Source organism: Maribacter sp. ACAM166, from assembly GCF_005771495.1.
Taxonomy (GTDB): domain Bacteria; phylum Bacteroidota; class Bacteroidia; order Flavobacteriales; family Flavobacteriaceae; genus Maribacter.
Genome location: NZ_VAUW01000006.1, coordinates 115,343 through 171,950 on the forward strand (window position 1 = coordinate 115,343; position 56,608 = coordinate 171,950).

Below are 56,608 nucleotides of genomic sequence, written 5' to 3' on the forward strand. Positions count from 1 at the left end.
GTAGAAGGGCTTAAAATCGATAAGATGCCTTATAAGGGTTTCATCTTTATCGGGTTAATTAAAGTAGGCGATGACCCTAAGGTGATTGAATATAACGTTCGCATGGGTGATCCTGAAACAGAAGTGGTATTGCCTAGAATAAAAAATGATTTGGTTGAGTTGCTTCAAGCAGTTGCGAATCAAACTTTGACCGATATTGATTTACAATTAGATGACCGAACTGCAACAACGGTTATGACGGTTTCAGGTGGGTATCCTGGTTCTTATGAAAAGGGTAAAGAAATAAAAGGTATTGCAACGATTCAAGATTCTTTGGTCTTTCATGCCGGTACAACGATAAAAGAAGGTAAAGTGGTTACGAACGGAGGTAGAGTAATGGCAATAACCTCCTTTGGTAGCGATTTTAAATCAGCGTTGGCAAAATCCTATCAAAATGTTGAAAAGCTTTCTTTTGAAGGAATGAAGTATAGAAAAGACTTAGGGTTCGATTTATAAAACAATAATAGTTCTTATTAGATATTTCGAGAAAATCCGATAAGAACTATTTCTGATTCTTATAAAAAAGAGTGTGAGGTGCTTGAGGTATCTTCTACACCTTTGTCATTATACTTTTTTAATTCGAGCATCCAGTATATAAAAGCGGCAGAACCTATTAACATAAATACCCAGTTTAGGATATTCGCAAGAGCCCAACTGTCGGTAAAACGTAAAAAATCAAAAGGCGCAAACAGCACGTTCACGAACAAATCTCCAATACCTTCAAAAAATGATTTCATCTTATTACTATATTTACAAGCAAAAATATAAAAAGCTTAGATGATTTCAAGCATTTTTGATAAAACAAAACCAGTCAATTTTATCATACTACTGGTTTTTTTGTTTCTTTTTTACTGGTCAGTACAATTTTACTTGTTCGACTACACGTTTTCCGAAATAGAACTTGCTTCATCAATTGCGGTGTTAGTGACTCTTTTGTTTAGTGTTTTTGTGGTTGATTTTGTTGTGAAAAGAAATAAACTGACAGGCAGCAATTCCTACGCAATCCTATATTTTACACTTCTATTTGTTATTTTCCCAGAAAGCTTAGGTGATAGTGATGCTATATTCACGAGCTTTTTTTTGTTGCTCGCAATGCGACGATTGTTAAGTATAAAATCGCTCAAAAATATTAAACTTAAAATTTTTGATGCTGGTTTGTGGATATGTGTTTCTAGTATCTTTTACGAATGGGCAATACTCTACCTTATCTTGGTTTTTGTCGCTATTTATATTTATGAGCCTAAGAACATAAGAAATTGGTTGATTATTTTATCTGTTGGTATCTGTTTCTTTATGATTCTGTATGGTACATTGGTTTTGCTTGATGAAACCTCGTTTTTAAATAATCATTACCATTTCACTGTGGATTTCAATTCACTATTTCCGATTAAATGGTGGTCAAACATCAAACTTACGTTGTATGCACTGTTCAATATCGGACTTGGTTTTTGGATTTTTATTCATTTGAATAAAGCTGGCATGGGAAAGTTTGTTGTAATGAGATTAATCGGCCTGTCCTTTATTATTGGATTGGTAGTGAATATTTTGGTAACCTCAGAGAACACCAATGCCGTTATAATAACCTTTTTTCCATCCGTGGTTTATATTGTCAATTATTTGGAATCGGTTAAAAAACCTAAATTTTTAGAATTAATACTAATCTTAAGTATTGTGGTGCCTATTTTAGTGTTTATAACCAAAGTATAGTTTAAATCATTAAACTTTATCTTTGTAAAAAACAGAATATGTTCAGCGACTTAGCCTTATCCATATTTAATAATAGTATTGAAACGTATCATCTAAAAGATGATGTGTATCAAAATTTTTTGAATCCCTATTCACAGGAGAAAATAGAACATTTGTTATACCGAAAGAATTGGATAGACACTGTTCAATGGCATTATGAGGACATTATTCGAAATCCTCATATAGACCCTATAGCAGCCTTAATTTTAAAACGAAAAATTGATGCTAGTAATCAAGATAGAACAGACCTTGTCGAATATATTGACAGTTATTTTTTAGAGAAATACCAATCGGTAGGTGTTAAACCTTCGGCTACTATAAATACAGAAAGCCCTGCTTGGGCTATTGACCGACTTTCTATTTTGGCTTTGAAAATATATCATATGAGCGAAGAGGCTAATCGTGTTGATGCCTCAATAGAACACAAAAAAAAGTGTCAAACGAAGTTAAATGTGCTATTAGAGCAAAAAAAAGACCTTTCTCAAGCTATAGACCAATTGTTGACAGATATAGAGAGTGGTGATACGTATATGAAAGTCTATAAGCAGATGAAAATGTACAATGATGAGGAATTAAACCCCATCCTTCGTGGAAAAAAATAGTCCTTTGCATATTTTGGTTATACGATTATCCGCTATGGGTGATATTGCCATGACGGTACCTGTACTAGTAGGTCTATGTGAAAAGTATCAAAACCTTAAAATCACAGTACTTACAAAACCCTTTTTTGGAACGATAGTATCAGGCATACCTAATGTTACGGTCTTTGAAGCCGATGTAAATGGCAAGCATAAAGGTATACTGGGGCTTTGGAAGTTGTATAGGGAATTAGAAGTTCTTAGGATAGACATGGTCGCAGATGTACACCATGTGCTTCGAAGCACCATTTTAAAGCAATTTTTTAGAATCAAATCAATTCCTTTCGTTCAGATAGATAAAGGAAGGACAGCCAAAAGGAATTTGGTCAACCCTAATAGGTCCGTTTTTATACCTTTGAAATCAACTTTCGAACGTTATTCTGATGTATTTTCCAAGCTAGGTTATCCTTTGGGTTTAAAAGAGATGAATACGCTCTCAAAGAGGGTGATGCCACATCAGTTAGAAGGATTTGCTAGATTAAATGGTACTATGCTATTAGGTATTGCACCCTTTGCCGCGTTCAAAGGTAAAATGTACCCTTTGAATTTAATGAAGGAAGTAATCAGTCAATTAAACAATACAAATAAGTATAAAATAGTTTTGTTCGGTGGAGGTCAAAAGGAAATAGAAACACTTACCTCATGGGAACAGCAGTTCGATAATGTAACGAATATGGCTGGTAAGTTGACATTTTCCGATGAGCTCAGTTTGATTTCGAACTTAGAACTCATGTTGGCTATGGATAGTGGTAACGCTCATTTAGCTGCTATGTTTGGCATACCTACATTTACACTTTGGGGAGTAACCCATCCCTTTGCAGGTTTTTATCCATTTAGACAACCTGATACTAATTCATTATTGGCGGATAGAGCGAAGTACCCAATGATACCTACATCTATTTATGGGAATAAGTTGCCACCTAATTATGAACATGTGATGGAGACTATTTCACCAGATGCTGTGGTTAAAAAAATCGACGCACTATTAAACGTATCGCTATAATCTAGAATTTATTTTAGGTGTTAACGGTTTTCGCCTCTATACTTTTTAAATAGTGACGTAGTTGCGTCATGAACCTATACTTTTTAGCGCTTGGTGATGCCCCTACCATTAAAGTTCGGACTCCAAAATAAGAACTCATTAAAAAAGTAGCAACGGCTTCACAATCAACATGACGATCTAAAAAACCGTTGAGTTTTCCTTTTTGTAATGTTGTCACCAAATTAACTTCCCAAACGGTTACAATTTCATTTAAGTGTTGTATAATGATGTCATTCTTTCCATTGAACTCGGTAAGGAAATTACTTAAGATACAGCCAAAGTCCATTTCGTTATGTACGGCTGTTTCCATTGCATCATCAAAACATTTGGTTATTAAGGTCAAGGGATTATCGTGCCCTTCAAGAGGTTCTATTAAGCTGTTATATAACTTACGAGCCATTAAGTTTTGAATTATTTGTACAAAGAAATCTTCCTTAGAATCAAAATGATAATAGAATGCGCCTTTTGATAATTCTAATTTCTTAAGGATGTCATCTACGCTTGTATTATAATATCCTTTAGCATAGAATAATTCAAATCCTGTTATCTGCATGCGTTGCATGGTTGCCATGCGTTTTAAACTCTTGTTCATACTATAGAGATTTGGGTAAACTGACCATTTGGTCTATTCAAAGAACTTGCTTAAGGTTTAAAGCATGCAGATTTATAGATGTATTAGCTTGAAAATCTGGTAAACGTTCATTATGTCGACAAAATGAACGTTTTATTAAGCAGATTACAGACTAGGCAGTCTGTTTAAGTGTACTGTAATAGAGGTGATTAGCGTGTAAAATGCTAAAATGTGCTAAACTAAAAACCGCTCGAGCTTAAACATCGAGCGGTTGAATTCAAAATAGGATATACTCTTTAACAACAGCCACCACCATCATAATGGAAAGTAGATTTACTTATAAAAATATCTTCCCTGCCTAATGCAGCAAGTGCTCCTGCGGTTTTATCGCAAACTGCCAAGGGTTGGTTTTTTAATAATATATGACCTTTCTTATCATCAAAGTAATCTTCATTACCGTAATAAATAGCAGCTTTACCAGTAAATACACAGGGTCCGTCGGCAGGCATAGGGTCTTTAATAGCAGCAACTTCAATAGATTCAATATAGATTAATTCCTTTGTTGGGTACGCCCCTGGCGCTAATATTCTATAAGGCTTTCTAGCTCGTATTTCTATCGTTCCAAATCCAACATCTGTAAGGGCTTTTACATACTCCTTAATCGGAATACTTCCACTAAGACAAAGTGCTCTTAGCCTGTCATCACTTCGTAAGGCTTCATTCATTTGTTGTTCACAAGTAGGATCACTCATCACTAATTTACCGTGTGGCTTTAAAACTCGGTACATCTCTTCAATGGCGCGTTTTAAATCTTCTACCTTGAATATATTGAATAGACAATTTTGGGCTGCCACATCAATGGTGTTATCAGCTACCGGTAAATTAAGGGCATCTCCTTTTTTCAAATCAACAAAATCTGATTTAAACCAATCGTTTTCTTCTTCTGCAATTTTAAAGTTCTTTCTGCTCGCTTCTAGCATTTCGTCTACTACATCGATACCAACAACACCGCCCTTTTGACGATTAAAATAGGAAAATTGCAATAACTCCATACCTCCTCCAACACCTACATATAACATTTTCGGATTATTGGAAAGATCTCTAGCATGTACTGTGCTTCCACATCCATAATTCATCTCTTGCATTATTTTCGGTATTTTCAAACCGGGTAGCTCCCAAATAGGATTCGTGGTACAGCATAAACCTACGTCTGGCGTAAGTGCTGCTTGCTTGTAAAGATTGTTTGTTGCTTCTAAATAACTCATAAGTTCATTTTATTATTTTAAGCTACCGTTCCTTGGCAACTACTACCTGCTCCAGCCGTACAACCATAACAATGTTGTGAGGTAATGATATTTCTATCATTTAAGACATCTTCATTATAATCTTTAATATGTTTGACCTTGCTGGCAACTTTTAAATCTAGCATTTGGTTAAAGTCACAATCGTATAACCATCCGTCCCAACTTATTGAAATAGTATTGGTACACATGACGTTTGCCACTGCAGAAGGATTATATGCTTCTACTAAGGCGTACATATAATCTTCATAATTTTCAGAGGCTATGAGGTAATCTAAAAATCGTGCTATTGGCAGGTTGGTAATAGCGAATAAATTATGAAACTGAATATCAAAATCCTCTTTAAGCGCCTTTTTGAAGTCCTTTTCCATTGCAGTTTGGTCGCCTGGCAAATAGGCCCCTGAAGGGTTATAGACCAGGTCTAATCGCAAGCTACTACCCGGTAACCCATAACCTCTTTCGTTCAATTCTTGTAAGGCTTTCACCGATTTGTCAAAAACACCATCGCCTCGTTGTTTATCTGTCTTGCCTCTAGTGTAATGCGGCATAGAAGAAATAACGTGCACATTATGTTTTTTGAAGAAATCTGGCAAGTCATAATATTTTTTGTTCGCACGGATGATGGTTAAATTCGAACGGACGATAAAATCTTTGATCCCTACCTTGGAAGCTTCCTCCACGAACCACTTAAAATCTGGATTCATTTCTGGGGCTCCACCGGTTAAATCCAATGTATGAGCGCTCGTAGTTTCAATTACCTTCAAACATTGAAGCATAGTTTCGCGCGTCATGATTTCCTTACGGTCTGGACCTGCATCTACGTGGCAATGCTCGCAGACCTGATTGCACATATAGCCCATATTTATTTGTAAAACCTCCAATTTTTTAGGCCGAAGAGGAAAATGCCCTATTTGCGCAATTTTATCTTTGAAATAGGGTAATTCTCCATTGGCAAATACTCCACCATTTAGTATTTCTAGTTGTTTGTTAGCAACTGCTAAATCGTTTCCTTTTGCTTTTAATGATTTTGTAGCCATTCTTTTTAGTTGATGATTGAGGGTTACCAGTTGTTCGAGGGTAATTCTTGTACGAACAGCAAACTAACCGTTCAATTTAATTTAATTTCTTTTTCAATAGATAGCAATTTCTATTTTTTCACTGAATAAATATCGTATACGATATTGATTATAGTATAAAAGTACTATGAATCAGCACCAAACAATTTTCAACCATTTACATTGATAATTTATTATACTTATTCATCATCTGTACACCGTGTACTAGGGTTGCACCGCTTTCAATAGCCGCACCAACGTGTACGGCTTCCATCATCTCTTCTTTAGTGATTCCTTTTTGAAGTCCATCTTTAGTGTAGGCATCAATACAGTAAGGACATTTTACCACATGGGAAACTGCCAAGGCAATTAACGATTTCTCTCGTGCACTTAGTGCACCTTCTTCGAAAACCTTACTATAATAATCGAAAAATTTTGTTCCAAGTTCTTCGCTCCATTCTGTAATTTTTCCGAATTTTCTTAAATCTGCTGGATCATAATACGTATCTGCCATTTTTTTCTGTGTTTTAGTTTTTATCGAATTTTGTTGTTCTAGGTTAAAATGTATCGGAATTCCCTGTCCCATTTTTTCTACTTCAGGAAGAATTTCCAAGTTATCCCATATGCCAGAAGTAAGGGTGTCACCGTAGGCTTCTGGCAAATGATTTTTATACATTAATTGTTGTGCTGTTTCTGCGTCATATTCAAAAGACTTGTGTGTATACGTAATCTCGCCATCCTCAATTGTCAAAATCATATACCACACTCTAGTAGTACCGTCATTGGCAGGCATACCTATCACACCCGGGTTCAACCACAATTTATCTTTGATGGATTGATGAAACGGTAGTCCGCAATGTCCGGCAACTACAATATCACTATTGGACTCATCAAAACAACGTTGCTTGCTTTCATTTGCATTAGAAGCAAATATGAATTCCGAAACATTGCCGAAGTTACCATGAACTATGGCAATTTTTTTGCTTCCATATTCAAAACTTAAATATTCTGGTATTGTTTTGATCCAGCCTAACGATTCTTGCGATAGGTGACCTTTCGTATATGGAAACCACATTTTTGAAAAATCATCACAACGGCTGCCTGCTTTAAAATCGCAACCACAATCTTCACTGTCATTAGCCAATTGTAATTCTACATTTCCTGCAATACTTAAAGCACCCCATTTTCTAAATAATTGAACTGTTTCTTCAGGCTGGGCACAGTAGCCCGTAATGTCACCTGTACACAAGCAATTTTCAGGAGTAATTCCTTCCTGATTGGCTAAGGAAATTAATTTTTCTAAGGCCTGTAGATTGCTGTACACGCCACCGAAAAGCAATAGCTTTCCTTCCTTAGAACCAATATGTTTTATTTCTTTATCCATGTAGGTATTAAATAAACTAATAGACAAAAACTAATACCCCAAAAATTAATCCAAAGTAAATCGGCATGCTTGCCTGTTGTGAAAATTAGAGCTTTAGGAAACCAATTGAAAATGAGTAAAAATCCAAAAAATATTCCGCTAAAAACACTCAAGTGAAAGCTTATTTTGGACGCTTTTCCTTTCCAAAAAAGAAAAACGGGAGTCAAGCCAATTACCATAGTACCACTAATGGTGGTAGCGGATAGTATTTCTGCATTTAAAAATACCGGAATCGTACCCAATACTGCGATTGCTACCATTGACCATCTACCGAATTTGAGGGATTTACCAAATTTTAAATCAAGGGTCATTAGTTTTGAAAATGATGAAAACGTAGAATCTAAGGTAGATGCGGCAGAAGTAATCATAATGAAATTAATGACCAATAAAATGACTACCCCAAGAGCTTTACAGACCTCTACGGCAGCTTGCCCTTGCATACCTTGCGATTGGGCATAGACGCCAATAGTACTAAATAGAATGATGCATAAGGCTCCAAGAACACTAGCCCATAAAAAACTTGTCAAGGTAACTTTAGGGCTGCTTAAGAACCCCCTATCCGTCAAAACCGGATCATGAAATGGATAACTGAAGGATTGTAATAAAGCGGCAAACAATAAATTCAACCCCATTTCAAACGACCAAACACCAGAATTGGCAACTTCGGCTACGGTCATGGTGGTGGTGTCTTTTCCAAAAATAGCGAACAATATTACCGTTAAAAGGATAGAAAAAAGCCCCATTTGGATAATATCGGTAAAAATTGAGCTACTCATCCCGCCTTTTAAGACATAGGCCAATGTCAATCCAGTAAATACTAGAATGGACCAATAATATGAACCTGTACCTACAGGACCAAAATAGGAGCCAATCACCATAGTGTTACTCCAAACTTCATTAAATAATCGAATTGCTATCAAAACAGAAAACACGGTAACTGCGGTTTTTCCGAATTTTGACGAAAGAAAATGATGAATGCTCGTGTAGTTTCCATGAAGCCGCATCTTGTAAATAACAATTCCTGCTACGGCAAATGAAAGATAATACCCCGCGTATGCTACACCACCCACAATGCCAAAGTCTAAGCCTAAATTTGCGGCGTTGGTAATGCTCTTGGCGAATATCCAAGAGATAATCAAACTGCCCATTAACATGAAGGTATTAGGCACCTTCTTCTTTTGAACTGCCTTAAAAAACTGATTGGTATCCTTTGCCAATGGAGAAAGCAAGAACAACACCAAACTTGATGCTATTATTAAACCCCATTGCCAAATCTTTACTTCAGTCATTTAATTTTTCTTTTTTCTCAACCATCAACCAATTACTCATTCCACCAAACTGGCACATTTATACTATTACCATCAGTTTTGCTTGCCGCATCTGCATAATTCACACTATTTAAAGCTTCTTCCTCTGAAGGATAGGGCATGCGGATAGGAATTAGATTGTCATTTAAACTAGCGGATATAGTTTTTAATAGTGGAAACCCTGTTCTACGAAATTCAACCCAACCTTCATAACCGTTAATGATAGTAGCTATCCACTTTTGAGTAATGATGTTTTCTAAGGGATTACCATTGGTTAAAGCCCCTTCTGCAGTTAAATAATTAGTAGGTAGTTCTACTTGCCAATAGGCAAATGCTTGGGTTACTCCTGTGTCATATAAAACCTGAGCATCTGCCGAAATAAGACCTTTTTGAGCAGCTTCTGCTAATAGAAAATTTGTTTCCATGCTGGTCATGAAATTAGCGTCTAAAAGTCCTGTGTTTTCCCTAAAAATTGAACCCGTTAATGAGTAATCGGCCAAAGAAACCCCAGAAGAGGCATCTATACCGTTCAAAAGTCCATTGAATTCATTATTTGTACTATTTCCAAATGGTCGATACAAACGGCCAATACGGGGATCGCTCAAACCGGTCAAGATTTCATCCATCGTTTCAGAGAGCACATAGTTGTTGAAATCACCGATTCTAAGCCGTGCCAACCTAAAATTATTGGGTTCACCATCGGTAAAATTGAAAATAGCATTTTCACTATTTTCATTAATGAAATTACCTTCTGCCACGAGTGACTGTAATTGTGCGGCCACGTCTATCTTATTGGAGATTCGCATTAAATATTTAATTTTTAAAGAATTTGCAAAACGTATCCATCCATTTAAATCTCCATTAAACAGAATGTCACCCTCCAAGGAAATTGTGCCTGAGTAACTTTGCATTGCTGCAAGACCCTTATCAAGATTATCTAAAATACCGTCAGTCTCCATATAAATGGATTCTTGTGTGTCGTAAACCGGAGTTACCGTGGCAACATCTCCTTTAAAGGCTTCAAAATAGGGTACATCTCCAAACAAATCGGTTAGAGATGCAGCCATGTAGGCTTTCATGATTCTAGACGGACCTTCGTAAACTGTAAAAGCCGGATTCTCTTGTGAAAGATTCAATATGATTTCATTGTCTCTAAGATTTTGATAGAAGATAGGCCATGGATTACCACCTAATTGTGGCGACTTCAAATTATGTCTATCAAATAGGTTAAAATCAAGAGCTGTACTATACTGCCCTAATAAATTGCCTGCGGTAAAACCTTCGTAAGACATTTGTTCACCGTAATCATAGATGATCTGTCGTAGCAAGAGGCTGGGTTGCACGGTTACAGGTGCATTTGAATTGGTGTTTATTTCCTCAAAACCAGTCGTACAGCTTACGGCCAACAATAAAATTAAAATGCTATGTATATACTTCATTGTCTTTTCTTAAAAGTTAAAACCAGCTTTAAATCCAATACTTCTGGTTGTAGCATACGACATGTCTTCAACGCCACTTATAAAACCTTGGCCTTGAACTGCCAATTGTTCTGGGTCGAAATGTGGATTTTCGGTTATGGCAAACAAGTTCTTTCCAATCAACGATAAACGTAAACTAGCCTCTTGATTTAATATGCTGAGGTTACCGAACGTATAGCCAATAGACAATTGACGTAGTTTTAAAAAGGAAGCATCATAGGTGTTGTTTTCCTCATGGTTTCTATCGTAAAATTGGCGGTAATAGCTTTCTGCAGAAACTGCTACTGTATTAGGGGTATAAACAGGGTTGGTTTCAGTGCCTGTGTTCACTACGCCTGTGGGTATAATACCCGTTTCTGGTCTAAAAGTAGTTTCGGCCAATTGACCACCAACATTTCCTAATGCCTTGGTTCTTGAAACTATAATTCCACCTTGTCGCCAATCGAAAAGGAAACCTATGTTCCACTTCTTATAATTGAACTGGTTGTTAAAGCCTAACATGAAATCTGGATTGTAATTACCCAGTTTTTGGAGGTCATTATCTGGAATATATCGACCAGCATCAGTTAGAATGAAATCTCCGTTTTCATTCTTTAGATATCCCGTACCGTAAAGATCACCTACACGACCACCTTCTTCGACTTGAAAAAATACCGTTTGGTTTTGACTATCATAAATACGTGAATACGCTAATGTTAATCTGCCGTCCTCCTGCGGTAAACTTTCTACGTTAGCTCGGTTAGCGCTAAAATTTAGAGTACTGTTCCATTTTAAATTTTGGCTAATCACTGGAGAAATACCTAAAATTACTTCCAAGCCTTTAGAACGAACTTCACCACCGTTGACTACTTGTTGCGTATAGCCAGAAGAGATACCTATCGGCAAAGAAATAATTTGGTCTTTGGTCAATGCATTATAGTAAGAGATATCAAAACGCACTTGGTCGCCAAATAATCGAATGTCTGCACCTCCTTCGAATGATGAGGTACGCTCTGGCTGTAAATCAGGATTCGCAATAATGTCTGAATTACTAAATGTAGGTTGACCATTAAATGGCGTCTGTGCTACAAAAGCGCTTGTTGTTTGGTAGGGATTGGTGTCATTACCAACCTGTGCCCAACTGGCCCTTAATTTTACAAAAGAAACTGCCTGAGGCAGATCAATAATTTCAGATAAAATGAAACTACTGGATACCGATGGATAAAAGAAAGAGGTATTATCTACAGAAAAAGGCGTTGCCAAGGCACTTGACCAATCATTTCGCCCTGTAATATCTAAGAACAGGAAGTCGTTATATCCGAATTTGGCTAAACCGTAAAAGCTATTGATTCGTTTATTCGATTCAAATTCAAACACTTCAATAGGTGATGCTGCATTCGACAATCGAAAAATACCCGGTTGTGCCAAACTCGTTGTTTGTGACTGCGAGGTGAATGCTTTTTGGTTCAATCGATTTCCACCAAGGGAAACATCAATACTAATATCATTAAATTGATTGGCATAGTTTAAAAGAAAATCGGTATTAATTTCTCTAAAAAAGACATCATGTTCTGCATAACCTCCATTTCTAAAACGATTAGAACTGTAGGCTCTACGTAATTGCCGTAGTTCACTGGAATAGTCCATACCAGTTCGAACTGAAGCAGTAATATGGTCTGTAATGTCATAGCTGGCGGATATATTTCCAAAAACTCGATCTCTATTAAAAGAGTTTCTATTCTCATAAAGAATAAAATAGGGATTATCAAAAAAGGTGTAGTTATAGGAATACTGTTGTATACCCTCTAAACCTGGTTGCCAATAATTTTTGAGATTATTAATATTTAAGGAGCGAGGTCCCCATGCAACCAAAGAGTAATTTACATTTTCAGATCCATATCCACTAGATGGTCGATTATCACTTTTTGAGTTAATGTAACTAATGGATGAATTGATACGTAAATTTTCAATTGGCTGAAAATTTAACCGTGTTCCAATAGTCTGTCGGTCTAAATTAACACCTGGTATAATAGATTCGCTACGTAAATCGGTGAATGAGAGTCGGTAGTTTCCTTTGTCAAAACCTGATGCTATCGAAATATTATTGATTAGCGTAGTTCCAGTTTCATAGAAATCCTTCAAATTATCAGGGTTCGACCTAAATTCTGTTGGTGTCATGGGAATACCACTATAAAGTGCAGTATCTCCACCACGAACCATTGTTCCATTAGCTAGTGTAACCGGACTATCAAATTGCGGCACTAAATTACCAATATCTAAACGTGGCCCCCAACTGTAGGTGATTAAATCATTTGTACCTCCGCCTAATCCATCTACAAAGGCAAATTCTCCAGCATTCCCTTGTCCATATTCATTTTGGAACTCAGGCAACTTAAATGCTGAATCCACAAAAAAGCTAGTATTGTAGCTAATACCTAACCCTTTGGTGTTTTTACCGCTTTTAGTTTCAATAATAATAACTCCGTTAGATGCCCTTGTACCGTACAAGGCAGCAGCACTGGGTCCTTTCAGCACCGATACTTCGGAAATGTCATCTGGATTCACCTCCATTGCACCGTTTCCAAAATCTATTTCCTGAAATCCGGCAGCGGCTTCAGTAGTGAAATTGAACACTGAATTATTATTGACGGGTACCCCATCAACGACGAATAAAGGGTTGTTGTTAGAGAAAGATGCTTCTCCTCTAATCGTGATTTTAGAAGAAGACCCTACTCCGGTAGCGCCTTGATTGATGGTAACCCCAGCTAGTTTACCAGAAAGATTATCTAAAAAATTCACCGATTTAACTTCGGTTATACCCTCGGCATCTAAGCTTTGCACAGCGTAACCCAATTCTTTGGTTTCCCGTTTAAGCCCTAAAGCGGTTAATACTACTTCATCAAGAATTTCAGACGAATTTTCGAGGGTTACATTTAGGGTGCGTTTGTTGTTAATAGGAAATATTTTAGTTTGATATCCTAAAGCTGAAAATTCAAGTACTTCTGAAAGGTTGGGTACATTCAAGGAATAAAAACCATTACCGTTTGTGGTTGTTCCCGCAGTTGTTCCTAATAATACAATGTTTACAAAGGGTATGCCATTTCCATCCGTATCTGAAATAGCACCTGTAATTGTCTCTTGAGCATTGACCGCTGTTACCATGAACAGGATCAACGTCATTAAAATATATTTCATAAATACGTGTTGACTGAGTTGTACAATTGCCCAATTATTAGGCAAGCCTGGGTTTAGGCAAAAGAAACTTGAGGCGAACCTTTATTGTACATAGACCTGTTTGGAAACAGATCAGGGAATTCACGTAATTGATGATATTTTGCGTTTTTGTTTCCTAAAAGGCTAATAATCAGTTCTACGATTGAAAATGAAAATGACCTTAAATGATTTAATAAAGATTTTAAATCTTTTTCATTATCAAGGTCTTGAAATACAGGAAGCTTAATTATTTCTGAGGATTCTCGTTGAAACCAAGTTGAGATGCAGTTGAAAAGGCTAAAGCGTTGCCAAGGTAAATTCTTAAACGCATGAATATTAAAATTTACTTTTTGTAAACCCAACAGATAGATACCTCCGTCTACAGCCGGGCCTATTACAGTTTTACCTAAAGCCAATTGTAGCGCCGCTTTTTTTAAATGTTGGGTCCTTAATTGCGGAGTATCGTTGCCAATGGTTATGATATTGTCAAAACCTTTTTCAAAAACTGTAGCAATAGCGTTCGCAAAACGTTCTCCGAAAGTAAAACCTACTTGGTCTTTTTCAGTAAAATGGAATATGGGTAAACCTGTATTTTTGGCTTTTAGAAGTGTTGTTTTGGTAAGCGTATTAAATAATTGTTCGCCTTTAGGAATTGACTTGTTTACCAATTCTTCCTTAGCGGAATTGGTAAATACCAAAATTGCTGTAGCACTTAGTGAACTCAATTAAATCTTCTTTTTCGTTGTTAAACTTACGTAAAATAATAGCAAAGGTTTTTTTTGTTCGTATAATAGACAGGAATAATTCAAGTGAATATCTTACGCAAAGTCAAAATGTCGGTTTCAGACTGGTTGGTTTTAGTGAGCTAATTAAGTATTTAATACATGTTAGAACTCCATTCAATGTCAAAAAAAACAGTTGAACTGCTCTTAATTGGTTCACTTTTTGTAATTAAAAAGCCTTTACAAACCAGTTAGTCTAAAAAAATACTTAAAATTTCAGTCAACTTTAGATATTTTTTAGCATTTGGCAGTAACCGGTGGCATAGCTATTGCCACTAGTGTATTGAAAGAAGTTAATTTAAACTATACATTAATATGGAATCAAACACAAACAACAAAAGCGCTTGGAAGTTATATTTCTTCTCAGCCCTAATTGCCTTTATTGTTAGTTACGGTGTAATTGAATTAAACAAACAAACAACGAAGGATTCTACAGGCGTTACGGTAATAGACTCTGTTGCCGGAAGTAATGTGCTTTATACTGCCGACAAAGAGGGGAACATTAAGCCCTTAGATTTTACTGAGACATCAAAAAAGGTGTTAGATGCCGTTGTGCATATTAAGTCTACACAGTCTAATTCATCTTATAGTAATCAAGGTACACGTGAACTACCTGACCCCTTCAAAGAATTTTTTGGCGATATGTTCAAAGGGCAATCTCCAGAGGGTATGCAATCACGGCCAAGGGTAGGGACTGGTTCTGGTGTCATCATTAATGATAAAGGATATATTATAACTAATAATCACGTTATAGATAACGCAGATGAAGTGGTGGTAACTCTTTATAATAAAGAATCATATAAGGCAACTGTAATAGGGACTGACCCAACGACAGATTTAGCACTTTTACAAATCCAGGCTGATAATTTAAAAACGATGGCCTTGGTCAATTCAGATGATGTAGAAGTAGGCGAGTGGGTCTTGGCGGTTGGTAATCCGCTAGGTTTAAGCTCTACCGTTACTGCGGGTATTGTGAGTGCAAAGGCAAGAAATATCCATATCAATACCGACAAATTTGCCGTAGAAAGTTTCATTCAGACAGATGCTGCAATTAACCCAGGTAATAGCGGTGGTGCTTTGGTAAACTTAGATGGTAATCTGGTAGGAATCAATACAGCTATTGCAAGTACAACAGGCACCTATACAGGATACGGTTTTGCCGTTCCGAGTAATATAGTGACTAAAGTAGTTGAAGACCTTTTAAAATATGGTAATGTTCAAAGGGGTATGTTGGGTGTTACCATCAGGACTATGGACGGGAATTTGGCTAAAGAGAAAAACGTAGATTTTTCTAAAGGAGTTTGGGTAGAACAAGTAGGTAAAGAAAGCGGAGCTGATTTGGCGGGTATAGAATCGGGCGACATCATTATGAGTGTTGATGGTAAGGAAACCGGTACTTCACCAAGGCTACAAGAAATAATTGCGGGGAAAAGACCTGGTGACAAAGTAGTTCTTTTGGTCAATAGAAATGGAAAGGAGAAAGAGTTAGAAGTTGAACTTAAGAATGCTGAAGGAGGCACTAGCATCATTAAAATGGAGGAGAAGGAAGTGTTGAATTTACTAGGTGCAAATTTTGAAAACGTGAGTGATGATTTGGCTAAAAAGTTTGAGTTAAATGGAGGCGTGCAGGTGACCAAACTGTATCCGGGTAAAATTAAAAATGAAACTCAAATGCGTGAAGGTTTTATCATCACCCATATTGATGGTAAACGAATTAATGATGTAAAAGATGTACAGGAGATTCTTGAAGGAAAAAAAGGTGGTGTCATGTTAGAAGGAATCTATGAAGATGGTGTTAAATATTATTATGCCTTTGGATTGGATTTATAGTCCTCTTTTATCCCTAATTTTATGCCGAGCGAAAAATAGTATTCGCTCGGCATTTTTTTTGAAATCAATTCTAGATCGATGCAAATACGTTCAAAGTCCATAGGGTTAGTGCTTTCAGGTGGGGGAGTACGTGGTATGGCACATATAGGGGTAATAAAGGCTATGCAAGAATTTGGCATTGAAGCCACAGTTGTCGCAGGCAGCAGTGCGGGTGCTTTGGTAGGAGCATTATATGCAGCGGATAAGCCAGTAGTAGAGATGCTGCGTTTTTTTAAGGAAACACCATTATTCAAGTACAATTATTTCGCCGTTGCCAAACCCGGGTTCATAAATACCGAGCGGTTTATAGATACCTTTCAACAGTATTTCCCTGAAGATAATTTTGCTGCCTTAAAAAAGAATTTATTCGTTGTGGCTACAAATCTTGAAATGGGTGAAGAGGTTTTCATTAATGAAGGCGAGTTGATTAGACCTTTGTTGGCATCGGCAGCCTTACCTCCTGTTTTTAGCCCGGTAGAATATAACGGAGCACTACATGCAGATGGTGGAATAATGAACAACTTTCCTTCAGAACCGGTATTGAGTAGGGTTGATTATGTTATTGGCAGTAACGTTTCCTTAGTTTCCAAATTAGAAAAAAAATACCTCAACAATTCCTTTCAATTAGCTGGACGAGTTACGGGACTTATGATTTACGCAATCAACAGGGAAAAAATTAATAATTGCCACCTAATCATTGAACCTCAAGAATTAGAACATATTGGTATTTTGGATCGCAGAGGTATAGAAAGGGCCTACGCCATTGGGTATGAAGCTGCAGTAAGAACGTTCGAAAAAGTTCTTTAATTTTGATACAAACCATATAAAATAGAAATTCAGTAAAATTGTTTTCTATTTAAAGTTACACATCATCATAATCTACCTTTAGGGTAGGTGTCGTTGGATGTGCTTGACAGGTAAGAATAAAACCATCTTCGATTTCTTTATCCGTCAAAATCTGGTTCATGACCATTTCAGCTTTTCCTTCAGTTACCTTAGCAATACAACTGCTACATACACCACCTTGACATGAATATGGAGCGTCAATATTTTCTTTTAATACCGCATCTAAGACCAAAGTCTTTTTATCCATTGTAAATTGAAATTCTTCATCATCTACAATAACGGTAACGGCAGTTGAGCCTTCAACTTGAATAGGAAGTTCTTCCTTAATTTCCGTTGAGGTGAAAAGTTCAAAGAGAATCTTATCCTTATTAATACCGTTATCTAATAGGGTGTCCTGCACTTTATTAATCATAGCCTCTGGGCCACAAAGATAATAGGCGTTAAAATCAACATCCTTATGTTTGTTTTTTAAGGCGTAGTTTACGGTTGAGGTGTCTATACGACCAAATAGAGCTTTGTCTTCACGGGTTTGACTATTCGTGAAATACACAAAAAACCTATTGGAATATTCTAATTCTAGCTTCACCAAATCGGTGTAGAACATGGTTTCTTTGTACGATTTATTACCATAGACAAGTACGAATTGGTTTTTAGGATTACCATCTAAAACCGATTTCACGATACTCATTATTGGTGTTATACCACTACCAGCGACAAAGGCAGCAATATGTTGAACCTCTTTAGAAGGCTTAAATAAAAAACGCCCTTCTGGCTCCATTACTTCAAGAGTATCACCAACTTGTAATTTACTATTGGCGTAGCTGGAAAATCCTCCGTTATCTACCTTTTTTATACCAATGGTAATTCCATCTTTTTCTGGAGACGAACTAATGGAATAGGCTCTCCTTAATTCTTTACCCTTAATTTCTTTTTTGATGGTGATATATTGACCAGCTGTAAAAGCGAAAGTTTGTGCCAAATCTTTAGGGATAGCAAAAGTAACGGCTACAGAAGTTGGCGTTAATTTTTTAATATGCTTTACCGTTAGGGCATGAAAATGCGACATATGTTCTTTTTCTTTAAATAAAACACAAAATTAAGCATTGCTTAAACGATATAAAATGAGATTGATAAAAAATATAATTTTTTGTAACAAATCAAGAATGAGCAATACCAATACCTTGAAGACTAAAACCAACCGCATGTTCAAAAAATTCACTGCATTACAATGGAAATCTTTTTTTAGGTCTTCAAATCTGGGTAAAAGTCTCGGTATAAAAATTTTGATGGGATTCTTTGGGGTCTACATGCTTTTATCCCTCGCAGGTATGGGAACGGGAATGTATTTCATCCTTAAAAAAATTCTTCCCAACCAAAGCCCTATGTGGAGTATAAGCCAGTATCTTATCTATTGGGTGTTGATTGAGTTATTTCTTAGGTATTTCATGCAAAAATTACCAGTGATGGACATAAAACCGTTTTTGACCACGCCGGTAAAGAAAAGTACCATTGCCCATTATATTTTAGGCAGGTCTGCCGCTTCCATTTATAATTTATTGACCTTCTTTTTTGTAGTTCCATTTGCAATTGTACTTATATTTCAAGGGTATCAAGTGTTGAATGTATTGCTTTGGGTAGTAGCGGTTATGGCACTAGTTCTTTGTATCAACTACGTGAATCTATTGATTAATAAGAATGAGAAAGTATTGATTGGTCTCGTCAGTATTCTTCTTATAGGATATGGACTTGATTACTTTGGCATTTTTTCGGTGAAGGAACTGTTCGCACCTATTTTTCATGCATTGTATGCGTATCCGATAACGGTTATGATTCCGATTGCATTGGCAATTGGTATATATTATATAAACTATCAGTTTTTAAAAGATAAAATTTATTTGGATGCCAGTTTAAAGGTGAAGAGTGTGGAGGCCAACACCACTGATTTGGCTTGGACGAAGCGTTTTGGAGAAATGGGTTCATTTTTACAGCTCGATTTAAAAATGATTTGGCGCAACAAAAGAACCAAGTCACAAGTCTTTATTTCTCTACTTTTTGTTTTTTATGGATTGGTCTTTTATACTCAAGATATATATAGTAGTATGGTTCCTATGAAAGCTTTTGTAGGGGTATTTATGACTGGTATTTTCTTGAGTAATTTCGGACAATTTATTCCTGCATGGGATAGTAGTTACTATAGTATGATGATGTCTCAGAATATTCCTATGCGGAAATACTTGGAGTCAAAAGCAACCTTGATAACCGTTAGTGTAGTCGTAATGTTTTTACTTACGATACCTTATGTTTACTTTGGTTGGGACGCATTGGCTATTAATTTTGGCTGTGCATTATACAATTTAGGAGTAAATATACCGGTCATTTTATATTTCGGTTCATTCAATAAAAAACGGATTGAATTAGATCAGAGTCCGTTTGGAAATATGCAAGGTACTAGCGCTACACAATTTCTGATTATGCTACCGGTCTTAGCGGTTCCAATCATACTATTTTCAATTTTTTATTACCTTATTAACCTTCAAGCAGCAGTGATTGTACTTTCAGTTTTAGGTCTACTAGGTTTTGCCATGAAAAATTACTTACTGAACTTAATTACGGAACAGTATAAAAGAAAAAAATATGGTATGATTGCCGGCTTTAAAGAAAAGGGTAGTTAGAAAGCTAATTACATAATCTATCATCTTATAAATACAATTTGAATTTCCAGATATGATTACAATAGAAAATTTAACTAAAAAATACGGATCACAAATAGTTTTACATATCGAGGAATTATCCATTCCTAAAGGGCAAAGTTTTGGCTTGGTAGGTAATAACGGCGCAGGGAAAACAACGCTTTTTAGTTTGTTGTTAGATTTAATACAACCAACCAGCGGGCATGTCATTAACAATGAAGTTCAGGTAAATACAAGCGAAGCATGGAAACCGTTTACTTCTTCATTTATAGATGAAACGTTTTTAATAGGTTATTTAACTCCAGAGGAATATTTTTATTTTATTGGGGATTTGAGGGGACAGAGTAAAGCAGATGTAAATGCGCTGCTGGCACAGTTTGAAGACTTTTTCCACGGGGAGATTTTGGGACAGAAGAAATATCTACGTGACCTCTCCAAAGGAAATCAGAAAAAGGCGGGTATTGTAGCATCGTTTATCGGAAACCCAGAAGTAGTTGTCTTAGACGAGCCCTTTGCAAATCTAGACCCTACGACACAAATTCGTTTAAAGGAAATTATTAAAGACCTTGCAGCTAAAGACAATGTAACCGTGTTGATCTCTAGTCACGATTTAATTCATGTGACCGAAGTTTGTGAGCGTATTGTAGTATTGAACAAGGGCGAAGTGGTAAAAGATATTCAAACGTCTACGGAAACTTTAAAGGAGTTGGAGCAGTTTTTTGCTAAATAAACACCGTGTTCTTGTTTTAACAACTGTATTTTATCGATGTTCGACATATATACCATAAACCGACTATTCAGTTGGTTTAATGATTTAAGGAGAAATTCTAGCATGAATTAAAAGACGATTTTAACTACAAAAATTTCGTTGACTGGTAATACCACCTTTGCGTAGTCTAAGAAAAGTGGTGGAAACAGACCGGCCGGTCGGTAAGATTACCGACGTATAGGTGTTATACTTTTATTTTAGCATAAATAAATTATCCTTTTACCGATGAACTGAATAATAAAATGGTTGTTTTTAAGTTAATCATACATACGTAGATCATCTAATTTGAATCTTAGAAAAAAACTTATTTTATTCGGTATTTTAGGAACCTTGCTCTTTAATGCATGTTCCACTAAAAAAGATGCTTTTATAAATCGTAATTGGCATGCACTTAACACCAAGTATAACACCTTGTATAATGGTAATATTGCTTTTGAAGAAGGCCGTAATAGCTTAAACGACACGTATCAAGATGACTACTTTGAAATCTTGCCCGTAGAGCGTTTGAAGGTAAGTGGTGAGGTGAAGTTAGATTCAGAAGACAACAACCCTAATTTTTTAAAGGCAGAAGAAAAAGCGACCAAAGCAATTCAGCGCCATAGTATGGATATTAGAGATGAGGAGCGTAACCCACAAACAGACGAGGCTTTTCTTTTACTTGGTAAGGCCCGTTATTTTGATGAACGTTATATTCCTGCACTAGAGTCTTTTAATTATATTCTGAATAAATACACTGAAAGTGATAAACTGAACGAAGCTAATATTTGGAGAGAGAAAGTCAATATTCGTTTAGATAATGATGATTTGGCAATTAAGAACTTGAAGAGACTATTCAAGTTTGAGCAACTGAAAGATGAAGAATATGCAGATGCTAGGGCAATGATGGCTCAAGCCTATATTAATCTTAATGTTCCAGATACAGCAGTTCAAAATCTTAAAATCGCATCGCACTACACTAAAAAGAATCCAGAACAAGGAAGGTATTATTTTATCATTGGGCAACTATATGATCAATTGGGATATAAGGATAGTGCTAATTATGCATTTGACAAGGTTATTGAATTGAATAGAAAATCGCCACGGGTCTATATGATTAATGCTGAAATTCAAAAATTAAAGAATACAAAAATCACTGCCGAAAACAGGGAGGTTATTTTGGAGTATTTAACGAATTTGGAAGAAAATAGGGAGAACAGGCCTTTTTTGGATAAGATTTTCAGGCAGATAGCGGAGTTTCATTTGGAACAGGAATCGGATAGTTTGGCAATTAATTATTTCAATAAATCACTTAGGGCTTCACAGAATATACCAAAGTTGAATGCCCTTAATTATGAAAACCTGGCAGAGTATAATTTTGATGAAAGCAGTTACAAAGCTGCTGGGGCTTATTATGATAGTGTGCTCACCAATTTAGTGGAGAATACCAAGAAATACAGGTCCATTAAAAAGAAATTAGACAACCTTGAGGATGTTATAAAGTATGAAGATATTGTTCAATATGCTGATAGTGTAATTACCCTTTATCAAATGCCCAAGGAGGAGCAATTGGCCTATTTTGGCAAGTATATTGAAGATTTACAGAAAGCAAAGGAGGCAGCCCAGAAAAAGGAAAAAGATAGAATTACAGATGGTTTTCTCGCCTTTAACAAAAGTAAGGGAGGTAAAGAGAATAAAGGAAAATTCTATTTCTACAATATTACCAGCTTAGGTTATGGCCAGAACGATTTTAAGAATACGTGGGGCAATAGGGAGTTAACCGATGATTGGCGTTGGTCAGACAAATCTCTTATCGCTTCACGGGACGATATTGCACTAAACACAGAAGCGCTAACAGATACGTTAGGGCTCGTGGGTGAAGATGAGCAGTTTTCTTTGGATTTTTATATGAACCGTTTACCTACCGATGTCGTAGTAATTGACAGTCTTAAAACTGAACGAAATTTCGCCAATTATCAATTAGGGTTGATTTATAAGGAAAAATTCAATGAATTTATATTGGCGGCTGGTAAATTGGAAGATGTGTTAGACTCTAATGCTGAGGAGCGTTTGATTCTTCCTTCAAAATACAATCTTTATAAAATATATGAAGAAGTAGGTAGTCCGTTAAAGAATAGTATGAAGGCCGATATCATTGCCAATCATGGTGATTCTAGATATGCCGAAATTTTATTGAATCCCCAGGCGGTACTCGCTGATGATTCCAATAGTCCAGAAAAACGGTATGAGGCCCTGTACAAACAATATAAGGACCAGCACTATTTGCAGGTTATTACGGGTGCAGAAGAAAACATAAATAGGTACACAGGTGACCCCATTGTTCCCAAATTTGAAATGCTGAAAGCAAATGCCATCGGAAGGTTACAGGGTTTTGAGCCGTTTAAGGAGGCGTTGAACTATGTAGCATTGACCTACCCAAATAATCCGGAAGGTAAAAAGGCAGAACAAATGGTAGCCGAACAACTTCCAAAATTAGAACCTAAGGAATTTTCGCCAGAAACAGATTCCAAAGGAACATCCAACTGGAAAGTAGTTTTTCCATTCAAAAGGAGCAATACTGAAAAGGCATTAAAATTGATGGAATTACTAGAGAAGTCTATTGAAGATTTACGGTATAAAAATATCGTTTCAAGAGATATATACACTCTTGAAGATCAATTTGTAGTTGTGCATGGTTTTAAATCGAAAAATTTCGCACTAGGGTATGCAGAGCTTCTAAAAAACAATAAGGATTACCGTGTGGCTGATGAGAATTTTGTAATTTTATCAGACAACTATAAGATTATACAGGTACATAAAAACATAATCGAATATCGAAATACGCTTTTAACCCCAAAACCGTGAACAATGTTTTCAGACAGACAAAAACCTAAGGCTATGAATGAAATAGGAGGACAACCTAATAGAATTGAAAAGAACACCAAAATAAAAGGTGATATTATTTCTGAAGCAGATTTTCGTATCGACGGTAAATTAGACGGAAATGTAAAAACATCCGGTAAAGTTGTCATCGGTAAAGATGGTTACATCCATGGGAAAGTTGAATGTGTAAATGCCGATATTGAAGGCAGCTTTAATGGCGAACTTTTGGTGTCAGAACTATTATCCTTAAAGGCATCTGCAGTTATAGAAGGTACAGTTTCCGTTAATAAGTTAGCCGTAGAACCAGGTGCAACTTTTAATGCTTCTTGTACTATGGGAGGTAAAAAAAGTTCAGGTTCGAATACCGGTTATAAATCATCAACGGCAAATAGCAGTAATGAAGCCGCAAAAGCCTCGTGATAATTCTCAATTATTAAGATCGGCAGCAAGCCTATCTAGTATTGCCATTCAAATGGGGGTGACCATTTATTTGGGGAACTTACTAGGCGAATGGTTAGATTTTAAGTTCGAAAAAACATATTTAGAGGATAGCATAACATTACTTGCTGTATTTTTGTCCATGTATTTGGTCATTAAAAAAGTAATGGCCTTAAATAAATAGGGTTACTTGTTAAAAAAAATAGTCATAGTCATAGTCGTGTTCCTTTTAGTGGGCACGACTTCTTATTTTCTCCATATTTTTCTTTTAGAAGAAGAGGTAGAGCGTTTTATACCACTTCTACAAAAAGCCTATATTTTCCATTTTAGCTTTTCTTTGGTTTTGCTCCTTTCGTTTCTAGTACTTGCTCAATTCAATAAATATTTTGAGCAACTAGGATTTATCTATATGGGTTTATTGGTCTTGAAAATTATCATTTTCGCAGGTTTTTTTTATCCACAACTTTTAGGAGATAATTTGTTGTCCAGGTTCTACAGGGCTTCTTTATTAATTCCTGTTATTGTATTTTTGCCGCTTGAAGTGATTTTCATTTCAAAAATATTACAAGGTAAAAAAGCTTAAATTTTAAAGCTATAAATTTGCGCAAATTAGGTTAATAATGACTAATTTTGCGCAAAATTTCAAGCAGCAAAATTTTGAAAAAGAAATAATGAAGAAAGTTTCAAAAACGTTAAAAACGGTAGCACTACTTTTTATCCTATGCTTTTCCTTACAAGGATTTGCATCTTCTGACAAGGATCAAAACCCTGCGGTTGATACTAAAGAAGAGGTAGATGCATATATTTTGCACCATATTAAAGATGCACATGACTTTCATTTGTTTTCTTATACTGCAAGTAATGGTGAAAGAAATCATATTGGGTTTCCACTACCTGTAATCGTTTGGACTAATAATGGTTTGGCAACGTTTATGTCATCTGCTTTTCATCACGATGATGAAGGTGAAGTAGTGGTAGAGCGCAATGGATCGAGATTAGTAAAACTGCATAGTAAGATTTACGAATTAGAAGCAGGTGCTTCAAAAGTGGAGCTTGATGAAGCCAACCATGCAACTAATGCACATAAAGTATTGGATTTTTCTATTACTAAAAGTGTAATGGGAATATTGTTCGTCGGTCTTTTTATGTTAATAGTTTTTTCTGCGTTAGCAAGACAATACACCAATAAAAAAGTACCTACAGGTTTTGGAAGGGTTTTAGAGCCTTTGGTTATATATGTTAGAGATGAAATTGCACTGCCTAATATTGGTGAAAAGAAATACAGAAAATTCACAGGATATCTTTTAACAGTATTCTTTTTTATCTGGATTTTGAACTTATTAGGATTGACTCCTTTCGGATTTAATGTGACGGGTCAATTAGCGGTAACGGCAGCCTTGGCAATCTTTACTTTAGTAATATATACGGTAAGTGGAAATAAAGATTATTGGATGCACATGCTTTGGATGCCTGGAGTGCCCGTTTTAATTAGACCAGTATTGGCTATTATAGAATTGGCTGGAGCATTTATAATTAAACCGTTCTCGTTGTTGGTGCGTTTGTTTGCCAATATTTCTGCTGGTCACATTGTGGTAATGAGTCTTATTGCAATTATGTTCACGTTGAAAAAGAGTTTAGGTGTTGTAGGCGCTACGGGTCTTTCATTAGTGTTAGCATTTTTCATAACCTTAATAGAAGTATTAGTGGCGTTTTTACAAGCCTATATATTTACAATGTTATCGGCGTTGTTTATTGGTATGGCGGTTGCTGAACATGATCACGATCATGCACATGATGTTAAAGGGCACGATGTTCCTGATGCAGAAGATGTAAGAGGAGATTTCATTTAAAAGAGAGTTTTTTTAATTTAATATATAAATCAGTTTACTATGTACAATTTAATTGGAGCAGGTTTAATCGTAATCGGAGCAGGTATTGGACTTGGTCAAATCGGTGGAAAGGCAATGGAAGGTATTGCTCGTCAGCCAGAAGCGACCGGTAAAATTCAAACTGCGATGATTATCATCGCTGCACTTTTGGAAGGTTTGGCATTCGGTGCCTTGTTCTTAGGAAAATAAGAACGCAAAACCAAAGAACATTCTCCTGCAACGGTTGGTTGCAGGAAGTGTTTTTTAATTATTGATTTAGGATTTAAAAAATAAACATATGGAAGTTTTATTGAACGATTTTTCACCAGGCCTGTTTGTTGTTCAGACGATTTTATTGTTGGGGTTAATTTTGTTATTGGTGAAATTCGCTTGGAAACCAATTTTGAATTCGTTGAACGAAAGGGAGTCTGGTATACTAGATGCCTTGGCATCTGCTGAAAAGGCTCGTGCAGACATACAGAATTTGCAAGCAGATAACGAAAAGATGCTTCAAGTGGCTCGTACTGAGCGAGAGGCTATGTTGAAAGAAGCACGTGAAATTAAAGATAAAATGATTTCTGATTCTAAGGAGCTGGCTAAAGTAGAAGGGGATAAAATGTTGAAACAGGCGCAAGCAGCTATCGAAAGTGAAAAGAAAGCGGCTGTTGCAGATATTAAAAATCAAGTAGCAGAATTATCTGTTGCCATTGCCGAAAAGGTTATAAAAGAAGAGTTATCTAGCAACGAAAAGCAATTGAAATTGGTAGATTCAATGTTGAGCGATATAAAACTTAACTAAGAGATATAATGAGCGAATCTAGAGCGGCATTACGTTACGCAAAGGCAATATTGGATATGGCCAAGGAAAAGAAAGCCTTGGATGCCGTAGAAAAAGATATGCGGTCAATAGTCTCTACTATTTCTGATAGTAAAGAACTACAAGATGTATTAGCAAGTCCGGTTGTGTCAGGCGCATCTAAAAACAATGCGCTAATTGAAATCTTTAAGGGTAGTCATGCAATAACCGAAGGTTCTATTAGCATGTTGGTTGATAATAAGCGTATTGGGATGCTGAACGAGGTAGCCTTGAAATATATTATTCTCAACGAACAATTAAAAGGAAAAGACGTAGCTTACGTAACTACCGTTGTGCCTTTAAATGCTTCGATGGAGAAAAAGGTGCTAATACAAGTTGCGAATATAACGGGCAACGAGGTTACTATTGAGAACATAATTGATGAAAGTATCATTGGTGGGTTTATCTTGAGAGTTGGAGATTTACAATATGATTCTAGTATAGCCAATAAGCTAAGTAATATTAAAAGAGAATTTTCGAATAGTCTATAATAACTATATGGGTCGAGGATGTTTTTTACATTTATCGCCTTATATCTTATATCTAATTAAAAATGGCAGGAGTAAAAGCCGCTGAAGTATCAGCAATTTTAAAGAAACAATTATCAGGATTTGATGCTACCGCTACTTTGGATGAAGTAGGTACTGTTTTACAGATAGGTGATGGTATCGCAAGGGTTTACGGATTGGCAAATGCCCAATATGGGGAATTGGTTGAGTTCGAAGGCGGACTTGAAGGTATCGTATTGAACCTTGAGGAAGATAATGTTGGTGTGGTTCTTTTAGGAGCTTCAAGATCTGTAGGTGAAGGTGATACCGTTAAACGTACACAACGTATCGCATCTATTAAAGTTGGTGAAGGAATTGTTGGTCGTGTGGTTGATACTTTAGGTACCCCAATTGACGGTAAGGGGCCTATTTCTGGCGAAACTTATGAAATGCCATTGGACCGTAAAGCTCCTGGGGTGATTTATAGAGAGCCTGTAACAGAGCCAATGCAATCTGGTATTAAAGCAATTGATGCCATGATTCCGGTAGGAAGAGGACAACGGGAACTTGTAATTGGTGACCGTCAAACTGGTAAGACTACGGTGTGTATCGATACCATTTTGAATCAAAAAGAATTTTACGATGCTGGTAAACCTGTTTATTGTATCTATGTAGCCATTGGTCAGAAGGCATCAACGGTAGCTGGTATTGCTCAAGTATTGGAAGATAAAGGAGCTATGGCCTATACTACTATTGTAGCGGCTAACGCATCGGATCCTGCACCAATGCAAGTATATGCGCCATTTGCAGGAGCATCGATTGGAGAGTATTTCCGTGATACGGGTCGTCCAGCATTAATTATATACGATGATTTGTCAAAACAAGCAGTTGCATATCGTGAGGTATCTCTTTTGTTAAGAAGACCACCAGGACGTGAAGCATATCCAGGTGACGTTTTCTACCTACACTCTAGATTATTAGAGCGTGCTGCAAAAATTATCAATGACGATGATATCGCAAGGGAAATGAACGATTTGCCAGAGGTATTAAAGCCAATGGTAAAAGGGGGCGGTTCTTTAACTGCATTGCCTATCATTGAAACACAGGCAGGTGACGTTTCTGCTTATATTCCAACTAACGTAATTTCGATTACTGATGGACAGATATTTTTGGAGCAAGATTTGTTTAATCAAGGTGTGAGACCGGCGATTAACGTAGGTATTTCTGTATCTCGTGTTGGTGGTAATGCCCAGATTAAATCGATGAAAAAAGTAGCAGGTACGTTAAAATTAGACCAAGCACAGTTCCGTGAACTAGAGGCATTCGCCAAATTCGGTTCTGATTTAGATGCAGCTACCTTGAATGTGATTGAAAAAGGACGTAGAAACGTTGAAATATTAAAGCAAGCACAGAACGATCCATTTACAGTTGAAGATCAAGTTGCAATTATCTATGCAGGTTCAAAGAACTTGTTAAGAGATGTGCCAGTTGAGAAAGTAAAGGAATTTGAACGTGACTATTTAGAATTCCTTAATGCGAAGCACAGGGACGTTTTAGATACGTTGAAAGCTGGGAAACTTACAGATGAAGTTACAGATACGTTAACCGCTGTTTGTAAAGATCTTTCTGCTAAATATAAAAGTTAAATAAGTACGGAGTACTGCGTAGTAAGTACAAAGTATTATCATGACTTATTACTTTGTACTGCTTACTAAATACGGATTAAAATGGCCAATTTAAAGGAAATACGGAATAGGATTTCATCGGTTTCATCAACGATGCAGATTACCAGTGCTATGAAAATGGTTTCTGCTGCCAAATTGAAGAAGGCACAAGATGCTATTACGGCTATGAGACCTTATGCGGATAAGCTAACTGAATTGCTACAAAATTTAAGTACTAGTTTAGAAGGGGATTCTGGTAGTAGATATGCGGATGAACGTATAGTGAAAAAGGTTTTGATTGTTTCTATAACTTCAAATAGAGGTCTTTGTGGTGCTTTCAACACTAACATTTTAAAACAATCTGTAAATCTTGCTGAAAATGTACATTTAGGTAAAGAAGTAGATTTTGTTGCTGTTGGTAAGAAAGCTAATGATTATTTAGGAAAGCGTTTCAACGTTATCGCAAATCATAGTGGTGTTTACGATGACTTGACTTTTGATAATGTTGCTGAGATTGCAGAAAGTTTAATGGAACTTTTTACAAATGGAGACTATGACCGTATTGAAATTGTATATAACAAATTCAAAAATGCGGCTACTCAAATTATAATGACAGAGCAGTTTCTACCTATCGTTCCATTGGAAACAGAGGGTAGTACTAGTGCAGATTATACTTTTGAACCTTCAAAAGTTGAAATCATAGAACAGTTAATTCCAAAATCTTTAAAGACACAATTGTATAAAGGGATTAGAGATTCTTTCGCCAGTGAGCATGGAGCGCGTATGACAGCCATGCATAAAGCGACTGATAATGCGACTGAGATGCGTGATCAATTGAAACTAACGTATAACAAAGCAAGACAGGCTTCGATTACCAATGAAATTTTGGAAATTGTAGGTGGTGCGGAAGCATTGAAAAACTAAATGATTTTAATCTTTATGTTATAAAGGTTATTATAATACAAGGCAAAAACGAAACCTCACATTTATGTGAGGTTTTGTTTTTAACAGGTTTTGGGATTCCTTTTTTTATCCGACTTTTGCTTTAATCATGAAATCTAAAAAAACAGCTTTACTTTTTATTTTCATAACCATTCTAGTTGATGTCATAGGCATTGGTATTATACTTCCTATTATTCCTGATTTAATCATGGAATTGACAGGGGAAGGAAATCATATGGCTATCATCTACGGAATGTGGCTTACGACAGCTTTTGCCGGTATGCAATTCTTGTTTTCTCCTGTATTAGGTGAAATATCGGATAGATATGGTAGGCGACCCATACTGCTGTTAGCCCTTTTAGGCTTGAGTATCGACTATATGATACATGCATGGGCACCAACCATAGCGTGGTTATTTTTAGGGAGGTTTTTGGCAGGTATCACTGGGGCGAGTTTTACAGTAGCATCCGCCTATATTGCAGATGTAAGTACGAAAGAGAATAAAGCTAAAAACTTTGGTTTGATTGGTGCTGCCTTTGGAGTGGGGTTTATTATTGGCCCTGGAATTGGCGGATATTTCGGTGAGATCAATATCAGATTACCGTTTTATATTGCAGCAGGATTAACATTTGCGAATTTCTTGTTTGGTTATTTCTTTGTTCCAGAATCATTAGCCCTTGAAAATCGAAGGAAAATAAATTTTACGAAAATGATTCCTGGAGTGTCTTTGGTCGCCCTTAGGAATTACAAAGGACTTTTATTACTCATATCTGCTTTCTTTTTAGCAAACTTAGCTGGTCAAGCTTTGCCTTCTACGTGGTCATATTATGGAATAGAACGGTATCATTGGAACCCAAGACAGATAGGAATATCTCTAATGGTAGTTGGTCTTTTGGTTGCCATTGTTCAGGGTTTTCTGGTCGGCGTGTTGGTGAAAAAGTTTGGAAAGAGAAAAGTAATCACCTACGGATTTTTACTCTGGACCGTGGGCATGTTCTTATTTTCTTTTGCTAAAGAACCGTGGATGCTTTACGCTTTCTTGATACCCTATGCTTTAGGAGGAATTGCTGGACCAACGGTGCAAGGGGTAATATCCAATCAGGTTTCCGAAAAAGAACAAGGAATTTTACAAGGCTCCATAACCGGACTCGTTAGTATAACTGCCATTTTGGGCCAATTAATTTTCTCTCCTGTGTTTTACTTCTTTATACGACCAGAAGGCACTATTTACTTTCCTGGCGCTCCGTATACTTTAGCTGCTTTGTTCTTGATAGTAGCTTTTGGCTTTGCGTATACAGCGATAAATCGTATGGACGTTGAGCCAGAATAAACCGATAATCGATTTACAAGGTCTTGACACTAGCTTTGGTTATCTATCTTTATCACAAATTAAAATATATCATGAGAAAGTTTCTAAACTTAATAGTGTTGCTGTGCATTAGTATGACAAGCTGTACTTCTCAAAAGAAGCTACAAAGTGAAACACCTTTTGAGACAGGAAAGGCTTCATGCCAAGAATGGGTTAGCGGTCGAGAAACAAATGGTTCGGGAACGGAATTAAAAACGCTAATGTCGTTTTCTGATACGTCCACGATAGAAGTTAAAGAAGTCTATTTTCGAGGAAAACAAGTTAAGACAACCCTAACGTCTTCAGAAGATTATTATGTTGTTGCTAAAATTTTAAATTCTAATGAAGAATATTCAGAAACAATTGATTTTGAATTCAAACCAGACGAAGCAGTCTTAAGTTATGTAGAGCATGAGGAAATCAAATATATTAAGAATACAGGGGTAAAGGAAAACTAGCTTTTAACGTATAAAAGTGCCCCCAAAAACTAACTTTGTAAACAGGCTTTTAATAGGTACATTTAAAGCTTCAATTTAAGGTGTTTGAATCCACTCAAAAAATTATTTAAGCAAACAGCTATTTATGGCTTGGCAACTGTCTTGCCACGCATGATTTCATTTCTGTTGGTGCCTATCTACACAGATGTGATGGCTCCTGGAAAGTACGGTGAAATCACATTAATTTTTTCTTGGTTCGCAATTTTTAATGTTTTCCTAGCGTATGGCATGGAAACTGCATTTTTCCGTTTTTATAAAGAGGCAGATAACCGAAAAAAAGTTGTGAGTACCTCGTTGCTTTCTATTTTTGGGTCCACTTTTTTAATGGTCCTAGTAGGCTTGCTCTTTAAAGAAAGATTAGCATCAAGTCTAAATATAGACCTGCCATTCATGAATTCGGTGTTGGGAATTTTGGCCTTAGATGCGCTTGTTATCATTCCTTTTGCATGGCTGAGGGCTACCGAAAAGCCAATGCGTTATGCCATCGTAAAGATTTTGAATGTTTTACTCAATTTAGGGTTGAACCTGTTTTTCTTATTGCTTTTGCCTAAACTTGCCGATGGGGGTTCATCAGGGTTTTTAAATTCTATATATATACCTGACTATGAAATTCCTTATATCTTAATAGCTAACTTAATTGCAAGTGGAATCACACTACTTTTAATGATAAGGGTTTACATACGCAGGCCATATGAATTTGATGTTGAGTTATGGAAACGAATGGTGAAGTATGCAATGCCTGTAATGGTCGCTGGTATAGCTTTTACTATTAATGAAGTGTTTGACCGTTATCTTTTGACAGAATTATTACCTTCTGATATTGCAAAGAGTGAAATGGGTAAGTATTCGGCTTGTTATAAATTGGCGCTTTTTATGACGTTGTTCGCTACCGCATTTCGCATGGGTATTGAACCTTTTTTCTTTAGTCATTCAGAAACAAAAAACCCACAAAAAGCGTATGCTCAAATCACCAATTATTTTGTTGTTTTAGGTAGTGTAATTTTATTATCGGTTGTTGTTTTCGCAGATATATTAAAACAATTTTTGGTACTGAACGAGGCTTACTGGGAAGCGATGCCTATTGTACCATTAATTGTATTGGCCAGTTTTTTCTTGGGAATTTATCATAATTTATCGGTTTGGTACAAGGTAACCGACAAGACCATTTATGGCGCATATATTTCAATGATTGGTGCCGTATTGACGATAGTAATTAATTTCGCATTTATTCCATATTTTGGATATATGGCTTCCGCTATTGCCACGCTATCAGCATACGGTACAATGATGATGCTTTCATTTTATTTTGGACGGATGTATTATCCGATTCCCTATAATTTCAGAAAAATTAGCTTTTATTTAGTAGTCTCAATCTTGTTTTCTATGCTGTCATTTTACATATTTGATAGAAACCTTTTTGTAGGCATACCTCTGTTATTGCTATTCTTGGGCTTGGTATATAAACTTGAATTTGATAATCTTAAACTACTTTTTTTAAAGAGATGAACATAAAAATAATTAATAGATCAAACCATAGTTTGCCAGATTATGAAACGAGGGCATCTGCTGGTATGGATTTACGAGCTAATCTTACTGAATCAATTATTTTGCAACCTTTGGAAAGGGCAATTATAAGGACGGGACTCTATTTAGAGCTTCCCAAAGGTGTAGAGGCACAGATTAGGCCAAGAAGTGGTCTGGCGGCGAAAAAAGGGATTACCGTACTCAATGCCCCTGGCACGATTGATGCTGATTATAGGGGAGAAGTAGGGGTTATATTGGTAAACTTGTCTAACGAATCGTTTACCATTGAAGACGGTGAACGCATTGCTCAAATGGTCCTTGCTAAGCATGAGCGTGCAGATTGGAATGTGGTTGAATCTTTATCTGAAACATCGAGGGGCGAAGGCGGGTTTGGAAGTACAGGTGTCAAGTAGGGGTTTCCACTACCAAGGTCAATTTTAAATATACATGAAGAAATTATTCTTTTTGATGATTTTCATAGTGGAATGTATTTCACTGAAACCTATTTATGCCCAAGTAGAACAAGAAACTGATATAGAACAGAGTGCCGAAGTTTTTTTAGAGGAATATTCAGATGCATTTCAGGAGAATTTTTTTGAGGGATTAAAACAAAAAGGAATACAGAACTATGACCGAGCTATCACCTACTTTTTAACATGTAGACGGTTGCAGCCAGAAAATATGGTAGTGGCTTTTGAACTTGCAAAGTCCAACCTTTTAGAAAAGGAACTTACGTTAGCTCAGGAATATGCAGTTGAAGCTGTTAATGGGGAACCTCTGAATTACTGGTATGCGAAAACACTATCAGACGTTGTTGTGGCAAGGAAAACTGGTTTGGAAGATGTAATAGAGGATGTGCCATGGAGTAACCCAGTGTTAAGAAGAAACATGGCTAAAATCTATTTTTTAAACGGTAATTATCAAACCGCTCTAAAGATTTTAAAAGGATTAAAAGAACCAAAGGAATACGCGTTTTTGGAAAAGCGAATTTTGGACTCCATTGCAAAACAGGAAGCAAATAAACAAATTCTATCCGTTCCCGAACGATTAGAACAAAGTGAAGATTTAAGTAGTGTAGAACAATTTAAAACTAGCTTAAGTAAGCTTCTGGATGGCAATGGTGCTGTTGCCATATTGTTTGAGTTGTCTGAAGAGGCAATAGAAAATTTTCCGACACAGCCATATTTTTATTATGCGAATGGGGCTGCCTTAAACCGGCTCCAAAAATATAAAGATGCCATCGAACTATTGGAAACGGCCTTAGATTATCTAATTGATGATCTTGAATTAGAAAATAGTATTTATAAAGAATTGGCCAATGCATATACTGCTATTAATAATACGTCAAAGGCAAATATGTACCTTAGTAAAATTAAACCAGGTTTTTAGATGATGAAGTTTTTGAGTAGGATTAGAACAATGAAGAGTTTAGTGCTAATAGTTGTTGCATTAGGTGTTTCGTGTAAAAGCACTAAGGTTATTTCAGGTGGAATGGTTGATAAAAAATTATCGGCAAAATCTGTAATAAAGGCACATTACCAAAACGAGGCTAATTTCAAAACCTTGAACGGCAAAGTAAGAATAAGTTATTCGGATGGGGAATCTTCACAAAATGTATCGGTGAGTCTACGAATCGAAAAGGATAAAGCTATTTGGATGAGCGCACCTTTAGGTATTGTAAAGGCCTACATAACTCCAAATCGAGTTTCGTTTTATAACAAGCTTGAAAACGAATATTTCGATGGTGATTTTTCATATTTAAGTAATTTATTAGGTTCAGAAATTGATTTTTCAATTCTACAGAATTTGCTGACTGGACAAGCGATTATTGATTTAAGACAGGAAAAGTATGCGATTGATATTACAGAAAAATCCTATAGGCTTGTTCCTAAGCTGCAGGGAGTACTTTATAAAACGTTATTCAGAATAGAACCAAAGAATTATAAAATGGCCGTACAACAACTTTCACAGCCTTTAGAGAATAGAGTATTGAAGATATCATATGAGAATTACCAACGTTTAGAGAATGAAATACTTCCAAATGAAATAAAAATTAAAACCACGACAAAAAATAATGAGAATAACATAGCCCTAGAATTCAGGAATATTGAACTAAACCGCGCTATTAACTTTCCGTACACTATTCCGAAAGGTTTTAAAGAAATAGAACTATAAATTCATGCTGTACAAATTAAGATATAGCGTTCTACTACTAATGATGGTCACAACTATGGCGTGCTTTGGCCAGACCAGTGAGCAAAAAGCATTGGAGGAAAAACGTGAACAGTTGCAGTCTGAAATAAGGGATATCAACCGTTTGCTTTTTGCAGAAAAAAAGGAAAAGGGAAATGTACTAGATCAAATGGAAGCCCTTGACACGAAGATTACGGTTCGTCAGCAGTTGATTCGAGTTACCAATCAACAATCTAATTTATTGAATAGGCAAATCAACACAAACATTAGGAATATAAGTAAACTGAAGTCTGAATTACAGGAAATCAAAGAGGAGTATGCCAAGATGATTCAAAAGTCTTATCAGAATAAGTCAAAACAGAATAGGCTGATGTTCTTGTTGTCTTCTGAGAGCTTCTTTCAGGCTTTTAAAAGACTTCAATACATGAAGCAATATACCGACTACAGAAAGGAGCAGGGAACGCAGATAATAGCGAAAACTGATGAACTATCACGATTGAATTCAGACTTGAACGAAGAGCGTAAAGTAAAAGAGGTGCTGTTGTCCCAGAACAAAAAGGCAAAGAATCAATTATTTTCAGAAATTCAAACACAAAAGGCTTTGTTAGGTACCATAAGAAAGAATGAAGGTAAGTATGCCAGTGCGATAGATACGAAAAAGAAGGAAGCCAGAAAAATTGATCAGCAAATTGAAAGCTTGATTAGAAGTGCCATTGCCGCATCAAATAAAAAGTCTGGCAGTACCACGAAGAGCACCAGTAAATTTGTACTTACCCCAGAAGCTACAATCGTAGCGAATAATTTTTCTGCCAATAAAGGAAAATTAATTTGGCCAGTTGAGAAGGGAATAAAAAGTCAAGGATTCGGCATATACAGTGATCCGGTGTATCCAGGTATAAAGCATCAAAGTAATGGCGTTATCATCGCAACCGATGCAGGTTCAAAGGCACGTGCTATTTTCGAGGGAGAGGTCATTGCTATATTAGCAGTGCCTGGTGGTAATAAAGGGGTGCAGATTAAGCATGGTAATTTTATCAGCACCTATTATAACCTGTCGGATTTAACAGTTAAAAAAGGTGATAGAGTTTCTAGTAAAGACGAGCTAGGTACTGTTTTCACCAATCAGACCAATGGGCAGACACGCTTGAAATTTTATTTATATCAAGACACATCACGGTTAAATCCTGAAGAATGGGTATACCGTCTTTAAAAAGCGCTACAACATGAGCAAAAATATATCGATTACTGACATTAACGGAAGTTTTACTTTGCATAACGGCGTAAAAATGCCTTATCTCGGTTTAGGGACGTATCAATCTAACAACGACCAAGAAGTTGTGGATGCAGTAAAAACAGCATTAAATGTAGGCTATCGTCATATAGATACGGCATCGGTGTATAAGAATGAAGAAGGTGTTGGGCAAGGTATACGCGAAAGTGATGTGGACCGAAAAGATATTTTTGTAACCAGCAAGGTGTGGAACGCAGATCAGGGGTATGATGCTACTTTAAAAGCATTTGAAGAAAGCTTAAATCGATTGGGATTAGACTATTTGGATTTATATTTAATTCATTGGCCGGTAACAGGTAAGTATAAAGAGACTTGGAAGGCTTTGGAATATCTATATAGTCAAAAGAAGATTAGAGCGATTGGGGTAAGTAATTTTTTAAAGCATCATTTAGAAGATATCTTAGCAGATTGTGTCGTAGTGCCTATGGTTAATCAAATGGAATTTCATCCCCAGTTGGTACAGCAAGAATTAATTGATTTTTGCAATAAAAACACCATTCAGTATGAGTCGTGGTCACCGTTTATGCAGGGCAAGCTATTTAGTTTGGATATTTGTAACGACCTGGCGAAAAAATATGGTAAATCGGTAGCGCAGATTATAATACGTTACAATTTACAAAAGGGTATCGTCGCGATACCCAAATCGGTACATGCAAAACGTATAAAAACTAATACGGAAATATTCGATTTTGAATTATCACAAGAAGATATCGACTACTTGAATAGTTTGGAAAATGGACAACGAACAGGTCCTGATCCAGATAATTTTGATTTTTAGTTTTTCGTGAATAATGCCTTTAATTCAGTTGCATTATTGGGCTTCATTTTACCCGCTAGTACTAGACTCAACTGTTTTCTTCTAAGCGCACCTTCATAACGAATTATTTCTAACTCCGTTTCGGGTACAAGTTCAGGTACCTCAGTTGGTTTCCCCGTATCATCAACAGCAACGAAAGTAAAAATAGCCTCATTGGCCTTTGTACGTTTACCATTGTAGCGATCTTCTATCCAAACATCTATATACACCTCCATAGAGGTGTTGTAAGCCCTTGATACTGCAGCTTCAACTGTCACAACGCTTCCTAAGGGTATTGCCAAATTAAAGGCGACATGATTCACTGATGCAGTAACGGTGATTCTGCGGCTATGTCGACCGGCAGCTATACTAGCAGCACGATCCATACGGGCTAACAATTCGCCTCCAAATAAATTTTGAAGTGCGTTGGTCTCACTAGGGAGTACCATATCGGTCATTGTTGTTCTAGATGCTGCAGGTGTTTTGGCTTCCATCGATTGAATTTTTCCGCAAAGATACGGTCATGAGGGATGGTTATAAAATGTGGATAGGTTTATTTCTTAGATAGTAACCAGGCATCTTTAGACTGGGTACGTTTAATCTCTTTCAAAGCCTTTAGTGCATCTGCTGAATTCGAATGGCTTTCGTAAGTGACAACATGAAGTCCATAGTCGTTAGTGCCGTAATAAGTAGAATTATAACCTTTAATTTTTAGCTGTTCAATTTTTCTATCGGCATTTGCTTTAACCCTAAAAGCTCCTGCAACGATATGATGCATTTCTCCTTCATTAATAGCCGGTAATATGATAGTTGATGCATCAACGGTAACGGTTGGTAATTCTAAAGGGGTAAGGTCGAAAAATGTAGCTTCTTGAATTTGTTTTGTCACATATTCCTGAGCGTCTTGCCTAGCAACTAGTTCATTCGTACGTTGTTGTTGTATAACACGGTACCCTGTCAAGCCAGTTGAAAAAGCCAATAATAAAACAGCAGCATATTTTAAATAAGGTCTAAAACCCTTTACTTCCCTGCGTTCCGGACTTATAATAAATGGTATATTTTCTTCAATCGCAACTATTTCTTCTTTCAAAACTTCTCTAGTAATAGGAATAGAGTTGAAATTTGATAGTCCGAAAGAGGAAGTTAAATAGTTAGGCTCTGAGGCAGGTTGAAATAAAAGTTTAGCTTCAGCATTTCTAGTTAACAGACCAATATTCAACAGGTTTAATGCAGCTTCGTTCCTTAAAGTCTTATCCCAAATTTTAACCTGTTCCTCTATAGTAGAAAGTGCAGTTTCAAATGAAATATTTTCTAATTCTGAGACATAAGACACTAGCAGACCGTCGTTAGAAATCAGTTGTCCGTTAAAGGCTAGTGATTTAGTGGGAGCGCAAAAGGTGTTTGTATCCTGATTGATTCTGGCAGGAGTTTTTTGGGTGAGGAATGCTCCAAAACCGGGAACAACAATACAGTTGTACCGATACAATAAATCGCTTATATAATGTTCAAGTATCATAACTTGCACAAATATGAAAAAAATATAGGGTCTTAAAAACCTCTTTCGTAACTTTTTATTAACATATTTTTTCCTCTTATTTGTGAACAATTCATGAAATGACACAACGCACTGCTGATGAACTTATTGCAATTCTTCGATTGCAACACGTTCCTAATATTGGAGACATACTGGCAAAAAAATTAATTACTCATTGTGGTAATCCGTCCGCAATTTTTGAGGACAAGCAGCGGAATCTTCTAAAGATTGATGGAATTGGCACACACACTATACTTCATTTATTTGAAAAAGAGCACCTAGAAGCGGCGGAAGCAGAATACAAGTATACTATAGAGAATGATATTCTATGCACCTATTTTCAAGATGCGACATACCCTAATTATCTTAAGCATTGTATTGACGGGCCTATACTTATATTTCAGAAGGGAAATATTGGTCTACAGCAACGAAAAATCATTAGTGTTGTTGGTACTCGTAATATTACCAGTTATGGAATGGGATTTTGTGAACAATTCATTTTAGATATAGCTCCGTTGAATCCGATTATTGTTAGTGGTTTTGCCTACGGGGTTGATATTTGTGTTCAACGGGAAGCAGTCAAACAGGGACTTCAAACGATAGGATGCTTGGCACACGGATTAAATCAGATGTATCCAAAAGTTCATGCCAAATATCAAGCAGATGTATTGAAAAACGGAGGATTCTATACCGAGTTCTGGAGCACTAGTAATCCAGAACGGGAGAATTTTCTTAAACGTAACCGTATCATAGCTGGTGTTAGTGAAGCAACGATAGTCGTAGAATCTGCAGAAAAGGGAGGAAGCTTAGTGACTGCCGATATTGCAAATAGTTATAACCGCGATGTTTTTGCCGTACCAGGCAGAACAACCGACAAGTATAGCTTGGGCTGTAATAATTTGATCAAGCAACAAAAGGCACATGTAATGACCTCCGCTGCAGATTTAATTTATTTATTGAATTGGGAGGTAACGCAAAAACAAAACAAGAACATTCAAAAGCAACTTTTTATAGAGTTAAATGAAACTGAACAAGGTATTTATACCTATTTGCAAAATAACGGTAAGCAGTTGCTAGACAGTATTGCACTCGATTGTAAGATTCCAATTTATAAGACATCTTCAACGTTGCTGAATATGGAAATGAAGGGAGTTATACGGCCTTTGCCTGGAAAATTGTTCGAGGCGATTTAGAATTTCTATTAAGATTCTAAATATATTATAATTAGCAACTAAACCAATTTTAGCATTTTACAAAGCTCTAGCTTGTTAAGGTTTCAATGGTTCGTTAGTCTTCTAAGACTAAAATGGGTTTTACTGCTATTATGGAACTCTGGTTGTTTCTTGTTGGACATATGATAAAAAAATTAAACTTATCAAACGTTGTATACCTAGTGCTAGTACTGTAAAACAAATTCAATAGAGAATCCTTTGAAACAATATTGTAGTTATTTAAATCGTGATTTGAAACAAGTTCATTTGTTTGACCAATTATCTGGAATTCAAAATATTCATTATCATATTTTCTTAATATTAGAGGCTTTTGTTTACCTAAATCACACTCTAATTTTAAGTATATAGTTTCCTGCTGAGTTCAACCCATAAGTGTGTTGCACTTATGGGTTGAACTCAGCTTCCATAACTATGGAATAATTACGGATATGCAAAGCCCAAATTAACTATTCCTGTGTCTTTTATATTTTCAAAAAATTAAGATTGGTGTTAGGTCAATGCAAGTGTAATTAAATATTAGTAGTCTAATTTGGATTTCAATATTCAAAATTCCAACGGTTGAAATTGATCCGATATTTAATTTTATAACCGTCATCTATCTTCGCAACAACAATTAACTCTTCCGTGCCATAAATATTATTATTTAAGTTAAAATGATACAGTAAGTATCGATTATCTTTAATTGAAACAAGAGAAGAGAAAAAGTGTCCAAACCTTCTATTCAAATCTGGTTCCGTAAGAAATAGCTCTTTAGAAAACTCGTTTTGAAGTGATTTTTCCTCTGGAATATTATCGATAATACACTTAACTTCTTCATCTGTAAAATATTTATTTAAGCTCTTCAAACTAGATTTAAGTGACTCTTCCAATACTTTTTTTAAGGCTGAATTTTTTGTTATTTTGAATATAATCGGAGTGCTATTTTTTTTGTTCTGAACATATTTTATGCTATCTTGTTTTTTTAATTTTCCATTTTTTATGAAATTATGTAACTTATCAAGTTCGTCAGGACCAATGATTTTGGCCTCTAAAACTACTTTTTCAATTAATGTATAGTACCCTTCATCTTTTATGGTATCATCTTGACTCGATAAATTAAGATTGAGCATGATAAAGACAGAAACTAAAAAGGGTCTAATTACATGGGGACCCGATTGCCAAAATTTCAAAACCAGTACTTTCATCATCTATTATGTTTTTATAATTCTGTTTTACAATTTCATCCAAAAGTGTCCAACCAGTAGAACTTTGAAGACCAGCCCAAGCTAATGCTTGCGCCGTGTTATCACTAACGTTATACCCTTTTAGGTTACCATAATTTTGAATAATTTGAGCACTTTCCAAAACAAGTTCGCCCATAATTTGATGTTGTTGTAAAGCAAGATCAGTCAAAATTTGATTTTGAGGAACACCAGCCTCAACGTGTGCAACATATTTAGACCACTCGTTCGCTAAATAAGAATAGTCTATGTCTGGATTATCAATAGTTATGCCGGCATTGGATAATTGATAGTACATTAGAGCATGAATATTTTCATGAATTACAGTTGCAAATATGGAGAGGTCGGTTGCATCAATTAAAAAGTCGTTGTCTAGTTCTATGTTAATTCTCATTATGTTTCCTTGACTGTTCGTAGTAGGTATTGTTCGTCCTAATACATGGCCATCTGGATTGTCTTGAGGAATGTCTGTATTTGAATAAATCAAATCTGGCCCGCCTTGGCTTCTAAAAGAGTCCATAATCTTTTGTGCAATAGGGTTATCTGCTTTGTTTGCTTCTTCGACAACATCTGAGGGGCAAGGAAAGGTTATCGTATTTATTATCCTATCATCAACATCAACATCAACATCAACACTTCCCTCGTCCATTACAGCATCGATTGCCATCAATACAAACTCAATATTCTCACTCGTATTCCCATTATCAATCAAAAACCAAACCAATTCTTTTGCAATAGCTACTCTTTCCAAGTGGTCTGGGTCTGAAAACCATTCGAATTGACCATATGTAAAAGTGCCATTAAGATAATAATTTAATTTATTGATAGGCTTTGCCGCTGTGTTTATGGCAAAAGTGCCTGATCCATTTGTACAATCGCTACCATAGGCTGTCAGTGTAGATTTGTTTTGATTATTGTCTGGAACAGCACATAATTTAATGGTAAAACCTCCATCAGGATGCATTGTGGTTGTATTGGTACAGGGAGTTCCACCAGAACCTTGTGGATTATAGGAACTACTCACCTGTGCAGTACCTGCGGAAACAGTTTCCGTATATATAGGAGCAGAGGGGCCATTAGTGGCTACCTGTACAACCCCGCTAGTGGCAACTGTGCTAACCGTGTTTACTGTTCCGTTGTTTACAATTGTTGAATTATAATTGTAAGTTGTACTTACGGTCGTATTACTAAAAGTTGTAGTTATAATATGACCATTATAGGAGTTTGTTAGTGTAGTTCCTGGAGCGTTATATTGAATGTCACCACTCCCTCCTGTAGTTCCACTACCGCAATCACCACTTTTACCAACCCTTTTTAATTTACTATCTTGAAAAAAGGAATCAAAAGAATAAAACCGATAGGTAGATTTAAATTGTCCATAATCTTCGTTGGCCATAAAAAAAGTATTAATATCTTCTGGTTCCATCTCAAAACCTACTACATAGTATTTTTTAAACTTACCCTTTTTATCTTTCTCTATTATTAAATTATAAATATGATTAATAGAAGCGCCTTCTACAAAGAGTGCAAAAGAATAACTGCTTTCACCTGGGGTGTTCTTCTTTATAGTTTTTTTAATTTCCTTTAAATCAATAATTACATTATTATGGTTTATTTTGTTGGCAACTATTTGTTTATTGGTTTCTCCTAAATTAGAAAATAAATCGTCTATAACACTTGGAATTTCGTTGTAAGTTATTGTGGTTATTTCAAGATCACTTTCTAGAGTAATTGGTTCTTCAATGTCATTAATATTACTGGTATCAAGGTCTAAAATATCTTTTTCAACACAACCAACAATAAACATACTTGGTATTAAGTAGAGTATAAAAAATTTATAAATTCTTGTAGAAGTAATTTTCATGGAGTTGGTTTTAGGTTTTTGTCAAGGTGTTTTTTTTTTGCAGAAGTCAACTAGAAAAACCTTAGAATTTTTGAGGTTTTAGCATTATTTCATCTTTTTTGAACTTAATGCATACATTCTTATCTTAAATTATTTTTCATATTTAGTTTTTTACAGACCATTTAGTTTGTATTGGTGCTATTTCTAAACGTATAGACTTCTTAATAGTAGTTTAACGAGATAAAGTAAGTTGAAATCGGAGATTTGAATTCCGGCATATATAATGCAAAAGCATAAAACCGACCACTAGGTCGGTTTTATATTATTTAGAATTTCTTGAAATCTATAGGTGATTTAATCAATACCCCAACTTCTCTCGAACGCGTTCCAAAACACCATCCGCTACTTTTTTAGCTTTTTCTGCTCCTAAAGCTAGTGCATCATCAATCTCATTTAAATTATTCATGTAGTAGTTAAACTTTTCACGTGGTTCTTCGAACTTGTTTACAATGACTTCATATAACGCTTGTTTTGCATGACCATACCCATAATTTCCTGCTAAATAGTTGGCACTCATTTCCTCTATTTGAGGTTGTGTTGCTAATATTTTATAAAGTGCGAACACATTATCCGTAGAAGGGTCTTTAGGGTCTTCCATAGGTGTACTATCTGTTTGTATACCCATAATCTGCTTGCGCAATTGTTTATCTGTCTGAAAGAGACTAATTAAATTGCCTTTGCTTTTACTCATTTTAGCGCCATCTGTACCTGGTATGTACATAGTATCTTCTTGCACTTTGCCATCGGGCAACACAAATGTTTCGCCTAATTGGGCGTGAAAACGTGAAGCAACATCACGCGTCATTTCAATATGTTGCATTTGGTCTTTGCCAACCGGTACTATATTCGCATCATACAATAATATATCTGCTGCCATCAACATAGGATACGTAAATAACCCAGCATTTACATCTTCTAATCTATCGGCTTTATCTTTAAACGAATGGGCAAGTGTTAACCGTTGATAAGGAAAAAAACAGCTCAAATACCATGATAGTTCAGTTGTCTGTGGAACATCACTTTGTCTATAAAAAACAGTTTTTTCAATGTCTAGACCAAAAGCCAACCAAGTAGCAGCGGTGGCATAGGTGTTTTGCCGTAATTCTGCGCCGTTTTTTATTTGGGTGAGGGAGTGCATATCCGCAATGAATAGAAAAGATTCATTTTTCGGATTTTGGGCCATATCAATTGCGGGGATAATTGCTCCAAGAATATTCCCTAAATGTGGGGTTCCGGTACTTTGTATGCCTGTTAAAATTCTTGCCATTTGCTTTATCTGTAAAAGAGCAAAGGTAAAACAAATCCAAAAAAGCAAACCTAAATAACTACTTTTGATTTATGCTTAAAGTGGTCAGACAAATCGGTCAAACCCTATACCGTATTTGGTTTTATATTTTAGTGGCCATTCCAATTATTCTATTTTTCCCTTTATTGGTGTTATTTGCCTCAAAAGAGCGTTGGTATCCACAGTTTTTTTGGATGGCACGGAATCTATGGGCAAGGCCAATTCTATATGGTATGTTTTGTTGGCCTAGAATCACGTATGAGGAAAAGATGGTTAAAGGAAGTAGTTATATGCTAGTGGCCAATCACACAAGCATGTTAGATATTATGTTAATGCTCGTGGTTAGTCGAAATCCATTTGTTTTTGTTGGAAAGAAAGAATTGGTGAAGATTCCTCTATTCGGATTTTTCTATAAACGTGTTTGTATTATGGTAGATCGTGAGGATACGCAAAGTAGAACAGGAGTGTATAGAAGGGCTCAAAAGCGACTTCAACAAGGGTCAAGTATTTGTATTTTTCCTGAAGGAGGAGTTCCCGAGGAGCATATTTTACTTGATAGTTTTAAGGATGGAGCTTTTAGGATGGCCATTGCACATAAAATTCCTGTAGTTCCGATTACCTTTTATGATAACAAAGAAAGATTCTCATTTACCTTCCTCAGTGGCGGGCCAGGAAAATTCAGGGCAAAAGTTCATAAGTTCATTGCCACCGAAACCTTAAATGAAGATGAAAAACCGCAATTAAAGAATAATGTGCGCGATTTAATACTTAAAGATTTAAAACAAGTAATAGGCTATAAAGATGCTTAGAATTTAAAACTTAGCCCACTATACACCCCAATAGAATAAGGTCTAAACGTTCCATCAACTTCTGAAAAGGTATTCAGTTGATATTTAAAAATGGGCTCTATGTTAAATCGAACTTTTGGCGAAAATTTATAGTTGAACCCAAGACCCATATTTGCGCTGAAATTAAGGTCATTAACATTATTGGCTTCACCAATTTCAGTAGTTAGTTCACCTGCTGTTAATGACACCGAATTATCGATTAGAAATAAGGAGCTCAATCCACCAATGAGGTTTACTCCAAATTTTTTATCTATTAAAGCATAATTTATTTCAACGGGCAGCTCAAGATATCTAAATTGTTGAGACATATAACCATCTCTTGTTGCACTTTTAGCACTCACATCAAGTGATTTATTGGCGGTACTAAATACTTCTGATGTTACTTTTTTACTGGAAACCGTAAGGGTGTTTGATGTTGAGACGTAATCAATTGTGGCCAATTGTCCATTGTTCGAAAATGAATTTAATGAGGAAGAAAATGAGACATCTTCTGTATCATACCCATAATCTACTTTGCTTATCCCTGAGCGAATGCTCAACTTTTTTGACACAGCATATGCGACCGATACACCATAGCTTAAGTTGATGTTTCCAGATTTAGAATTGGTGACGAAAATAGAGTTTATAGGAGATCCTTTACCATCAGCATTGAAATAAACAGGGGCAATGTTCGGACCTGCAGACCATCTGTTATGGGTAGAAGCGATATTTATTTCTTCTTCTTGATCAACTATTTCTTCGAAAATCGATTTTCTACCTTCTTCGGATACTTCTTGATTCTTTTCAAGAGTAGCGTTGGCTACTAAAGTAGTTTCTGCATCCAAACCAATTGAGTCCTGTTTATTCGTATTCATTGCTTTGGTAGGGGAAACCGATGCGCTATTGAGACTTTCAGTTGTAACGTTAGCATCATTGGGTATTAAATCTCCCATAGTATTCTTTGTGCTATCTGATTCTGCTAAAGCGGTGTTTTCGGTAATTGTCTCTGTTTTGTTTCGTTCGTTTTTAGCCAAGGCATTTTTATTTTGAGACCAATTCCCTTTAGAAATTAGGGGTTCATTGGGGTTTAATTTGGTTGATTCCTCCTGATTTTTACCTTCGGATTGATGATCTTCGATTGATTTTATAGTTTCCTCTGCTCCCTTTTGAACCAATGGGTCATTCCCTATGTTTAGAGAGTCAATCAACTGTTCTTTAGTAGATGTGGATTGAAAGTCATTAGTCTGTTCAACGTCCTTTTGAGTGTCGACTAAAATTTCGTTTGTAGTTTGGGTATCTGAAAATGGATTGAACAGTAAAAAGGTGATAGCCAATGCGGCCGCTATACCACACAATGTCCACCAAATCGGAATAATTCGTTTCTTTTTCTTTTTTTCCAATGAAGCATCAATCGCACGCCAGACCTTATTTTCAGGAGCTTGTTTGAAGTCCAAGAATTTCTCTTGGAATAGTTCATCTAATTTATTTTTATGCATCTTTTAAGGTTTCAGTTTATAATCGAATGAGATTATAAAAAATGTGTTGTTATTATCATTAATATGCCAATAATAGATTGGGATACTTTTGTTTCAATTTTTTGCTTTAAAAGAGTTCGAGCCCTAGCAAGGTTAGATTTCGAGGTGCCTATGGAGGTGCCTAATAGTTCACTTATTTCTTTATGGGTATACCCATCCAATACATATAGATTGAACGTTGCTCGATACTTATTAGGTAATTCTTGTATATAGCGTAAAAGTGATTGTAAACAAATATCGCTATAGGCATTAACCACGGTAATTTCTTCTTCGGTGTTATCAGAAACGGCACTTAAATATTCTTCTCTCCTATATTTTTGAAGTACCGTATTTATGGTAATCCTTTTCATCCAACCTTCAAAAGAACCGGTTCCTTTAAATTGACCAATCTTCTCATAAATTGTAATAAAACTATCGTGTAGGTTGTCTTCTGCTTCGGTTTTTGAATTGGAATACTTTAAACATATACCAAAGAGAGTAGTAGCATAGGCTCTATATAATAGTTCCTGCGCTTTACGATTATTTTTTTTACAATTATGTATGAGTTCTTCTAGACTCACAATTGGGTGGTTATGTTACAATTTATTAACAGGAACGACTACTTCTAAATACTCAGCCTCTCCTTCACTATTATTACCCGTATAAAATTTAAACGTGTATGGGTCATTATAGATTACGGTGAAGTTGAAAGATGCCGTTTGTTCAATTACTTGTTCTGCACAGTCCTCTACATCTGTTCTTACGGAACCGATGGCAACAACATTTCTAACTGTCAGTGAATCTTTGACGATATCAAAACCCTCGTAGTTTGTACAACTATCTGGTGTTAAATAGTTCACCGTGATTTCATAGGTTTCATTGAAATCAAATGATTCTGGTAATGCTGCATCTACAATTTCTAATGCAGTAAAATGAAAATTTGGCGCATCGTCTTCAAATGAACAACCATTGCCTATAAAAGCTATAAAAGCGGCCAACAGCATAATTTTTTTCCTCATCACATAATGTTTATTTACAGGATGAAAATAGCTAGCAATGGTTGCGTAAAACGCTGCTATGTTTTTTTAATATATGTTTTGATTAAGGCTTAAGTGCTTTAATGGCTTCTCTAATCTTACCATCTAACTCTTCGAAAAGTTCAGGATTATCTAAGAGTATAGCTTTTACAGCATCACGACCTTGACCAAGTTTAGTGTCACCGTAACTAAACCATGAACCACTTTTTTTAATTATTTCATATTCAACACCAAGATCAATGATTTCTCCAACCTTTGAAATACCCACACCATACATAATGTCAAACTCAGTGGTACGGAATGGTGGTGCTACCTTATTTTTAACAACTTTCACTCTGGTTTTATTCCCTTGAACATTACCGTCAGTATCTTTAATTTGTGTTGATCGTCTAATATCCAAACGAACAGATGCGTAAAACTTAAGTGCATTACCACCTGTAGTAGTTTCCGGATTACCGAACATAACTCCAATCTTTTCTCGTAGTTGGTTAATGAAAATAACGGTACAGTTTGTTTTACTAATTGAGCCTGTAAGTTTTCGTAGCGCTTGGGACATTAAACGGGCATGAAGACCCATTTTAGAATCTCCCATTTCTCCTTCAATTTCACTCTTCGGAGTCAAAGCGGCAACAGAATCGATAACAACAATATCAATGGCGCCAGAGCGAATTAAATTATCTGCTATTTCCAATCCTTGTTCCCCATTATCAGGTTGTGAAATAATTAAATTATCTATATCAACCCCTAAGTTTTGGGCGTAAAAGCGGTCAAAAGCATGTTCTGCATCAATAAATGCAGCGATACCTCCATTTTTTTGAGCTTCAGCAATGGCATGTAAGGCCAGCGTAGTTTTACCTGATGATTCAGGGCCATAAATTTCAACAACCCTACCTCGAGGATAACCGCCAACCCCTAATGCAATATCCAATCCTAATGAGCCAGAAGGAATCACTTCAACATCTGCAACTACCCTATCACCCATTTTCATGACAGCACCCTTTCCATAGGTCTTATCCATTTTGTCAAGGGTCAATTGTAGTGCTTTTAATTTTGCTTCTTTTTCGGAACTCATTTTTTTCATTTTTTTGGATAGCTAAATTACTATTTCTTTTTTGAATTGAATAATATTGAAACATATAACGCAACCATTTTAAACAATTACTATCTAATAAAAAATAGAAGTTGGTTAATACGTTATAATCTGTTGTTTTAGTGGCAACGGACTTTGGTGGCTATTTCCTTTTTGCGTTTGAAAGAATGCTATGAAGAAGAAAAGAATGGAATAGTCGAAAAGAGCCTTGTTAAAACAAGGCTTTTTTTTGTTCCAATTAGAATAAAGCTATTCAGGGTAAATTTGTATTTTCTATTTAATTCTTACTTTTGCGGTTGAACATATTTCTTTAACTTAAAACTATTGGTATAGCATGCAACTGTACAATACATTAAGTGCAAATGAAAGAGCCGCTTTAATAGAAGAAGCGGGAAAGGAACGCCTAACCATCTCTTTCTACACCTATGCACATATTGGCAATATGAATTTATTTAGAAATCATCTATTTATCCATTGGAATGATTTGGATGTACTTGGTCGAATTTATGTCGCCCACGAGGGTATAAATGCTCAATTATCCGTTCCTGCTGAAAATTTTAAGGTGTTCAAAGAACACTTAGACAGTATTTCCTTTTTAGAAAATGTGCGTCTCAATGTAGCTATTGAACAAGACAATCTTTCTTTTTTAAAGCTAAAGGTAAAAGTGCGCAATAAAATTGTTGCTGATGGCTTGAATGATGATAGTTTTGATGTTACGAATAAAGGTATACACGTAGATGCAGAAAAATTCAACGCGCTTATAGAAGATCCTAATACTGTTCTGGTAGATATGCGAAACCATTATGAAAGTGAAATCGGCCACTTTAAAAATGCTGTCACACCAGATGTAGACACTTTTCGTGATTCTTTAGATATTATTGAGCGAGACTTAGCCAATCATAAGAAAGATAAAAAACTTGTAATGTATTGTACAGGAGGCATACGATGCGAAAAAGCAAGTGCTTATTATAAACATAAAGGTTTTGAACAGGTGTATCAGCTAGAAGGTGGTATTATTGAATATGCAAGACAGGTTTATAAAATGAATCTGGAGAATAAATTCAAAGGTAAAAACTTTGTTTTTGACCATAGAAGGGGAGAACGTATAAGTGAGGACGTTATTGCTAATTGTCATCAATGTGGCGAACCTTCTGATGAGCACGTTAATTGCGCCAATGAAGCTTGTCATTTGTTGTTCATTCAATGCGAGGCCTGTTCCGAAAAAATGACAAGTTGCTGTTCAAATACGTGTAAAGAGATTCATGAATTACCTTTTGAGGAACAAAAGGCACTGCGAAAAGGAAAGGTAGTTAGTAATAAAATTTTCAAGAAAGGGCGGTCAGAAGTGTTGAAGTTTAAAAAGTAAATAGAATCAGTTAGCAGCTTTACTTTGTTGTTGACAATTGAGATATGAAATATCCCTTGCTAATTGATTTGAGGATAAGGAGACTTGCGATTGACACCTGCCATTAAACTTTTTTACGGTATCTTAAAATGGGTTACTGAACTTTGTAACTAAAAACTGTCAACCGAATTGAGCTCATTGAAAGCCGTTAATGAAAGCTGCTCACTGAAAATCGTTACTAAATACAGCTAACTGAAAACGGTTACTGTGAACTTACCTTTTCTATCACATTAAAAAAATAGTATCTTTACCTATAAGTTTTTTATGAACCTATTTTGGTGAATCTTTTAGGATTCAGTCAAATCAATATATATAATATGGGTTGTAGTAGTTGTTCTACCGGTAAGGATGGACAACCAAAGGGATGCAAGAATAACGGTACTTGCGGTACAGATGGTTGCAATAAATTAACAGTTTTTGATTGGCTTTCCAATATGTCGCTCCCTAATGGGGAACGACCATTTGATTTTGTTGAGGTACGATTTAAAAATAGTAGAAAAGAGTTTTTCCAGAACACAGAAAATCTTTCACTTTCCATTGGTGACATAGTTGCCACTCAAGCATTGGCTGGTCATGATATAGGTATGGTTACCCTAACGGGTGAGTTGGTACGTGTACAAATGAAACGAAAGAAGGAAGCTATTAATGCGGTAGATGCACCTAAAGTTTATCGAAAAGCCAGTCAAAAGGACATCGATATTTGGCAGAAATGTCGAGATAGGGAAGAGGAAATTAAAAAGCGTGCACGTGAAATTGCCATCATTTTAAAACTTCAAATGAAGATTTCTGATGTTGAATTTCAAGGAGATGGGTCTAAAGCTACCTTTTATTATACGGCAGATGAACGCATAGATTTTCGACAATTAATTAAGGATATGGCTAAGGCATTTGGTATTCGAATCGAAATGCGTCAAATTGGGTATCGCCAAGAAGCCCAACGATTGGGAGGTATTGGTTCTTGTGGTAGAGAATTATGTTGCTCTACATGGCTTACAGATTTTAGGTCAGTAAGTACATCGGCAGCACGCTACCAACAATTATCCTTAAACCCACAAAAATTGGCTGGGCAGTGCGGTAAACTTAAGTGCTGTCTAAACTATGAGCTAGATTCTTATCTAGATGCACTTAAAGATTTCCCTTCACAAGACACAAAGTTGTTAACAGATAAGGGCCTCGCCTTTTGTCAGAAAACCGATATTTTCAAAGAAATGCTTTGGTTCTCCTATAAAGAAGATCCAGGTAGTTGGCACGTGCTTTCAAAAGATCAGGTCAACGAGATTTTGGAGAAAAACAAGAAGAAGGAAAAAGTCGCTAGTTTAGAAATGTACGCAATTGAAATTGACGTAGAAGAAAAAGTAGTTTTTGAAAATGTGGTAGGCCAAGACAGTCTAACACGTTTTGACAAACCTAAAGGCGGTGGCAACAGAAACAAGAACAAGAATAGAAACAGGAACAAGAACAGAAATAGAAAAAGAAATCAAAATAATGCGTAGTCTATTATGTTCTTTTTTGGCTTTAGTACTGCTAGCATCCTGTAATACTACTATTATCAAATCAGAGTACCGCTCCTTAAACGATGGAGTTTGGAACAAGGACAATATCCTTCAGTTTTCCTTTAAAGAAATGGATACCGTACAAGCACACGATATTTTTATTAATGTTCGAAATGATAATACATTTCCGTATAGCAACTTATTTATTATTGCGGCGCTTACAACACCTGAAGGGGAAGTTATAAAAGATACATTGGAGTATACAATGGCGAGACCAGATGGTTCTTGGTTAGGAAAAGGTAGTGGTAGTATCAAGGAAAATAAATTATGGTATAAGGAAAACATCGTTTTTGAATCTTCTGGCGTATATACTATAGAGGTTTCACAAGCGATGCGAAAAAATGGCAATGTTTCTGGCATTATAGGTCTAGAAGGCATTACAGATGTAGGTATCGAAGTAATAAATAGTAACCCGTAAATTATGGCAAAAGCGGAAAAAAAGAAAACAACAACCAATAGTTTCTCTAAATTCATTGCATGGTTTTGGATACTGTTTGTATCAGGTTTAACCATGGTGGCATTAATATTTTTATCGGCTTCATGGGGGCTTTTTGGAGATTTACCTCCATATGAATACTTAGAGAATCCACAGACTAATTTGGCATCCCAGATCATATCATCAGATGGCAATTTGTTGGGTAAATTCTATTTAGATGATAACAGAACTGACATTAAGTTTGAAGATTTACCCGATAATTTGGTCAATGCCCTAATTGCCACTGAAGATGTTCGTTTTAATTCGCATTCTGGAATTGATGCGTGGGGAACCTTAAGGGCCATTGTGTATTTGGGAAGTAGAGGTGGGGCAAGTACCATCTCTCAGCAATTGGCACGACAACTTTTCGTTGGGGTACGGTCTAGAAATAAGTTAGAGACCATACAGCAAAAAATAAAAGAATGGGTCTTGGCCATTAGGCTTGAGCGTAGCTATACAAAAGAGGAAATCATTAGTATGTATTTTAATATTTATGACTTTGGGAACAATGCAGATGGTATTCGTTCTGCGGCACGTATTTATTTTGGGAAAGAGCCAAAAGATTTAAAAGTCGAAGAATCTGCTATGCTGGTAGGGATGTTCAAGAACTCATCACTATTCAATCCACTTAGGCGGGAGGAAATGGTAAAGACTCGACGAGATGTGGTTTTGGCACAAATGGCTAAATACGATTACATCACAGAAGAAACAAAAGATTCATTGCAAGCTATGAGAATGGATATTAATTATAATCCAGAAAACCATAGAGAAGGCTTAGCCACTTATTTTAGAATGTACCTTCAACGATTTATGAAAGGCTGGATTGATAAACATCCGAAGCCGGCAATGGAAGGAGAGCGTGACCGTTATAATCTTTATTTGGACGGACTTAAAATTTATACAACTATAGATTCAAAGATGCAGGCTAACGCAGAGGAAGCGGTTGACCAGCACATGACTAAATTACAAGCTGAGTTCTTTCATCAGAATACACCAGACAGAAACCCGACAGCTCCTTTTTTAGATATCACTCCGGAAGAAACAAAGAGTATCATGGAGCGAGCTATGAAGAATTCTGAACGTTGGAGAAAGATGAAGGAATCGGGTAGTTCTGAAAAGGAAATACGAGAGTCCTTCACTAAAAAAACCGAAATGACGGTTTTTGATTGGAAGAGTCAAACTAAGGAAAAGGATACGATATTAACACCATTAGATTCGATACGCTATTATAAAACGTTCTTGAGGACTGCTATGATGTCAATGGAGCCACAAACAGGTCATGTGAAAGCATGGGTTGGCGGAATAAATTATAAGCATTTTCAATATGATAACGTAATTCAAGGTGGGAAACAAGCTGGCTCGACGTTTAAGCCATTTGTATATGCCGCTGCCATTGACCAATTACGTCTATCGCCTTGCGAAACAAGACCAGATACTCAGTATTGTATTGAAGCAGGTAAGCATGGAAATATGGAGCCTTGGTGTCCGAGAAATTCAAATGGTAAATACTCTGGTAATAGCTATACGTTAAAAAAGGCTTTGGCGAACTCTATTAACACGATAACTGCACAATTGATAGATGAAGTCGGACCTAAATCTGTAGTCAGTATGGTTCATAATTTAGGAATTACCCGTGATATTTTAGCGGTCCCTTCTATTGCATTAGGTACGGAAATTGTCAATGTATATGAAATGGTTGGTGCATACGGTGCTTTCGCTAATCAAGGCGTGTATGTCAAACCTGTTATGGTGACCCGTATTGAAAATAAGGATGGTACCGTTTTATATGAATACGTACCAGAGACTAAAGATGTATTGAGTAAGGATGTGTCTTATGCGATGATTGATTTAATGAAGGGGGTGACTCAAGGTGGATCCGGTACACGTTTACGTACTACAGGAGCTAATAAATGGAATAAGGTATATGATGAAATAATTACTGGATATCCATACGGACTTACGAATCCCATTGCAGGTAAAACAGGTACGACTCAAAATCAAAGTGATGGTTGGTTTATGGGTATGGTGCCAAACTTGGTAACTGGTGTGTGGGTTGGTGGTGAAGATAGAGCTACCCATTTCAAAGGCATTACGTATGGTCAAGGTGCCTCCATGGCATTACCTATATGGGGTCTGTACATGACTAAGAATTATGCCGATGAAGAATTAGGGATTTCAAAAGAAGATTTTGAAAAGCCTGAAGACATGTCCATTGAAATTGATTGTAGCAATTTTGCACAAGATTTGCAAGAGGATAATGATATTGAAAATGATTTAGATGACTTAGATTTTTAATTATAAAGGAAATCTTGTTTTAAAAAAGGCTATGGCGTTCGCTATAGCCTTTTTACATATATTCAATTATAATCGGTATTTTAGTAACATTAAATTTAGTAAAAAATGATACGTAAAACTGTAGCAAGCGTAACTGATGCATTAGAAGGTGTAAAGGACGGCATGACCTTTATGCTGGGTGGGTTTGGCCTTTGTGGCATACCAGAGAATGCTATAAGTGAATTGGTTAGACAAGGTGTTAAGGACATAACTTGTATATCTAACAATGCGGGGGTAGATGATTTTGGCTTAGGTCTTTTATTGAAAAAGCATCAGATTAAAAAAATGGTTTCTTCTTATGTTGGTGAGAATGATGAATTTGAGCGACAAATGCTTAGTGGTGAATTAGATGTAGAGTTGACACCACAAGGTACACTAGCTGAAAAATGTAGGGCGGCACAAGCAGGTTTCCCCGCTTTTTTTACCCCTGCAGGATACGGAACAGAAGTTGCCGAAGGTAAGGAGGTGCGTGAATTTAATGGTAAAATGTACATATTAGAAGAGGCTTATAAGGCAGATTTCGCCTTTGTAAAAGCTTGGAAAGGAGATGCCGCAGGAAATCTAATATTTAAAGGCACTGCCAGAAACTTTAATCCATGCATGTGTGGAGCAGCTCGTATTACAGTCGCAGAGGTCGAGGAATTGGTTCCTGTTGGTGAATTAGACCCGAATCAGATTCATATTCCAGGAATTTTTGTACAACGAATTTTTCAAGGAAAAGATTACGAGAAACGAATAGAACAAAGAACGGTACGTCAAAAATAATAACATGTTAGATAAGAACGGAATTGCAAAAAGAATAGCACAAGAAGTAGAGGATGGCTATTATGTAAACCTGGGCATCGGTATCCCAACGTTGGTAGCTAATTATGTTCGTGATGATATTAGTGTTGAGTTTCAAAGTGAAAATGGAATTCTAGGTATGGGACCATTTCCCATTGACGGCACGGAAGATGCAGATTTAATTAATGCAGGTAAACAAACCATTACAGCATTACCAGGTGCTTCTTTCTTTGATTCTGTTACAAGTTTTTCCATGATAAGGGGTAGACATGTAGACTTAACTATTTTGGGTGCTATGGAGGTTGCCGATAATGGCGATATCGCAAATTGGAAGATTCCCGGTAAAATGGTTAAAGGTATGGGCGGTGCTATGGATTTAGTTGCTTCAGCAGAAAATATCATAGTAGCCATGATGCATACAAATAGGGCAGGTGAATCTAAGCTTTTAAAAAATTGTACTTTACCACTAACAGGTGTCGGTTGTGTGAAAAAAATCGTAACCAACTTAGCGGTGTTAGAGGTGACTAAGGATGGGTTTTTATTAGTAGAAAGAGCTCCAGGTGTTACCGTTGAAGAAATAAAAACAGCTACTGAAGGTACTTTAATAATAAAAGGTCAAGTTCCAGAAATGAATATGGATTAAGGGTAGGTTAATTATCGATGAAATAACTATTTAATTTTTTTCACAACAACTAGAAGAAACTTCACAACAATAATTTTCTAAAATGAGATGTTTGAATGTATCTTTAGTACGCACAATAGCCCAATTAACCTATTAACCTGAGTTCGATTAATAATATTTGATTATTATGCAACAAAAAAGATAGATTTTCAGTAAATTAAAGTGTTGAAATTCAATTCATTAATCTAAAAATCTATCTATGGTAATCTACTCTAAAGTTAC

At 36.1% G+C, this 56,608-nt stretch carries 53 protein-coding genes and 1 pseudogene (1 of these 54 only partly in view); 34 read left to right on the forward strand and 20 right to left on the reverse strand.

Features of this window, described 5'->3' with window-relative positions:
- Positions 1-495, forward strand: partial view of a phosphoribosylamine--glycine ligase gene (gene purD, locus ES765_RS06825; RefSeq protein ID WP_138112557.1) — the 3' portion only. It extends 777 nt beyond the left edge of the window; only the last 495 of its 1,272 coding nucleotides appear in the window; the start codon falls outside the window, past its left edge; its stop codon occupies positions 493-495.
- Positions 496-554: 59 nt separating this feature from the next.
- Here purD and ES765_RS06830 read toward each other — a convergent pair whose 3' ends face one another.
- The gene (locus ES765_RS06830; protein ID WP_138112559.1) at positions 555-776 is read right to left on the reverse strand and encodes a DUF6341 family protein; all 222 of its coding nucleotides are present in this window, start codon (positions 774-776) and stop codon (positions 555-557) included.
- 40 nt (positions 777-816) lie between these two features.
- Here ES765_RS06830 and ES765_RS06835 point away from each other — a divergent pair, with 40 nt between their 5' ends.
- Genes ES765_RS06835 through ES765_RS06845 form a run of 3 tightly spaced genes read left to right on the forward strand, consistent with a single transcriptional unit; the run spans position 817 to position 3,426 of the window.
- Positions 817-1,746 (forward strand): DUF6427 family protein, encoded by a 930-nt coding sequence (locus tag ES765_RS06835; RefSeq protein ID WP_138112561.1) that lies wholly within the window; start codon positions 817-819, stop codon positions 1,744-1,746.
- Between the two features lie 38 nt (positions 1,747-1,784).
- Positions 1,785-2,387, forward strand: a complete 603-nt coding sequence (locus ES765_RS06840; protein ID WP_138112563.1) for a DUF4254 domain-containing protein — start codon at positions 1,785-1,787, stop codon at positions 2,385-2,387.
- Positions 2,374-3,426 carry a glycosyltransferase family 9 protein gene (locus ES765_RS06845; RefSeq protein ID WP_249356256.1) on the forward strand — a complete coding sequence of 351 codons (1,053 nt, stop codon included), beginning with the start codon at positions 2,374-2,376 and terminating at the stop codon, positions 3,424-3,426. Before ES765_RS06840 ends, ES765_RS06845 begins: the two co-directional genes overlap by 14 nt.
- 13 nt (positions 3,427-3,439) lie before the next feature.
- On the opposite strand, the gene ES765_RS06850 is transcribed toward ES765_RS06845, so the two are convergent.
- The 9 genes and pseudogenes from ES765_RS06850 to ES765_RS06890 all read right to left on the reverse strand — a co-directional run bounded on the left by ES765_RS06850 (position 3,440) and on the right by ES765_RS06890 (position 14,517).
- On the reverse strand, positions 3,440-4,057 hold the full coding sequence (locus ES765_RS06850) for a TetR/AcrR family transcriptional regulator (RefSeq protein ID WP_138112565.1): 618 nt from the start codon (positions 4,055-4,057) through the stop codon (positions 3,440-3,442).
- A gap of 275 nt (positions 4,058-4,332) precedes the next feature.
- Positions 4,333-5,301, reverse strand: coding sequence for an arsenosugar biosynthesis arsenite methyltransferase ArsM (gene arsM / locus ES765_RS06855; RefSeq protein ID WP_138112567.1), 969 nt, complete (start codon positions 5,299-5,301; stop codon positions 4,333-4,335).
- A 17-nt stretch (positions 5,302-5,318) separates the two neighbouring features.
- A complete protein-coding gene (gene arsS, locus ES765_RS06860; protein ID WP_138112569.1) occupies positions 5,319-6,374 on the reverse strand; it encodes an arsenosugar biosynthesis radical SAM (seleno)protein ArsS in 1,056 nt (351 codons plus the stop codon).
- A gap of 196 nt (positions 6,375-6,570) precedes the next feature.
- Entirely contained in the window at positions 6,571-6,906 is a 336-nt protein-coding gene (locus ES765_RS06865) for an arsenosugar biosynthesis-associated peroxidase-like protein (protein WP_091625516.1), read from the reverse strand.
- A 234-nt stretch (positions 6,907-7,140) separates the two neighbouring features.
- Positions 7,141-7,776, reverse strand: a pseudogene (locus ES765_RS06870) (metallophosphoesterase family protein); the annotation flags it as partial.
- A complete protein-coding gene (locus ES765_RS06875) occupies positions 7,761-9,104 on the reverse strand; it encodes a sodium:solute symporter (RefSeq protein WP_138112571.1) in 1,344 nt (447 codons plus the stop codon). The gene ES765_RS06875 and the pseudogene ES765_RS06870, both read right to left, overlap by 16 nt.
- A 32-nt stretch (positions 9,105-9,136) precedes the next feature.
- The gene (locus ES765_RS06880; RefSeq protein ID WP_138112573.1) at positions 9,137-10,561 is read right to left on the reverse strand and encodes a SusD/RagB family nutrient-binding outer membrane lipoprotein; all 1,425 of its coding nucleotides are present in this window, start codon (positions 10,559-10,561) and stop codon (positions 9,137-9,139) included.
- A gap of 9 nt (positions 10,562-10,570) precedes the next feature.
- Positions 10,571-13,774: a SusC/RagA family TonB-linked outer membrane protein gene (locus tag ES765_RS06885; RefSeq protein WP_138112575.1), complete on the reverse strand. Its 3,204-nt coding sequence runs from the start codon at positions 13,772-13,774 to the stop codon at positions 10,571-10,573.
- Between the two features lie 53 nt (positions 13,775-13,827).
- Positions 13,828-14,517 (reverse strand): DUF2064 domain-containing protein, encoded by a 690-nt coding sequence (locus ES765_RS06890; protein WP_138112577.1) that lies wholly within the window; start codon positions 14,515-14,517, stop codon positions 13,828-13,830.
- A 372-nt stretch (positions 14,518-14,889) separates the two neighbouring features.
- Between ES765_RS06890 and ES765_RS06895 the strand changes: the two genes are divergently transcribed.
- Together ES765_RS06895 and ES765_RS06900 are read left to right on the forward strand one after the other, a co-directional pair.
- The gene (locus ES765_RS06895) at positions 14,890-16,404 is read left to right on the forward strand and encodes a Do family serine endopeptidase (protein ID WP_138112579.1); all 1,515 of its coding nucleotides are present in this window, start codon (positions 14,890-14,892) and stop codon (positions 16,402-16,404) included.
- Between the two features lie 78 nt (positions 16,405-16,482).
- Positions 16,483-17,250, forward strand: a complete 768-nt coding sequence (locus tag ES765_RS06900) for a patatin-like phospholipase family protein (protein WP_138112581.1) — start codon at positions 16,483-16,485, stop codon at positions 17,248-17,250.
- Positions 17,251-17,305: 55 nt separating this feature from the next.
- Here the strand turns inward: ES765_RS06900 and ES765_RS06905 are convergent, their stop codons facing one another.
- A complete protein-coding gene (locus tag ES765_RS06905; protein WP_138112583.1) occupies positions 17,306-18,355 on the reverse strand; it encodes a ferredoxin--NADP reductase in 1,050 nt (349 codons plus the stop codon).
- Between the two features lie 97 nt (positions 18,356-18,452).
- On the opposite strand from ES765_RS06905, the gene ES765_RS06910 reads away from it, so the two are divergent.
- The 20 genes from ES765_RS06910 to ES765_RS07005 all read left to right on the forward strand — a co-directional run bounded on the left by ES765_RS06910 (position 18,453) and on the right by ES765_RS07005 (position 37,494).
- Complete coding sequence (locus ES765_RS06910; RefSeq protein ID WP_249356258.1) at positions 18,453-19,961, forward strand: DUF5687 family protein; 1,509 nt, start codon at positions 18,453-18,455, stop codon at positions 19,959-19,961.
- Between the two features lie 52 nt (positions 19,962-20,013).
- Positions 20,014-20,709 carry an ABC transporter ATP-binding protein gene (locus ES765_RS06915; RefSeq protein ID WP_138112585.1) on the forward strand — a complete coding sequence of 232 codons (696 nt, stop codon included), beginning with the start codon at positions 20,014-20,016 and terminating at the stop codon, positions 20,707-20,709.
- A gap of 324 nt (positions 20,710-21,033) precedes the next feature.
- Positions 21,034-23,589 (forward strand): tetratricopeptide repeat protein, encoded by a 2,556-nt coding sequence (locus ES765_RS06920; RefSeq protein WP_138112588.1) that lies wholly within the window; start codon positions 21,034-21,036, stop codon positions 23,587-23,589.
- A gap of 3 nt (positions 23,590-23,592) precedes the next feature.
- Positions 23,593-24,027, forward strand: coding sequence for a polymer-forming cytoskeletal protein (locus ES765_RS06925; RefSeq protein ID WP_138112590.1), 435 nt, complete (start codon positions 23,593-23,595; stop codon positions 24,025-24,027).
- Positions 24,005-24,229 carry an AtpZ/AtpI family protein gene (locus tag ES765_RS06930; protein ID WP_138112592.1) on the forward strand — a complete coding sequence of 75 codons (225 nt, stop codon included), beginning with the start codon at positions 24,005-24,007 and terminating at the stop codon, positions 24,227-24,229. The genes ES765_RS06925 and ES765_RS06930 overlap by 23 nt, the downstream gene beginning before the upstream one ends.
- Before the next feature lie 6 nt (positions 24,230-24,235).
- The gene (locus ES765_RS06935; RefSeq protein ID WP_138112594.1) at positions 24,236-24,628 is read left to right on the forward strand and encodes a DUF6168 family protein; all 393 of its coding nucleotides are present in this window, start codon (positions 24,236-24,238) and stop codon (positions 24,626-24,628) included.
- 88 nt (positions 24,629-24,716) lie between these two features.
- The gene (gene atpB, locus ES765_RS06940) at positions 24,717-25,895 is read left to right on the forward strand and encodes a F0F1 ATP synthase subunit A (protein WP_138112596.1); all 1,179 of its coding nucleotides are present in this window, start codon (positions 24,717-24,719) and stop codon (positions 25,893-25,895) included.
- A gap of 39 nt (positions 25,896-25,934) precedes the next feature.
- A complete protein-coding gene (atpE, locus tag ES765_RS06945; RefSeq protein WP_013993139.1) occupies positions 25,935-26,123 on the forward strand; it encodes an ATP synthase F0 subunit C in 189 nt (62 codons plus the stop codon).
- Positions 26,124-26,211: 88 nt separating this feature from the next.
- Entirely contained in the window at positions 26,212-26,712 is a 501-nt protein-coding gene (locus ES765_RS06950; protein ID WP_138112598.1) for a F0F1 ATP synthase subunit B, read from the forward strand.
- 8 nt (positions 26,713-26,720) lie between these two features.
- Positions 26,721-27,260 carry an ATP synthase F1 subunit delta gene (gene atpH / locus ES765_RS06955; RefSeq protein ID WP_138112600.1) on the forward strand — a complete coding sequence of 180 codons (540 nt, stop codon included), beginning with the start codon at positions 26,721-26,723 and terminating at the stop codon, positions 27,258-27,260.
- A 62-nt stretch (positions 27,261-27,322) separates the two neighbouring features.
- Positions 27,323-28,903 carry a F0F1 ATP synthase subunit alpha gene (atpA, locus tag ES765_RS06960; RefSeq protein ID WP_138112602.1) on the forward strand — a complete coding sequence of 527 codons (1,581 nt, stop codon included), beginning with the start codon at positions 27,323-27,325 and terminating at the stop codon, positions 28,901-28,903.
- A gap of 81 nt (positions 28,904-28,984) precedes the next feature.
- The gene (gene atpG, locus ES765_RS06965) at positions 28,985-29,845 is read left to right on the forward strand and encodes an ATP synthase F1 subunit gamma (protein WP_138112604.1); all 861 of its coding nucleotides are present in this window, start codon (positions 28,985-28,987) and stop codon (positions 29,843-29,845) included.
- 127 nt (positions 29,846-29,972) lie between these two features.
- Positions 29,973-31,193 carry a TCR/Tet family MFS transporter gene (locus tag ES765_RS06970; protein ID WP_138112606.1) on the forward strand — a complete coding sequence of 407 codons (1,221 nt, stop codon included), beginning with the start codon at positions 29,973-29,975 and terminating at the stop codon, positions 31,191-31,193.
- Positions 31,194-31,264: 71 nt separating this feature from the next.
- Complete coding sequence (locus ES765_RS06975) at positions 31,265-31,669, forward strand: hypothetical protein (protein ID WP_138112608.1); 405 nt, start codon at positions 31,265-31,267, stop codon at positions 31,667-31,669.
- Positions 31,670-31,753: 84 nt separating this feature from the next.
- Positions 31,754-33,214 (forward strand): lipopolysaccharide biosynthesis protein, encoded by a 1,461-nt coding sequence (locus ES765_RS06980; protein ID WP_138112610.1) that lies wholly within the window; start codon positions 31,754-31,756, stop codon positions 33,212-33,214.
- Entirely contained in the window at positions 33,211-33,645 is a 435-nt protein-coding gene (gene dut / locus ES765_RS06985) for a dUTP diphosphatase (protein WP_138112612.1), read from the forward strand. Before ES765_RS06980 ends, dut begins: the two co-directional genes overlap by 4 nt.
- 34 nt (positions 33,646-33,679) lie before the next feature.
- The gene (locus tag ES765_RS06990; RefSeq protein ID WP_138112614.1) at positions 33,680-34,621 is read left to right on the forward strand and encodes a tetratricopeptide repeat protein; all 942 of its coding nucleotides are present in this window, start codon (positions 33,680-33,682) and stop codon (positions 34,619-34,621) included.
- Positions 34,622-35,407 carry a DUF4292 domain-containing protein gene (locus ES765_RS06995; RefSeq protein WP_249356260.1) on the forward strand — a complete coding sequence of 262 codons (786 nt, stop codon included), beginning with the start codon at positions 34,622-34,624 and terminating at the stop codon, positions 35,405-35,407.
- Positions 35,408-35,411: 4 nt separating this feature from the next.
- A complete protein-coding gene (locus tag ES765_RS07000) occupies positions 35,412-36,635 on the forward strand; it encodes a murein hydrolase activator EnvC family protein (protein ID WP_138112616.1) in 1,224 nt (407 codons plus the stop codon).
- A 13-nt stretch (positions 36,636-36,648) separates the two neighbouring features.
- Positions 36,649-37,494, forward strand: coding sequence for an aldo/keto reductase (locus tag ES765_RS07005; RefSeq protein WP_171017252.1), 846 nt, complete (start codon positions 36,649-36,651; stop codon positions 37,492-37,494).
- Here the strand turns inward: ES765_RS07005 and ES765_RS07010 are convergent.
- Positions 37,491-38,006 (reverse strand): acyl-CoA thioesterase, encoded by a 516-nt coding sequence (locus tag ES765_RS07010; RefSeq protein WP_138112618.1) that lies wholly within the window; start codon positions 38,004-38,006, stop codon positions 37,491-37,493. The genes ES765_RS07005 and ES765_RS07010 overlap by 4 nt on opposite strands.
- A 59-nt stretch (positions 38,007-38,065) precedes the next feature.
- Entirely contained in the window at positions 38,066-39,028 is a 963-nt protein-coding gene (locus ES765_RS07015; RefSeq protein WP_138112620.1) for an SPOR domain-containing protein, read from the reverse strand.
- Positions 39,029-39,126: 98 nt separating this feature from the next.
- On the opposite strand from ES765_RS07015, the gene dprA reads away from it, so the two are divergent.
- Entirely contained in the window at positions 39,127-40,239 is a 1,113-nt protein-coding gene (gene dprA, locus ES765_RS07020) for a DNA-processing protein DprA (RefSeq protein ID WP_138112622.1), read from the forward strand.
- Positions 40,240-40,814: 575 nt separating this feature from the next.
- Here the strand turns inward: dprA and ES765_RS07025 are convergent.
- The 3 genes from ES765_RS07025 to trpS all read right to left on the reverse strand — a co-directional run bounded on the left by ES765_RS07025 (position 40,815) and on the right by trpS (position 44,668).
- Positions 40,815-41,465: a hypothetical protein gene (locus tag ES765_RS07025; RefSeq protein ID WP_138112624.1), complete on the reverse strand. Its 651-nt coding sequence runs from the start codon at positions 41,463-41,465 to the stop codon at positions 40,815-40,817.
- Positions 41,413-43,362 (reverse strand): hypothetical protein, encoded by a 1,950-nt coding sequence (locus tag ES765_RS07030; protein ID WP_138112626.1) that lies wholly within the window; start codon positions 43,360-43,362, stop codon positions 41,413-41,415. Before ES765_RS07030 ends, ES765_RS07025 begins: the two co-directional genes overlap by 53 nt.
- A gap of 337 nt (positions 43,363-43,699) precedes the next feature.
- Entirely contained in the window at positions 43,700-44,668 is a 969-nt protein-coding gene (gene trpS / locus ES765_RS07035) for a tryptophan--tRNA ligase (RefSeq protein WP_138112627.1), read from the reverse strand.
- 71 nt (positions 44,669-44,739) lie between these two features.
- On the opposite strand from trpS, the gene ES765_RS07040 reads away from it, so the two are divergent.
- Positions 44,740-45,495, forward strand: coding sequence for a lysophospholipid acyltransferase family protein (locus ES765_RS07040; protein ID WP_138112629.1), 756 nt, complete (start codon positions 44,740-44,742; stop codon positions 45,493-45,495).
- Here the strand turns inward: ES765_RS07040 and ES765_RS07045 are convergent.
- The 4 genes from ES765_RS07045 to recA all read right to left on the reverse strand — a co-directional run bounded on the left by ES765_RS07045 (position 45,492) and on the right by recA (position 49,136).
- Entirely contained in the window at positions 45,492-47,009 is a 1,518-nt protein-coding gene (locus ES765_RS07045; protein ID WP_138112631.1) for an outer membrane beta-barrel protein, read from the reverse strand. The two genes, ES765_RS07040 and ES765_RS07045, sit on opposite strands and share 4 nt — an antisense overlap.
- 32 nt (positions 47,010-47,041) lie before the next feature.
- Positions 47,042-47,608, reverse strand: coding sequence for an RNA polymerase sigma factor (locus tag ES765_RS07050; protein WP_138112633.1), 567 nt, complete (start codon positions 47,606-47,608; stop codon positions 47,042-47,044).
- Between the two features lie 15 nt (positions 47,609-47,623).
- The gene (locus tag ES765_RS07055; protein ID WP_249356262.1) at positions 47,624-48,046 is read right to left on the reverse strand and encodes a hypothetical protein; all 423 of its coding nucleotides are present in this window, start codon (positions 48,044-48,046) and stop codon (positions 47,624-47,626) included.
- An 82-nt stretch (positions 48,047-48,128) separates the two neighbouring features.
- Entirely contained in the window at positions 48,129-49,136 is a 1,008-nt protein-coding gene (gene recA / locus ES765_RS07060) for a recombinase RecA (RefSeq protein ID WP_138112635.1), read from the reverse strand.
- A gap of 352 nt (positions 49,137-49,488) precedes the next feature.
- On the opposite strand from recA, the gene ES765_RS07065 reads away from it, so the two are divergent.
- From ES765_RS07065 to ES765_RS07090, 6 genes are all read left to right on the forward strand, one after another.
- The gene (locus ES765_RS07065) at positions 49,489-50,520 is read left to right on the forward strand and encodes a rhodanese-related sulfurtransferase (RefSeq protein ID WP_138112637.1); all 1,032 of its coding nucleotides are present in this window, start codon (positions 49,489-49,491) and stop codon (positions 50,518-50,520) included.
- Between the two features lie 356 nt (positions 50,521-50,876).
- Positions 50,877-52,052, forward strand: a complete 1,176-nt coding sequence (locus tag ES765_RS07070; protein ID WP_138112639.1) for a stage 0 sporulation family protein — start codon at positions 50,877-50,879, stop codon at positions 52,050-52,052.
- Positions 52,045-52,530 carry a gliding motility lipoprotein GldH gene (locus ES765_RS07075; RefSeq protein WP_138112641.1) on the forward strand — a complete coding sequence of 162 codons (486 nt, stop codon included), beginning with the start codon at positions 52,045-52,047 and terminating at the stop codon, positions 52,528-52,530. The genes ES765_RS07070 and ES765_RS07075 overlap by 8 nt, the downstream gene beginning before the upstream one ends.
- Positions 52,531-52,533: 3 nt before the next feature.
- Positions 52,534-54,882, forward strand: coding sequence for a penicillin-binding protein 1A (locus ES765_RS07080; RefSeq protein ID WP_138112643.1), 2,349 nt, complete (start codon positions 52,534-52,536; stop codon positions 54,880-54,882).
- A 105-nt stretch (positions 54,883-54,987) separates the two neighbouring features.
- Positions 54,988-55,686 (forward strand): CoA transferase subunit A, encoded by a 699-nt coding sequence (locus ES765_RS07085; RefSeq protein ID WP_138112645.1) that lies wholly within the window; start codon positions 54,988-54,990, stop codon positions 55,684-55,686.
- A gap of 4 nt (positions 55,687-55,690) precedes the next feature.
- Complete coding sequence (locus tag ES765_RS07090; RefSeq protein WP_138112647.1) at positions 55,691-56,347, forward strand: 3-oxoacid CoA-transferase subunit B; 657 nt, start codon at positions 55,691-55,693, stop codon at positions 56,345-56,347.
- The last annotated feature ends 261 nt before the right edge of the window (positions 56,348-56,608 follow it).

Coding starts and splice junctions, on each gene's coding strand:
- ES765_RS07030 (WP_138112626.1), bottom strand. CDS start 43,362: ATGAAAATTACTTCTACAAGAATTTATAAATTTTTTATACTCTACTTA.
- dut (WP_138112612.1), top strand. CDS start 33,211: ATGAACATAAAAATAATTAATAGATCAAACCATAGTTTGCCAGATTAT.
- ES765_RS06850 (WP_138112565.1), bottom strand. CDS start 4,057: ATGAACAAGAGTTTAAAACGCATGGCAACCATGCAACGCATGCAGATA.
- ES765_RS06910 (WP_249356258.1), top strand. CDS start 18,453: ATGAGCAATACCAATACCTTGAAGACTAAAACCAACCGCATGTTCAAA.
- arsM (WP_138112567.1), bottom strand. CDS start 5,301: ATGAGTTATTTAGAAGCAACAAACAATCTTTACAAGCAAGCAGCACTT.
- ES765_RS06840 (WP_138112563.1), top strand. CDS start 1,785: ATGTTCAGCGACTTAGCCTTATCCATATTTAATAATAGTATTGAAACG.
- ES765_RS06995 (WP_249356260.1), top strand. CDS start 34,622: ATGATGAAGTTTTTGAGTAGGATTAGAACAATGAAGAGTTTAGTGCTA.
- ES765_RS06930 (WP_138112592.1), top strand. CDS start 24,005: ATGAAGCCGCAAAAGCCTCGTGATAATTCTCAATTATTAAGATCGGCA.
- ES765_RS07010 (WP_138112618.1), bottom strand. CDS start 38,006: ATGGAAGCCAAAACACCTGCAGCATCTAGAACAACAATGACCGATATG.
- ES765_RS06885 (WP_138112575.1), bottom strand. CDS start 13,774: ATGAAATATATTTTAATGACGTTGATCCTGTTCATGGTAACAGCGGTC.
- ES765_RS07085 (WP_138112645.1), top strand. CDS start 54,988: ATGATACGTAAAACTGTAGCAAGCGTAACTGATGCATTAGAAGGTGTA.
- atpA (WP_138112602.1), top strand. CDS start 27,323: ATGGCAGGAGTAAAAGCCGCTGAAGTATCAGCAATTTTAAAGAAACAA.
- ES765_RS07070 (WP_138112639.1), top strand. CDS start 50,877: ATGGGTTGTAGTAGTTGTTCTACCGGTAAGGATGGACAACCAAAGGGA.
- atpB (WP_138112596.1), top strand. CDS start 24,717: ATGAAGAAAGTTTCAAAAACGTTAAAAACGGTAGCACTACTTTTTATC.
- ES765_RS07090 (WP_138112647.1), top strand. CDS start 55,691: ATGTTAGATAAGAACGGAATTGCAAAAAGAATAGCACAAGAAGTAGAG.
- ES765_RS06915 (WP_138112585.1), top strand. CDS start 20,014: ATGATTACAATAGAAAATTTAACTAAAAAATACGGATCACAAATAGTT.
- ES765_RS06975 (WP_138112608.1), top strand. CDS start 31,265: ATGAGAAAGTTTCTAAACTTAATAGTGTTGCTGTGCATTAGTATGACA.
- ES765_RS07075 (WP_138112641.1), top strand. CDS start 52,045: ATGCGTAGTCTATTATGTTCTTTTTTGGCTTTAGTACTGCTAGCATCC.
- ES765_RS06900 (WP_138112581.1), top strand. CDS start 16,483: ATGCAAATACGTTCAAAGTCCATAGGGTTAGTGCTTTCAGGTGGGGGA.
- ES765_RS07045 (WP_138112631.1), bottom strand. CDS start 47,009: ATGCATAAAAATAAATTAGATGAACTATTCCAAGAGAAATTCTTGGAC.
- ES765_RS07000 (WP_138112616.1), top strand. CDS start 35,412: ATGCTGTACAAATTAAGATATAGCGTTCTACTACTAATGATGGTCACA.
- arsS (WP_138112569.1), bottom strand. CDS start 6,374: ATGGCTACAAAATCATTAAAAGCAAAAGGAAACGATTTAGCAGTTGCT.
- recA (WP_138112635.1), bottom strand. CDS start 49,136: ATGAGTTCCGAAAAAGAAGCAAAATTAAAAGCACTACAATTGACCCTT.
- atpH (WP_138112600.1), top strand. CDS start 26,721: ATGAGCGAATCTAGAGCGGCATTACGTTACGCAAAGGCAATATTGGAT.
- ES765_RS06895 (WP_138112579.1), top strand. CDS start 14,890: ATGGAATCAAACACAAACAACAAAAGCGCTTGGAAGTTATATTTCTTC.
- ES765_RS06880 (WP_138112573.1), bottom strand. CDS start 10,561: ATGAAGTATATACATAGCATTTTAATTTTATTGTTGGCCGTAAGCTGT.
- ES765_RS06905 (WP_138112583.1), bottom strand. CDS start 18,355: ATGTCGCATTTTCATGCCCTAACGGTAAAGCATATTAAAAAATTAACG.
- ES765_RS06970 (WP_138112606.1), top strand. CDS start 29,973: ATGAAATCTAAAAAAACAGCTTTACTTTTTATTTTCATAACCATTCTA.
- atpE (WP_013993139.1), top strand. CDS start 25,935: ATGTACAATTTAATTGGAGCAGGTTTAATCGTAATCGGAGCAGGTATT.
- atpG (WP_138112604.1), top strand. CDS start 28,985: ATGGCCAATTTAAAGGAAATACGGAATAGGATTTCATCGGTTTCATCA.
- ES765_RS07025 (WP_138112624.1), bottom strand. CDS start 41,465: ATGATGAAAGTACTGGTTTTGAAATTTTGGCAATCGGGTCCCCATGTA.
- ES765_RS06990 (WP_138112614.1), top strand. CDS start 33,680: ATGAAGAAATTATTCTTTTTGATGATTTTCATAGTGGAATGTATTTCA.
- ES765_RS06950 (WP_138112598.1), top strand. CDS start 26,212: ATGGAAGTTTTATTGAACGATTTTTCACCAGGCCTGTTTGTTGTTCAG.
- ES765_RS07065 (WP_138112637.1), top strand. CDS start 49,489: ATGCAACTGTACAATACATTAAGTGCAAATGAAAGAGCCGCTTTAATA.
- ES765_RS06865 (WP_091625516.1), bottom strand. CDS start 6,906: ATGGCAGATACGTATTATGATCCAGCAGATTTAAGAAAATTCGGAAAA.
- trpS (WP_138112627.1), bottom strand. CDS start 44,668: ATGGCAAGAATTTTAACAGGCATACAAAGTACCGGAACCCCACATTTA.
- ES765_RS06835 (WP_138112561.1), top strand. CDS start 817: ATGATTTCAAGCATTTTTGATAAAACAAAACCAGTCAATTTTATCATA.
- ES765_RS07080 (WP_138112643.1), top strand. CDS start 52,534: ATGGCAAAAGCGGAAAAAAAGAAAACAACAACCAATAGTTTCTCTAAA.
- ES765_RS07005 (WP_171017252.1), top strand. CDS start 36,649: ATGAGCAAAAATATATCGATTACTGACATTAACGGAAGTTTTACTTTG.
- ES765_RS07055 (WP_249356262.1), bottom strand. CDS start 48,046: ATGAGGAAAAAAATTATGCTGTTGGCCGCTTTTATAGCTTTTATAGGC.
- ES765_RS07015 (WP_138112620.1), bottom strand. CDS start 39,028: ATGATACTTGAACATTATATAAGCGATTTATTGTATCGGTACAACTGT.
- ES765_RS07040 (WP_138112629.1), top strand. CDS start 44,740: ATGCTTAAAGTGGTCAGACAAATCGGTCAAACCCTATACCGTATTTGG.
- ES765_RS06925 (WP_138112590.1), top strand. CDS start 23,593: ATGTTTTCAGACAGACAAAAACCTAAGGCTATGAATGAAATAGGAGGA.
- dprA (WP_138112622.1), top strand. CDS start 39,127: ATGACACAACGCACTGCTGATGAACTTATTGCAATTCTTCGATTGCAA.
- ES765_RS06830 (WP_138112559.1), bottom strand. CDS start 776: ATGAAATCATTTTTTGAAGGTATTGGAGATTTGTTCGTGAACGTGCTG.
- ES765_RS06875 (WP_138112571.1), bottom strand. CDS start 9,104: ATGACTGAAGTAAAGATTTGGCAATGGGGTTTAATAATAGCATCAAGT.